This window comes from Vibrio sp. TRT 17S01 (assembly GCF_050113695.1).
GTDB lineage: Bacteria > Pseudomonadota > Gammaproteobacteria > Enterobacterales > Vibrionaceae > Vibrio.
Genome location: NZ_JBNJOG010000009.1, coordinates 1 through 57,671, shown reverse-complemented (window position 1 = coordinate 57,671; position 57,671 = coordinate 1). Strand labels below are relative to the sequence as shown.

Annotated in this window: 57 protein-coding genes and 1 tRNA gene (1 of these 58 running past the window's edge); 34 read left to right on the top strand and 24 right to left on the bottom strand. The window is 42.9% G+C overall.

Translation table 11 applies throughout. The features are described from left to right. The 8 genes from ACQEXS_RS14665 to ACQEXS_RS14630 all read left to right on the top strand — a co-directional run. A protein-coding gene (locus tag ACQEXS_RS14665; RefSeq protein ID WP_427014333.1) for a glycosyltransferase crosses the window boundary here: on the top strand, positions 1 to 858 show its 3' portion. It extends 258 nt beyond the left edge of the window; the window shows 858 of its 1,116 coding nt (coding positions 259–1,116); the start codon falls outside the window, past its left edge; it ends in the stop codon at positions 856 to 858. Beyond that, positions 855 to 2,273, top strand: coding sequence for a GumC family protein (locus ACQEXS_RS14660; protein ID WP_427014332.1), 1,419 nt, complete (start codon positions 855 to 857; stop codon positions 2,271 to 2,273). Before ACQEXS_RS14665 ends, ACQEXS_RS14660 begins: the two co-directional genes overlap by 4 nt. A 178-nt stretch (positions 2,274 to 2,451) precedes the next feature. Then, entirely contained in the window at positions 2,452 to 3,267 is an 816-nt protein-coding gene (locus ACQEXS_RS14655; RefSeq protein ID WP_427014331.1) for an ABC transporter ATP-binding protein, read from the top strand. Continuing rightward, positions 3,267 to 4,238 carry an ABC transporter substrate-binding protein gene (locus ACQEXS_RS14650; protein WP_427014330.1) on the top strand — a complete coding sequence of 324 codons (972 nt, stop codon included), beginning with the start codon at positions 3,267 to 3,269 and terminating at the stop codon, positions 4,236 to 4,238. Before ACQEXS_RS14655 ends, ACQEXS_RS14650 begins: the two co-directional genes overlap by 1 nt. A 3-nt stretch (positions 4,239 to 4,241) precedes the next feature. Next, positions 4,242 to 5,249: a FecCD family ABC transporter permease gene (locus ACQEXS_RS14645; protein ID WP_427014329.1), complete on the top strand. Its 1,008-nt coding sequence runs from the start codon at positions 4,242 to 4,244 to the stop codon at positions 5,247 to 5,249. Between the two features lie 213 nt (positions 5,250 to 5,462). Beyond that, positions 5,463 to 6,569 (top strand): glycosyltransferase, encoded by a 1,107-nt coding sequence (locus ACQEXS_RS14640; protein ID WP_427014328.1) that lies wholly within the window; start codon positions 5,463 to 5,465, stop codon positions 6,567 to 6,569. Then, the gene (locus ACQEXS_RS14635; protein WP_427014327.1) at positions 6,566 to 7,753 is read left to right on the top strand and encodes a glycosyltransferase family 2 protein; all 1,188 of its coding nucleotides are present in this window, start codon (positions 6,566 to 6,568) and stop codon (positions 7,751 to 7,753) included. Before ACQEXS_RS14640 ends, ACQEXS_RS14635 begins: the two co-directional genes overlap by 4 nt. A 10-nt stretch (positions 7,754 to 7,763) precedes the next feature. Next, on the top strand, positions 7,764 to 8,405 hold the full coding sequence (locus tag ACQEXS_RS14630; RefSeq protein WP_427011237.1) for a sugar transferase: 642 nt from the start codon (positions 7,764 to 7,766) through the stop codon (positions 8,403 to 8,405). Between the two features lie 37 nt (positions 8,406 to 8,442). Here ACQEXS_RS14630 and ACQEXS_RS14625 read toward each other — a convergent pair whose 3' ends face one another. From ACQEXS_RS14625 to ACQEXS_RS14580, 10 genes are all read right to left on the bottom strand, one after another. Beyond that, complete coding sequence (locus ACQEXS_RS14625; protein WP_427014326.1) at positions 8,443 to 9,021, bottom strand: DUF1294 domain-containing protein; 579 nt, start codon at positions 9,019 to 9,021, stop codon at positions 8,443 to 8,445. A 119-nt stretch (positions 9,022 to 9,140) separates the two neighbouring features. Next, entirely contained in the window at positions 9,141 to 10,052 is a 912-nt protein-coding gene (locus ACQEXS_RS14620) for a dihydrodipicolinate synthase family protein (protein ID WP_427014325.1), read from the bottom strand. After that, entirely contained in the window at positions 10,049 to 11,746 is a 1,698-nt protein-coding gene (gene ilvD / locus ACQEXS_RS14615) for a dihydroxy-acid dehydratase (protein ID WP_427014324.1), read from the bottom strand. Before ilvD ends, ACQEXS_RS14620 begins: the two co-directional genes overlap by 4 nt. Before the next feature lie 2 nt (positions 11,747 to 11,748). After that, positions 11,749 to 12,906 (bottom strand): galactonate dehydratase, encoded by a 1,158-nt coding sequence (gene dgoD / locus ACQEXS_RS14610; RefSeq protein ID WP_427014323.1) that lies wholly within the window; start codon positions 12,904 to 12,906, stop codon positions 11,749 to 11,751. 21 nt (positions 12,907 to 12,927) lie between these two features. Continuing rightward, a complete protein-coding gene (locus ACQEXS_RS14605) occupies positions 12,928 to 14,208 on the bottom strand; it encodes a TRAP transporter large permease (protein WP_367989063.1) in 1,281 nt (426 codons plus the stop codon). Continuing rightward, positions 14,208 to 14,753 carry a TRAP transporter small permease gene (locus ACQEXS_RS14600; RefSeq protein WP_367989062.1) on the bottom strand — a complete coding sequence of 182 codons (546 nt, stop codon included), beginning with the start codon at positions 14,751 to 14,753 and terminating at the stop codon, positions 14,208 to 14,210. Before ACQEXS_RS14600 ends, ACQEXS_RS14605 begins: the two co-directional genes overlap by 1 nt. 54 nt (positions 14,754 to 14,807) lie before the next feature. Further along, positions 14,808 to 15,791 carry a TRAP transporter substrate-binding protein gene (locus tag ACQEXS_RS14595; protein WP_367989061.1) on the bottom strand — a complete coding sequence of 328 codons (984 nt, stop codon included), beginning with the start codon at positions 15,789 to 15,791 and terminating at the stop codon, positions 14,808 to 14,810. A 22-nt stretch (positions 15,792 to 15,813) separates the two neighbouring features. Further along, positions 15,814 to 16,455 (bottom strand): 2-dehydro-3-deoxy-6-phosphogalactonate aldolase, encoded by a 642-nt coding sequence (locus tag ACQEXS_RS14590; RefSeq protein ID WP_427014322.1) that lies wholly within the window; start codon positions 16,453 to 16,455, stop codon positions 15,814 to 15,816. Continuing rightward, positions 16,448 to 17,338: a 2-dehydro-3-deoxygalactonokinase gene (locus ACQEXS_RS14585; RefSeq protein ID WP_427014321.1), complete on the bottom strand. Its 891-nt coding sequence runs from the start codon at positions 17,336 to 17,338 to the stop codon at positions 16,448 to 16,450. Before ACQEXS_RS14585 ends, ACQEXS_RS14590 begins: the two co-directional genes overlap by 8 nt. Before the next feature lie 103 nt (positions 17,339 to 17,441). Beyond that, on the bottom strand, positions 17,442 to 18,158 hold the full coding sequence (locus ACQEXS_RS14580; RefSeq protein ID WP_367989058.1) for a FadR/GntR family transcriptional regulator: 717 nt from the start codon (positions 18,156 to 18,158) through the stop codon (positions 17,442 to 17,444). A gap of 299 nt (positions 18,159 to 18,457) precedes the next feature. On the opposite strand from ACQEXS_RS14580, the gene ACQEXS_RS14575 reads away from it, so the two are divergent. Both ACQEXS_RS14575 and ACQEXS_RS14570 read left to right on the top strand, forming a co-directional pair. Further along, the gene (locus ACQEXS_RS14575; RefSeq protein ID WP_427014320.1) at positions 18,458 to 19,432 is read left to right on the top strand and encodes a DUF6929 family protein; all 975 of its coding nucleotides are present in this window, start codon (positions 18,458 to 18,460) and stop codon (positions 19,430 to 19,432) included. A gap of 484 nt (positions 19,433 to 19,916) precedes the next feature. Then, a complete protein-coding gene (locus ACQEXS_RS14570) occupies positions 19,917 to 21,371 on the top strand; it encodes a DUF3360 family protein (RefSeq protein ID WP_367989056.1) in 1,455 nt (484 codons plus the stop codon). A 46-nt stretch (positions 21,372 to 21,417) separates the two neighbouring features. Here ACQEXS_RS14570 and ACQEXS_RS14565 read toward each other — a convergent pair whose 3' ends face one another. Further along, entirely contained in the window at positions 21,418 to 21,954 is a 537-nt protein-coding gene (locus ACQEXS_RS14565) for a GNAT family N-acetyltransferase (RefSeq protein ID WP_427014319.1), read from the bottom strand. Between the two features lie 208 nt (positions 21,955 to 22,162). Between ACQEXS_RS14565 and ACQEXS_RS14560 the strand changes: the two genes are divergently transcribed. Next, positions 22,163 to 22,564, top strand: a complete 402-nt coding sequence (locus ACQEXS_RS14560; RefSeq protein WP_427011247.1) for an MbcA/ParS/Xre antitoxin family protein — start codon at positions 22,163 to 22,165, stop codon at positions 22,562 to 22,564. Continuing rightward, positions 22,555 to 23,238, top strand: a complete 684-nt coding sequence (locus ACQEXS_RS14555; protein WP_427014318.1) for an RES family NAD+ phosphorylase — start codon at positions 22,555 to 22,557, stop codon at positions 23,236 to 23,238. The genes ACQEXS_RS14560 and ACQEXS_RS14555 overlap by 10 nt, the downstream gene beginning before the upstream one ends. A gap of 4 nt (positions 23,239 to 23,242) precedes the next feature. Here ACQEXS_RS14555 and ACQEXS_RS14550 read toward each other — a convergent pair whose 3' ends face one another. Both ACQEXS_RS14550 and ACQEXS_RS14545 read right to left on the bottom strand, forming a co-directional pair. Then, the gene (locus ACQEXS_RS14550; protein ID WP_427014317.1) at positions 23,243 to 24,799 is read right to left on the bottom strand and encodes an ATP-binding protein; all 1,557 of its coding nucleotides are present in this window, start codon (positions 24,797 to 24,799) and stop codon (positions 23,243 to 23,245) included. Positions 24,800 to 24,876: 77 nt separating this feature from the next. Beyond that, positions 24,877 to 25,620: a substrate-binding periplasmic protein gene (locus ACQEXS_RS14545; RefSeq protein ID WP_427014316.1), complete on the bottom strand. Its 744-nt coding sequence runs from the start codon at positions 25,618 to 25,620 to the stop codon at positions 24,877 to 24,879. 211 nt (positions 25,621 to 25,831) lie between these two features. Between ACQEXS_RS14545 and ACQEXS_RS14540 the strand changes: the two genes are divergently transcribed. Next, complete coding sequence (locus ACQEXS_RS14540; RefSeq protein ID WP_427014315.1) at positions 25,832 to 26,362, top strand: chorismate mutase; 531 nt, start codon at positions 25,832 to 25,834, stop codon at positions 26,360 to 26,362. A gap of 156 nt (positions 26,363 to 26,518) precedes the next feature. Then, the gene (gene speG / locus ACQEXS_RS14535; RefSeq protein ID WP_427014314.1) at positions 26,519 to 27,043 is read left to right on the top strand and encodes a spermidine N1-acetyltransferase; all 525 of its coding nucleotides are present in this window, start codon (positions 26,519 to 26,521) and stop codon (positions 27,041 to 27,043) included. Positions 27,044 to 27,125: 82 nt separating this feature from the next. Here the strand turns inward: speG and ACQEXS_RS14530 are convergent, their stop codons facing one another. Then, the gene (locus tag ACQEXS_RS14530) at positions 27,126 to 27,710 is read right to left on the bottom strand and encodes a chromosome partitioning protein ParA (RefSeq protein ID WP_427014313.1); all 585 of its coding nucleotides are present in this window, start codon (positions 27,708 to 27,710) and stop codon (positions 27,126 to 27,128) included. A 297-nt stretch (positions 27,711 to 28,007) separates the two neighbouring features. On the opposite strand from ACQEXS_RS14530, the gene ACQEXS_RS14525 reads away from it, so the two are divergent. The 16 genes from ACQEXS_RS14525 to ACQEXS_RS14450 all read left to right on the top strand — a co-directional run bounded on the left by ACQEXS_RS14525 (position 28,008) and on the right by ACQEXS_RS14450 (position 43,604). After that, a complete protein-coding gene (locus tag ACQEXS_RS14525; protein ID WP_427014312.1) occupies positions 28,008 to 29,510 on the top strand; it encodes a PTS transporter subunit EIIC in 1,503 nt (500 codons plus the stop codon). 59 nt (positions 29,511 to 29,569) lie between these two features. Beyond that, positions 29,570 to 29,905 (top strand): hypothetical protein, encoded by a 336-nt coding sequence (locus ACQEXS_RS14520; RefSeq protein ID WP_427014311.1) that lies wholly within the window; start codon positions 29,570 to 29,572, stop codon positions 29,903 to 29,905. A 231-nt stretch (positions 29,906 to 30,136) separates the two neighbouring features. After that, a complete protein-coding gene (locus tag ACQEXS_RS14515; RefSeq protein ID WP_427014310.1) occupies positions 30,137 to 30,415 on the top strand; it encodes a hypothetical protein in 279 nt (92 codons plus the stop codon). Positions 30,416 to 30,469: 54 nt separating this feature from the next. After that, positions 30,470 to 32,572, top strand: a complete 2,103-nt coding sequence (locus ACQEXS_RS14510) for a protein-disulfide reductase DsbD family protein (RefSeq protein WP_427014309.1) — start codon at positions 30,470 to 30,472, stop codon at positions 32,570 to 32,572. Further along, a complete protein-coding gene (locus ACQEXS_RS14505; protein ID WP_427014308.1) occupies positions 32,565 to 33,074 on the top strand; it encodes a protein disulfide oxidoreductase in 510 nt (169 codons plus the stop codon). Before ACQEXS_RS14510 ends, ACQEXS_RS14505 begins: the two co-directional genes overlap by 8 nt. Before the next feature lie 12 nt (positions 33,075 to 33,086). Further along, positions 33,087 to 33,809, top strand: coding sequence for a DsbA family protein (locus ACQEXS_RS14500; RefSeq protein WP_427014307.1), 723 nt, complete (start codon positions 33,087 to 33,089; stop codon positions 33,807 to 33,809). 642 nt (positions 33,810 to 34,451) lie between these two features. Next, the gene (locus tag ACQEXS_RS14495; RefSeq protein WP_427014306.1) at positions 34,452 to 35,417 is read left to right on the top strand and encodes an MBL fold metallo-hydrolase; all 966 of its coding nucleotides are present in this window, start codon (positions 34,452 to 34,454) and stop codon (positions 35,415 to 35,417) included. After that, positions 35,404 to 35,721, top strand: coding sequence for a hypothetical protein (locus ACQEXS_RS14490; protein WP_367989042.1), 318 nt, complete (start codon positions 35,404 to 35,406; stop codon positions 35,719 to 35,721). The genes ACQEXS_RS14495 and ACQEXS_RS14490 overlap by 14 nt, the downstream gene beginning before the upstream one ends. Further along, on the top strand, positions 35,709 to 36,575 hold the full coding sequence (locus ACQEXS_RS14485; RefSeq protein WP_427014305.1) for a DUF692 domain-containing protein: 867 nt from the start codon (positions 35,709 to 35,711) through the stop codon (positions 36,573 to 36,575). The genes ACQEXS_RS14490 and ACQEXS_RS14485 overlap by 13 nt, the downstream gene beginning before the upstream one ends. Next, positions 36,568 to 37,299, top strand: coding sequence for a DUF2063 domain-containing protein (locus ACQEXS_RS14480; RefSeq protein ID WP_427014304.1), 732 nt, complete (start codon positions 36,568 to 36,570; stop codon positions 37,297 to 37,299). Before ACQEXS_RS14485 ends, ACQEXS_RS14480 begins: the two co-directional genes overlap by 8 nt. A 3-nt stretch (positions 37,300 to 37,302) precedes the next feature. Further along, the gene (locus ACQEXS_RS14475; RefSeq protein ID WP_427014303.1) at positions 37,303 to 37,917 is read left to right on the top strand and encodes a DoxX family protein; all 615 of its coding nucleotides are present in this window, start codon (positions 37,303 to 37,305) and stop codon (positions 37,915 to 37,917) included. Between the two features lie 89 nt (positions 37,918 to 38,006). Then, a complete protein-coding gene (locus tag ACQEXS_RS14470; protein ID WP_427014302.1) occupies positions 38,007 to 39,587 on the top strand; it encodes a cytochrome ubiquinol oxidase subunit I in 1,581 nt (526 codons plus the stop codon). 9 nt (positions 39,588 to 39,596) lie between these two features. Further along, complete coding sequence (gene cydB, locus ACQEXS_RS14465; protein ID WP_427014301.1) at positions 39,597 to 40,733, top strand: cytochrome d ubiquinol oxidase subunit II; 1,137 nt, start codon at positions 39,597 to 39,599, stop codon at positions 40,731 to 40,733. A gap of 8 nt (positions 40,734 to 40,741) precedes the next feature. Continuing rightward, positions 40,742 to 40,825 (top strand): cytochrome bd-I oxidase subunit CydX, encoded by an 84-nt coding sequence (gene cydX / locus ACQEXS_RS14460; RefSeq protein ID WP_427014403.1) that lies wholly within the window; start codon positions 40,742 to 40,744, stop codon positions 40,823 to 40,825. Positions 40,826 to 41,386: 561 nt separating this feature from the next. Then, complete coding sequence (gene cfa / locus ACQEXS_RS14455) at positions 41,387 to 42,532, top strand: cyclopropane fatty acyl phospholipid synthase (RefSeq protein ID WP_427014300.1); 1,146 nt, start codon at positions 41,387 to 41,389, stop codon at positions 42,530 to 42,532. A gap of 457 nt (positions 42,533 to 42,989) precedes the next feature. Then, positions 42,990 to 43,604, top strand: a complete 615-nt coding sequence (locus ACQEXS_RS14450) for a hypothetical protein (protein WP_427014299.1) — start codon at positions 42,990 to 42,992, stop codon at positions 43,602 to 43,604. Between the two features lie 43 nt (positions 43,605 to 43,647). Here ACQEXS_RS14450 and ACQEXS_RS14445 read toward each other — a convergent pair whose 3' ends face one another. Next, positions 43,648 to 44,547, bottom strand: a complete 900-nt coding sequence (locus tag ACQEXS_RS14445) for a LysR family transcriptional regulator (RefSeq protein ID WP_427014298.1) — start codon at positions 44,545 to 44,547, stop codon at positions 43,648 to 43,650. Between the two features lie 116 nt (positions 44,548 to 44,663). Here ACQEXS_RS14445 and ACQEXS_RS14440 point away from each other — a divergent pair, with 116 nt between their 5' ends. Next, on the top strand, positions 44,664 to 46,685 hold the full coding sequence (locus ACQEXS_RS14440; RefSeq protein WP_427014297.1) for an alkyl/aryl-sulfatase: 2,022 nt from the start codon (positions 44,664 to 44,666) through the stop codon (positions 46,683 to 46,685). Between the two features lie 115 nt (positions 46,686 to 46,800). Here ACQEXS_RS14440 and ACQEXS_RS14435 read toward each other — a convergent pair whose 3' ends face one another. From ACQEXS_RS14435 to ACQEXS_RS14410, 6 genes are all read right to left on the bottom strand, one after another. Beyond that, entirely contained in the window at positions 46,801 to 47,532 is a 732-nt protein-coding gene (locus ACQEXS_RS14435) for a DUF3726 domain-containing protein (protein ID WP_367989032.1), read from the bottom strand. After that, entirely contained in the window at positions 47,529 to 49,265 is a 1,737-nt protein-coding gene (locus ACQEXS_RS14430; RefSeq protein ID WP_427014296.1) for a hypothetical protein, read from the bottom strand. Before ACQEXS_RS14430 ends, ACQEXS_RS14435 begins: the two co-directional genes overlap by 4 nt. Before the next feature lie 96 nt (positions 49,266 to 49,361). Further along, a complete protein-coding gene (locus ACQEXS_RS14425) occupies positions 49,362 to 50,930 on the bottom strand; it encodes a BCCT family transporter (RefSeq protein ID WP_427014402.1) in 1,569 nt (522 codons plus the stop codon). A gap of 150 nt (positions 50,931 to 51,080) precedes the next feature. Beyond that, on the bottom strand, positions 51,081 to 52,067 hold the full coding sequence (locus tag ACQEXS_RS14420; protein WP_427014295.1) for a membrane dipeptidase: 987 nt from the start codon (positions 52,065 to 52,067) through the stop codon (positions 51,081 to 51,083). 67 nt (positions 52,068 to 52,134) lie between these two features. Beyond that, entirely contained in the window at positions 52,135 to 53,595 is a 1,461-nt protein-coding gene (locus tag ACQEXS_RS14415) for an aldehyde dehydrogenase family protein (protein ID WP_427014294.1), read from the bottom strand. 84 nt (positions 53,596 to 53,679) lie between these two features. Further along, entirely contained in the window at positions 53,680 to 54,078 is a 399-nt protein-coding gene (locus ACQEXS_RS14410; protein WP_427014293.1) for a RidA family protein, read from the bottom strand. Between the two features lie 155 nt (positions 54,079 to 54,233). On the opposite strand from ACQEXS_RS14410, the gene ACQEXS_RS14405 reads away from it, so the two are divergent. Both ACQEXS_RS14405 and ACQEXS_RS14400 read left to right on the top strand, forming a co-directional pair. Continuing rightward, complete coding sequence (locus tag ACQEXS_RS14405; RefSeq protein WP_367989026.1) at positions 54,234 to 55,124, top strand: LysR family transcriptional regulator; 891 nt, start codon at positions 54,234 to 54,236, stop codon at positions 55,122 to 55,124. A 187-nt stretch (positions 55,125 to 55,311) separates the two neighbouring features. Beyond that, positions 55,312 to 56,007 carry a VC0807 family protein gene (locus ACQEXS_RS14400; RefSeq protein ID WP_367989025.1) on the top strand — a complete coding sequence of 232 codons (696 nt, stop codon included), beginning with the start codon at positions 55,312 to 55,314 and terminating at the stop codon, positions 56,005 to 56,007. Between the two features lie 76 nt (positions 56,008 to 56,083). On the opposite strand, the gene ACQEXS_RS14395 is transcribed toward ACQEXS_RS14400, so the two are convergent. Together ACQEXS_RS14395 and cspE are read right to left on the bottom strand one after the other, a co-directional pair. Continuing rightward, entirely contained in the window at positions 56,084 to 56,287 is a 204-nt protein-coding gene (locus tag ACQEXS_RS14395; RefSeq protein ID WP_367989024.1) for a hypothetical protein, read from the bottom strand. A 356-nt stretch (positions 56,288 to 56,643) separates the two neighbouring features. Continuing rightward, positions 56,644 to 56,856 (bottom strand): transcription antiterminator/RNA stability regulator CspE, encoded by a 213-nt coding sequence (cspE, locus tag ACQEXS_RS14390; protein ID WP_367989023.1) that lies wholly within the window; start codon positions 56,854 to 56,856, stop codon positions 56,644 to 56,646. Positions 56,857 to 57,240: 384 nt separating this feature from the next. Between cspE and ACQEXS_RS14385 the strand changes: the two genes are divergently transcribed. Continuing rightward, positions 57,241 to 57,468 carry a hypothetical protein gene (locus tag ACQEXS_RS14385; protein WP_427014292.1) on the top strand — a complete coding sequence of 76 codons (228 nt, stop codon included), beginning with the start codon at positions 57,241 to 57,243 and terminating at the stop codon, positions 57,466 to 57,468. Between the two features lie 126 nt (positions 57,469 to 57,594). Here ACQEXS_RS14385 and ACQEXS_RS14380 read toward each other — a convergent pair. Beyond that, positions 57,595 to 57,671: transfer RNA gene (locus ACQEXS_RS14380), tRNA-Val, on the bottom strand.

Below are 57,671 nucleotides of genomic sequence, written 5' to 3'. Positions count from 1 at the left end.
GCTTCCACATTTTCACGCCAGTTAGCGAAAAACTTAATGCTTAGTCAGTTAAAACCTTTGGTGGAGCGATATCAATTAGACGCCCCGTTATTATGGATATCACTCCCCACAGCAGCTGACTTGTGTGGGCATCTCGGTGAATCTGCAGTTGTTTATTATTGTGGTGATGATTTCTCCTCTCTCGCTGGTGTGGATCACCATGTAGTAGCACAACACGAGCACCTATTAACGTCGCAAGCAGATTTGATCCTTGGTGCCAGTGAAAAAATCTGTCGTAAGTTTCCAGCTTGCAAGACCCATCATTTACCTCATGGTGTCGACTTAGAGCTGTTTAGTCGCCCTGCACCACGTGCCAGTGATCTTCCCAACCGAGGAAAACCAGTCGCAGGCTTTTATGGCAGTTTATCGGAATGGCTGGATTACGACATGTTGGAGCAAGTATGCACTCGACGCCCTGATTGGGATTTTGTCTTTATCGGTCCATGCGAACTCAACCAAAACAAGCTTCCTAAACGTGAAAATGTTTTCTACCTTGGCCCTAAACCTCACCACGAGCTGCCTTGTTATAGTCAACATTGGGACGTCAGCCTTTTACCGTTTAAAGATAACCCACAAATTCGTGCTTGTAGTCCATTAAAATTGATGGAATATCTCGCAACGAGAACCCCTATCATCACAACGGATTTTCCAGCTCTACAGCCCTACAAACAGTATGTAAATCTAATCTCTGACAGTAATGACCTATGTGCCACGCTCACCACGGCCCAGCTTCAACCCAAATTACCGGAAAATATCGTATCTAATGCAAGCTGGGAGTCTCGAAGTCACTTTGTGAATTGGTTGTTGGAGCTTTTATGAACGAACTTAAATTCAGAATTGTAATTTTGTTGTGTGGCGCGTGGCGACGTCGCTATCTCATTGTGTTACCGGTGTTGATTCTTCCGGTTATGGGTTTTGTGATCAGTAAATTGGTACCGACAACCTACCACGCACACACCAGTATGTTGATTCAAGAAACGGCCAAAATGAACCCGTTTTTGGAAGACTTAGCTGTATCGACCATGCTCAAAGAACGGTTAAATGCCTTAAGTACATTACTTAAAAGTCGCCATGTGTTGAAATCAGTGGCTAAAGAGCGCGGACTGATCAACGACACCATGACCCCAGCTGAAATTGAACGGGTGATCAATCACATTTCGTCAAATCTAACCATCAGCCAATTGGGAAAAGACTTTCTCAAAATTCAGCTTTCAGCACGCCACCCTGAAGGAATGAAAGAACTATTGGAATCTGTTAGCAATCATTTTATTGAACAGTTATTAGCACCTGAGCGTTCATCAATTCAAGATTCACGGGATTTCCTCTCCTTTCATATCGATAAAAGAAGAAACGAATTGGATTTGGCCGAATCAGCATTGGCGGAATACCAAAACCAATACGCTTCAGTTACTCCTGAAATGCAAGGACAAACACTAACTCGACTCGCGGCATTAAAGCAAAGTCTTGCCGAGAAAGAAGCAGAGCTAGCTGGGGTTAAAAAAAGTTTAGGTTCATTAGACCAACAGTTATCCAGAACAAACCCCGTGATCGGTCGTATTGAAGATCAAATCATTGAAATACGCAGCCAACTGACGTTACTACAAGCTAAGTACACAGACCAACATAGTTCTGTTCAAGCCAAAAAGAGAGAATTAACTCGGCTTGAAGATGAAAGAGCCCTTTTAGTCGGCCAAACCCAGCCCAATATGAATACAGATCAATTGTGGGATATTGCCAGCAGCAACCTTGGCAACATCAGCGAGATCCAACCACTACTGGTAACTCAGCTGCATAGTTTGCAAACCGTTCGTGGCCAATATGAATCCTTAAGTGAAGAAACCAAGAGTTTGCGTGGCATGATCGAGCAGTTAGAAACGCAGACTAAAAGCTTCGGTGATAACGCAAAACAACTCTTTCGCTTAGAGCGCGAAGTTCAGATCAAGCGCCAGCTCTTTGATGAGTTAATTGAACGTTATGAAATGGCTCAATTGACTGGTTCGCTTGGTATTTTTGAGCAAAACAAACGGGTCAAAATCATTGATCTCCCCTACACTCCCAGTGTTCCATCTAATCTACCTGCCATCATTTTTGTGTTAGCTGGATTTGTTGGCGGCATTGCACTCGGAATTGGTTTAGCCACTTTAGCTGAATTGTTCGATACCTCTGTCCGTCGTCGAGATCAGCTCGAAGAAATAACGGGCGTTCCTGTAATTACAGTGATACCCAAGGTTTAAAAATTCAATAAAACAAGGTTGCCTTTGCTAACCGAGTCACTACTCATCTTTTACGACGGTTTGTTATTACAGATTCAGACAATTCAACATAGAGCAGGTTACGCAACTAGGACACTATTGACACAAGCATAAGATTGATATGTTATGTTATAACATATCAATTGCAATTCAACATAAAATGGATACTTCATTGACCCCAATCTTATCGGCTCACCAACTATGCGCTGATAGCCCCTTAAAATGGAGAGCGATTAATAATACAACGTTTACTGTGGCTCATGGCGAATGCATTGCCGTCATTGGCCCTAACGGCAGTGGTAAATCAAGCTTACTAAAAACCATTCTTGGCGAATATCACGCAGTACAAGGTCAGCTACAACTTAATGGCATTCCAACCGATGATCTGACGCAAAGCCAAAAGGCCAAAATGATCGCTCTGGTTGCGCAGCAGGAACATGTTGATCCTCGTCTGACGGTATTTGAATACGTTTCATTAGGCCGTGTCCCCCATACTTTTTGCTGTGGCCCCAAAGAGCATGACCGAGCAGTAAAACAAGCGATTGATGATGTCGGTTTATCACATAAAAGTCACCAACGCGTAGGTGTGTTATCTGGTGGAGAACTGCAACGCGCAAACATTGCGAGAGCGTTTGCACAGGAACCTAAATTACTGCTTCTTGACGAGCCAACCAACCATCTGGATCCATTAGCGCGGTTTGAATTGCTTGCACTCATCAAGCGTAAAGGCGTTTCTTCGATCGTTGTTTTGCATGACTTGCCTTTAGTGACCTCATTTGCAGACAAAGTCTTATTGATGGCCAATCAATCAATGGTCACCTTTGCTCCACCACATCAAGTGATGAATGACCAATTCATCACGCCGACGTTTGGGCTGCGAGTCATCACACTTAATCATCCGCAAATACCCAGAGCGGTACATCATTTTGAAGCCGCACCCTCTCACCTGAATCTTTCACCTATAGGAGTCTCATAATGAAAAACACTGTATTGCTCTCACTTATCATCCCCTTTTCAGCTGCAAATGCTGCCAGTACGACTTATCCCATTACTATCGACAACTGCGGTACACCGCTAGTCATTGAAAAGCGCCCTTCACGTGCTGTTTTTCACGACATCAATATGACGGAGATGGCATTTGCACTAGAGCTTCAACAAGACATGATTGGGGTTAGTGGGATCTCTGGGTGGTATAAGATGTCTCCTTCATTTAAGAAAACGTTGGGTGACATTCCAGAACTCTCGCCCAAATACCCATCTCTCGAAACCCTTATCGCTTCGAAACCCGATTTCTTTTTTGCTGGTTGGAATTACGGAATGAAAGTCGGTGGCGAAGTCACACCACAAAGCTTAAAGCCTTATGGCATTGATACTTTGATACTTTCCGAAAGCTGCATTCATACTAATAAGTTAGAAAATGGGGCGAGCATGGCTTTGCTTTACGATGACATTCAGAAGCTGGGGATGATCTTTGATAAGCAAGACAGAGCTAATGCATTAGTACAGGAATGGCAAGGGCGTATTCAGGCGATTAAAGCGCCACACAGCCAATCGAATAGCCCGGCCCCCAAGGTATTCTTATTTGATTCCGGCGAAGATAAACCCTTCACCGCCGGCAAATATGCCATGCCTAATGCCATGATCCGTCAAGCAGGTGGCATCAATGTGACTGGTGATATGGAAACAAGCTGGGGTCGAACATCATGGGAACATGTGGCAAAGCAAAACCCAGATGTGATTATTTTATTAGATTATCAAACGGCACATGGCGCTAATTCACTTAAGACCTTTTTGGAACAACACCCGTTGATGAAGCACACCACGGCAGTTAAATCAGAGCGTTACGTAAAACTACGTTACGAACAGCTTACGCCCGGGCCTGCCAATATCGATGCAATAGAAACGCTTTCTAAAGCGTTTTTCCCTGCAAATGCAAAAGCAGAATAACGCTTGAGTAAGCTATCGAAATTCCAATTTGCATGGTTGCTTGGGATAAGCGCCCTACTTTTTGCATTTGCATTCAGCTTAAAATGTGGCGCAGTTTCAATCTCAATAAATGAGGTCTTTGCTGGTTTACGCTCCTTTAACCAAGAAGATGCCAGCATGACCAGTCGCATACTGCTTGAACTACGCCTCCCCAGAGCACTGCTCGCTATCATTGCCGGAGCTGGGCTTGCAACCGTAGGTGCATTACTGCAAACCACGACACGTAATGATCTCGCCGATCCATTTCTATTTGGTTTATCGTCAGGCGCTTCTGTTGGCGCCGTTTTAGTTATCACTCATTTGGGAGATGCTTTGGGTGTTTGGTCGTTACCAATAGCGGCGTTTTGTGGTGGTATTTTATCAGCATGTTCCGTACTCGCCTTGTTTACGCTTCAAAAAAGACGCGGGAACAACAACCTCGTCCTGTGTGGACTAGCAATATCCTTTCTATTCGGTGCGATCACGAGTTTCTTAATCTATTCTGGCGATCAACGGGCAGCGAGTTCTATTTTGTTTTGGACTATGGGAGGCTTAGGCTTGGCCCGTTGGGAGAACCTGATCTTTGCTGCGATGGGATTACTGAGCATCATCATACTTAGTCTAAGACGCTACAGAGAGTTGGATACCCTCTTAGTTAGTGAACAAACTACCCAATCACTCGGTATTAATGTTCATCGTTTAAGAAGTGAGGTTTTTGTATGCTGCGCATTTTGCACGGCTTGCATTGTGGCACTGACTGGTGTGATTGGGTTCATTGGCTTAATGGTTCCCCATTTGGTGAGACCTTTTTCGGGTATGACACATAAACGCGCATTACCACTGGTTGCATTATGGGGAGGTGTCATGCTGTTAGTTGGCGACATTACAAGCCGCACTATTCTCGCACCACAAGAATTGCCTGTTGGCATTGTAACCGCTGCATTGGGCGGTGTATTCGTCTTGTATCTTGTTTGGAAAAAACCAATGCACTAAAAATTTCACTCATTGAAACGCCTTTGAACGGGCGTTCCTTCTCTTGCTAGCTTACCCATTTCTCAGTTTGTCTTTCAAATCCGTTCTCAAATTACGATTTACCCAAAGCGCTAAGGTATCTATTTGTTTTTATTGACATCTTAAGTTGGCATATCCCATGCAGTAGTCCAAAGCATCACTCAGCTATCGTCAACTGATTAAAGGGATGAAATTATGCGTATTAAGACATCTTCTGCTCCACATCCTACTACGATCCACGTTGTCCAACGTATGGCACCAGGAGGGCTTGAAAGCCTTGCACTGGACTTACTTAATTTTTCTTCACACCCGGAGCACACACTGATCATCAGTTTGGAAGGAACAAAAAATGAAGCAATTAAGCACTGGCCGAAATTAGAACAATATCGGAACCAGCTTATTTTCTTAAATAAGAAACCGGGTGTTCAGCTTTCAACGCTTTTTCAATTAAAAAATATGTTCAACGAATTGCGTCCTCAAGTGGTGCACACTCACCATATTGGTCCGTTGGTCTATGGTGGTATCGCGGCTAAATTTGCCAGCATAAAAACCAGAATACACACAGAGCATGATGGTTGGCACTTAAATAACCCCAAACATGTTCGCCTGCAAAAATGGGCATTGACGCTTGCGAAACCGACATTAGTCGCCGATGCCTATCAAGTCTTTAATCTTCTCAATGAACAATTTCAATACCCTAAACTCACCACGATTAAAAATGGCATTGACTGCAAAAAATTTATTCCAGGTCTACGCGAAGAAGCACGCACACGATACAACCTCCCGCTTTCTCGGCCAATTATTGGCTGCGCTGGGCGGTTAGAAAAAGTTAAAGGGCATGATCTCATGATCAGAGCCCTTGTTAGCATGCCACAACCTATTATGCTTGTTATCGCAGGAGTCGGCGATGAACACCATAACCTGATACATTTAGCCGAACGACTTGGTATTAGCAATCGAGTTCGGTTTTTGGGGCTTGTTTCTGATATGCCCAGTTTCTACCACTCTCTTGATCTATTTTGCCTCCCTTCGCGCTCCGAAGGCTTTCCACTTGCGCCTTTAGAAGCACAAGCATGTGGGATTCCTACAGCAGTCACCGATGTCGGTGCCAGTTCAGAAACCTTGTGCCCCCATACTGGTGTTTTGATCCCACCTAGAAGCCCTTCTCTAATGGCCGCTATCTTGGAAGAGGCAATTGGAAGAATTCACACCGTGTCACCGCGCGATTTTGTACTAAACAACAATGAAATACGTCAAATGGTCAAAGCTTACGAAGCCATTGCTGCGGAGGATGCCGCATGATGGAAATCCTATTGATTGTTATCTGCTTAGTGAGTGGTTCTCTCATCATTTACCACCATGTGGGTTATCCCATTTTGCTACGCTGGTATTCGTCCAGACATCCGAATAAAACATTCAATGATGTCTGCCGCGGTTATCGCAATGGGAAGGTTGACCGCACACGCCCTTCCATCACGATTTTAGTACCGGCATACAATGAAGAGCGCTGGATTGCCGATAAAATCCGTAACCTTGCATCCCTTGATTATCCCCGTAATAAACTGGATATCATTATCGCGTGTGATGGATGCAGTGATAAGACGGCTGAAATAGCGAGAAACACGATTCAGGAAGCCATTTGCTGCGATACTCATTTCGAAGTTCGTGAGTTTGAGCATAACCGAGGGAAAGTGGCGGTCATTAATGCGCAAATGCTAACAATTTCTAGTGATATAACCGCGCTGAGTGATGTTTCTGCGCTGGTCTCAATTGATGCCCTTTTGATCGCTGAGCAACATTTCCATGATGAAAAAGTGGGTGTGGTAAACGGCCATTATTGCTTTATTGGCGACCAAACAACAACCGAAGCAAAATACTGGCACTATCAAAGCCAAGTCAAACAAAATGAGGCTGCTCTCGGCTCAACATTAGGCGCACATGGCGCATTCTATTTACTTCGTTCTCATCTTTTCACGCCATTAGCAGAAAATACTATTAACGATGACTTTGTCTTACCGATGGAAATCGTAAAACAAGGTTACCGCGCTGAATATGACGCACGAATGGCAGCAGTAGAACTGGAAACCACGAGTCAAAATAATGATTTTAAGCGTCGTTTACGCATCTCTGCTGGCAACATGCAACAAGCAATACACCTAGCTAAGTTATTTTTGCCTAGATACCGAGGGGTTGCCTTCGCATTTTTCTCAGGTAAAGGGTTAAGGCTTATTACACCTTACTTAATGCTGGCTTGCTTGTTCTGCTCGATAGCCCTAATGGAGCAACCACTCTTTATGGCAGCATTAATGCTGCAAATCATTATCTATGCTACCGCGTTAGTCAGTTTTTTATTCCCCCATGTTTTCAATTACAAAGCATGCCAATTAGTTGCCTATCTAATCGCAGGTCATTACGCCAATCTTATTGGTGGATTGAGATATCTGATGGGATTTGAATCCGGTAAATGGTCACGAGTCAATCGTTAAGGAGCTTACGATGAGTGCAAACAAATCAACCCAAATATCAATCTGGCTTGCCAAAAGGTTATTTGACTTATTCGGTGCAATTTGTGGTTTATTGGTCCTATCTCCATTGCTGCCGTTCATCGCTTTTGCGATTAAAGCAAGTTCAACAGGCCCTGTATTTTATAAACAGCTTCGTGTTGGGAAATCCACTCCAGAAAAAATGATGTTTTTTGAAATCATTAAGTTCCGAACCATGTATCAGGATGCTGAGTCTCGGTCTGGTGCCGTTTGGGCAACAGAGAATGATCCTCGCATCACCCCAGTTGGCCGTTTCTTGCGTAAAACACGTTTGGATGAGATTCCCCAGCTGATTAACGTCGTAAAAGGAGAAATGTCGTTAATTGGTCCACGTCCAGAACGCCCTGGTTTTTACCATAAATTAGAGACGGCCATCCCCTATTTTGCAGACAGAACCTATGGCGTAATGCCCGGAATCACAGGGCTTGCTCAAGTAAATCAAGGTTATGATACGTGCATAGATGATGTGCGAAGAAAGGTGGGATTTGACCACAGCTACGCGTTGTCACTAAGTTCATTGAAAAGCTGGATCATGATGGATCTGGCGATAATCACTAAAACATTGATTGTTATGGTAGATGGTCGAGGTCGTTAACTTAAAACAACGGCGACCATAATGGTCGCCGTTATTATCACAGATAATTCGCTGCAAGCCATTGACCAAATGGCGTAAATAACAAGGCATAAATTGTGACATTGAGAATGATGCCAACCCACAGTAAGGCTTTAAATGGTTGTTTCTGGGTTTTATGCCGAGTGATATGCTGCGCAAACAGCGCGCCCGGCCAGCCACATAAAAATGATGACACTAACAAACGCTTTTCTGTCGTGCGCCATTCGCCTTTCTTAGCGGCCTTCTTATCCAACGCAAACAAAATGTAAGTCACAATACTCATCAACCAGTATGCACCAGCTAACCACATGTTGTTCTTGTCGAGCAAAACAGTTGCCGTAACACACAGTAAAAATATCGCAGCAAAAATCAGCTTAGATGGCATGCCCGCCAAGCCCACCATTGATGCATTAACCGCGTTTACTCTGCCTTCTTCATCTTGCTCTATATCAAACCTAACTTTATCGTTTCGTTGTGGTCTGCAGTGTGTGTTCTTGAACGCTGATGCGTGTACGAATGCTTTAAGGTTACTGTCTGACGCAGTAATAAAGCCAAAGCCTCGTTCGTCATTCCACTCTGTGATCTTACCTTTGTACATCATTTATCCCGGCAAATTTTTAGCTTAAGCCAACGTGCGCACATGATAACAACTTGTCATCAACAAATACTGCACGAATTTGAGAATTTACCGTCTGCTGACTTGGATATCGATGTGACTTATCTTTTAGTTAAATAGCTATCAAACTGAACGAGGAATCGTTCTATGTCATCTCTATCTTCATTGCTTAGCGCAAAATCTGGATGACGACAGTGATCACTCAAAATTATCCCTCTTTGCCTCAATATCGTTTTTTCAACAGCGATAATGTACTCACAATGGCTCATCCATTTTGAAATGTAAGGCATGAGTTGGTCGTGTAACTCTTTGGCACGAACAAAATCTCCCACAACCCAATGGTCATAAATTGCCAAATACACTTCCACAAATGAGCAGCCAGGCATTACCCCCTTGCCGCCATTGTTAAGCATCTCCAACATGTACAAACCTGCATACCCGTTCATCACAACGGCATCTGGTTTAAATGAGAGTAAAGCGCGTGTGTAATCCACAGGTGGGTTACACTCAATTTTGAATACGGCGTTATCATTTCCTTCCGTAATCAAAGTCATGTGTTCAGCAGTAATTGGCACTCCGGTTTCGTTGGGTGCATATTGAACCAACACGGGAATATCGACAGCTTGCAATACTGACTGGATATGGTGGATCACTTGCTCATTGCTAGGATTGAGGAAAAATGGAGGCAATAGCATCAAAGAATCAGCGCCCATTTCTTGGTATTGCCGAGCTTGCTGTACTGCTAACGTGGTCGAATGTTGGGTCACAGAAATACAACTGTATACCGAGGTATCTGCTGTCAGGTTACAAAACACTTGAGCTAATTGATGTTTTTCCGCATCGCTTAATTTATAGAATTCACTAGCGATACCAAATAAGGTCATGCCGTGACAGCCCGTCGTAAGCAAATGTGTAACTAATTGCTTGAAGCTTGTGAGATCAACCCTACCTTCATTATCGAATGGCATTGCTACTATGGGGTTGATACCGAATATCTCATTTGCTTGGATCATTTCAACATTGCTCCTTTTGCAGCGGAAGACACGCGTTGACGATAAAGTTGTAAGAAGCCGGACGGCACCGTTTTATGGAGCGGCGTCCATTGCGATCGCCTTAATTCGATCACATCGTCATCAACCAATAGGTTGATCTCTCTCTTGTCTAGATCCAACGAAATCAAATCCCCATTTTCAACCAGTGCAATTAAGCCGCCTTCATAAGCTTCTGGAGAAATATGCCCAACAAACAAGCCACGATTCGACCCAGAAAAACGCCCGTCAGTGATCAGTGCACAACTCTCCGATAACCCCATTCCCTCAAGAAGCTTCATCGGTTTATACATTTCTGGCAGTCCGGGGCCACCCGTAGTTCCTTCATAACGGATCACCACCACCGAGCCCACTTTAATCTCATTGGCAATGATGGCGTCGATTGCTGTTTGCTCTGAGTCAAACACTACTGCCTTACCAGTAAATTGATGCATGCTTTCAGGGACTGCGGCTGGTTTAGCAACAGAACCTAACAAAGATAAGTTACCACGTAACACTCCAACACCTGCTTGATGCATAAAAGGCTCTTTAAGCGACTTAATCAAATTTCGGTTCGTGGAATGCGGCACTTGCTCCAAACAGTGTGCTTTTAATCCTGAAACGGTCAGCGCATCACCATGTAATAAGGGCAGCAACTCTTTTTCTACCGCCGCAATGCCTCCTGCTTCATAAAAATCCACCATGTCATACTCAGAAGCGGGATAGATCGCTGCAACAAGTGGTACTTTTCGACTCATCTCATCAAAAACCGTTAAGTCGAGTTCACCTAATCCTGCTTCATAATGAATCGCTTGCAGATGAATAATGGCATTCGTAGACCCACCAGTTGCAAGCAACGTGCAAATAGCATTATGAATAGATTTCTGATTGATGATCTGACGCGCATTCAATCCTTCATGAACCATTTCAACAATGCGTTGGCCACTTCGATGCCCAACCTCCAAGCGTTCGGGGTGAATCGCCGGAATTGTCGATGTTTGTGGCAGGGTCATTCCTAAAGATTCTGATAAGCAACACATGGTGTTTGCAGTACCGTACATTGTGCATGAGCCAATTGTCGGTTCGGCTAAATCTTCTATCTTGCGAAATTCATCTTCATCAATCTGCCCTTGTTTTTTCCAACCAATAGCTTCAGTGACAATATTGCCATCCCAATGTTTGCCTTTGTATTCTGCTGGATACATTGGTCCGCCATTAACTAAAATTGCTGGGATATCTAACCTTGCTGCCGCCATTAACATACCCGGTACAATTTTGTCGCAAGACCCAAGTAATACCATGGCATCAAAGTTATGCGCTCGAACCATAATCTCAATAGAGGCTGCGATAATTTCTCTACCAGCCAAGATATAACGCATGCCAAGATGCCCTTCAGCAATGCCATCGCATGGTGCGATGGTGCCAAACGTCATCGCGGTGCCACCCGCCTCTTCGATACCACGAATAACTTCAGCACCAACCACATCAAGATTGGCATGACCTGCCGTTGCATTGGTGTAGCTATTCACCACCGCGATAATAGGCTTTCTCAACGCCTCATCACTGTGCCCCATCGACTTATATAACGCACGCTTAAGCGCTCCGTCGTCTGTCTTCAGGATTTTATTATGGTGTGTCGCACATCCCCCGCACGAACCACACGAGCCGCAATCTGCCATAATTACCACTCCGCAAATGAGCCGTCAGGATGCGTCCAATGTGGGTTTCTCCACTTTGGCTGCTCTAACGCTTTGATATGTTGTTCTCGCATAAATTCTTCATCGATATCGATACCGAGTCCCGACCCTTCAATATTCAGGCAATATCCCTCTTCAAATGCAAAAACTTCCTTATTTTTTACATAATCAAGCACATCATTGCCCTTGTTATAGTGCATGCCGATGCTCTGCTCCTGAATAATGGCGTTTTGACAGTTCGAATCGATATGAACAGACGATGCAAGGGCAATTGCGCCAAGCGGACAATGTGGCGCTAATGCAACATCATACGCTTCAGCCATGGCAGCAATTTTCTTTAGCTCTGTGATCCCACCACAATGGCAAATATCCGGTTGAATGATATCGACACCACCTTTGTTCAACAGCTCTTTAAAATCCCAACGAGAATGCAAACGTTCCCCTGTTGCAATCGGGATCGCTCCGTATTGGGCTATTTCATGTATGCAGTCGAAATGCTCTGAAAGTACGGGTTCTTCAACAAACATTGGTCGCATCGGCTCAAGTTCTTTAAGCATGATTTTCGCCATGGCTTTATGCACCCGACCATGAAAGTCGATACCAATCCCAAAGTCTTTACCCATTGCGTCTCTAAGACTCTGTACCCGCTCCAGCAAAGCATCTACTTTGCTATGATTGTCGATATAGTTAAGCTCTTCAGTGCCATTCATTTTGATGGCATTGAAGCCAAGCGCTTTTCGCTCTTTTGCCATTCGAACAACATCATCTGGCCTATCTCCACCAATCCATGAGTAAGTTTGTATTTTGTCGCGACATTTACCACCAAGAAGCTGATAAACAGGAACGCCTAACTCTTTGCCTTTAATGTCCCACAGCGCCTGATCAATTCCAGACAATGCACTCATCATTACTGCGCCACCTCGGTAAAAGGTAGACCGGTGCAAATAGTTCCAGTGCAGTTCGATATCTCTTGGATCTTTGCCAATCAGATACTCCATAAGCTCATCAACACAGGTATGAACGGTGTGGGTACGCCCTTCGAGACAAGGTTCACCCCACCCAACAATACCTTCATCGGTCATTATTTTTAGAAATCCCCAGCGAGGTGCCACAATGAATTTTTCGTAACCAATAATTTTCATAAATCGAAACCTTACACAATTCTATTTAAATAACTCAGGCAAGAAGGTGATGACACCGGGCATAAAGACGAGCGCAATTTGCACCAACAACATGCTAATCAAGAAAGGAACGACAGCGCGTGTTAATTGGACCATGGAAGAGCCGGTAATCCCTTTTGCAACAAACAAATTGACCCCAACAGGTGGTGTAATTAGCGCTAACTCAGTTCCGACAATTAAGATAATGCCGAAATGGAAAGGACTGATCCCAAGCTGAACCAAAATAGGCAAAAACAGTGGTGTATAAATTAAGATTTGAGCTGCCGTTTCGATAAACAAACCGGTAAACATGATCAGCGCAACAAAGATCAACAAGATGATGGTTGGGTTATCGGTCAGTTGAAGAATCGCCTCTCCAATCATTTGCGGTATCATACTTATTGTTAAATACCGAGCAAATGCCGTCGCAAACCCCAAGATAATGATAACGCACCCCGTCGTTAGAGCCGCTCTAGATACCGTAGGTATTAAGTCAGCAATAGTCATCTCTTTATGAATAAAGAAGCTCACAATCAAGGTGTAGATAACGGTAATACAAGCGGCTTCCGTGGCCGTAAACACTCCAGAGTAAATCCCTCCTAAGATGATGACTGGCGTTAGTAGCGCCCACTTGGCTTCTAAAAAGGTCTCTTTAACTTTTGCGAATGAAAATGCTTCATCTTGCCCTCGATACCCTCGGCGTTTAGCGATAACGTAAACTGCGACAATCAGTCCTAGACCAATCATGCCTCCGGGAATAAAGCCTGCTAAGAACATATCACCAATTGAGATTTCCGCTGTGACTGCATAAATGATCATTGGAATTGATGGCGGGATCAAAATACCTAATGACCCAGCAGAAGCCGTTAACGCCCCAGCAAAATGACGGTTGTAACCCTTTTCGATCATTGACGGCACCATCATGGAGCCAATGGCAGCAACGGTTGCAGGTGACGAACCTGATATTGCGGCAAAAAACATACAAGCAACAACAGTAACAATGCCCAAACCACCAGATGTTCGGCCGATAAGGCTGGCTGCAAAGTTAACAATTCGACCGGAAAGTCCACCCCGTTCCATCACAAACCCTGCCATGATGAACATTGGAATCGCCAAGTAAGTAAATGAGTCGAGCGATGTAAATGCTGTTTGCGCAATAAACGACATTGGAATGTCAGCCAAAAGCAGTGCAAACGCCGTACACATACCGATACTGATGGCAATTGGCATGCCGATAAACAGCAGCAAGCAAAATACCAACATAGAGATCAGGAAAATATCCATTAGCGGTTCTCCTTATCTTGCTTCATTTTATTTAGCGCTTCTTCCGCTTCATTTAAGGCATATTCATGTTCTAATTTGCCAGTTGCTCGACGATAGACGCGCTGGAGTAACCGCAAGGCCATGAGGTAAAAGGTAACGGGCACGATGGCGTAAACCCAACCGGCTTGCCATTCAAGTGCTGGCGTTGTTTGCTCAATAGCTAGCGCATCAACGGAGATCTCTAAGCCGTAATAACCAATCCACACCATAAAAGCAGCGAACGATAAGTCGATACACGAATCGAGAATTTTTTTTCGTGTTCCCTTCACGAAACCATCAATCACTTCCACACGTACATGGGCACCTCTTATGATGGCGAGGCTCGCCGCAAAATACACCAGCGCAATAAAGACATAACGCGAGAGCTCTTCGGTCCATGACAGCGAAAAATTAAAAACGAATCGAAATAAAATCTGTAAAAAGCATAGAACAATCAAGGCAATAAAAAGGACGGTACTAATGTACTCCTCAAAATTGTCCCAGAATGATTTGTTGTTCTCATCCATATAGACACCACATTCATAAAACAGGGCCGCATTGCACGGCCCAACAATCCGTATTTAGTTAAGCTTAGCGACTTCTTCTGTCAGCTTTTTATAGAGTTCAGGATCAATTTTGTCGGCATACTTTTGAACGACAGGCGCGACTTTTTGTAGCATTTCTGCTTTCACTTCTGGAGCCAGTGGTGTGTAAGTTAAGCCCGCATCAATCATACTTTGCAGCGATTTTTCATCCTGTGCTTTGACCGATACACGCATGTGTTCTATCGCCATTCGCGCAGCTTCTTGCATTGTCTTTTGTTCTTTTGCAGTTAGCCCGTCATAAAACTTTTTACCAACAACAAAGACAACCCATGAGTAAACGTGTCCGGTATCAGAAACGTATTTCTGTACCTCGTACAAGCGTTGTGAATAAATGTTGGTATAAGGGTTTTCCTGTCCGTCCACCACGCCTTGTTGCAATGATGAAAATAGCTCTGAGAATGCCATTGGTGTCGGGTTTGCACCTAACGCACGGAACGCATCAAGGTGCGCCTTGTTCTGCATAGTGCGAAGTTTTAAACCATCAAAATCTGCTAGCTTTTCAATGGGGCGAGAGTTATTGGTTACATGACGAAAACCAAAGTTGCCATAACCTAAACCCACATACCCAGCTTTCGCCAATTTAGAAGACAGCTCTTGACCCCAAGCACCATCGACAACTTGATTTGCAATATCTTCAGTAGGGAAAATGAACGGTAAGGTTAAAATGTTGAATTCCTTTACGATATTGCCAAGTACAGCAGGAGAAGGTAGATTCATCTGCACCGCATTAAACTTGATCTGCTCAAGCGCTTCTTGGTCATTTCCCAACTGGTTACTTGGGTAAATAGTCACGTCAATATCAGTGTTATCTTCCAGATGTTTTTCAAATTTCTGCATCGCAGCGTATTCAAAATGGGACTCTGGAACACCGATACCAATGCGCATATTTTTGGCTTGAACTTGCATAGACATAGCCATTAAAGGAACGCTCATTAGTGCAGCAATCTTATGTAATTTCATAGGTTTACCTTTTTGTTTCACGTTATATAGACATCCAACTGTCACGGTACGCGTGTGCGCGTTTTCTAATTTGTGAGAGGTTTAACCCCTTCTTATATAAACCAGAGCCTAAGCCAAAACCATTTGCGCCCGCTTGAACATAAGCACGCATTTGCTCTGGATTTGCATCAATACCACCTGTAGGACAACAAATTACCTCAGGAGGTAATACAGACCGAATGGCCTTTAAGCCGTTCGGCTGAATCAGTTCTGCCGGGAAAAGCTTGAGCGCTGAGGCGCCACACTCTAACGCTGTAAATGCTTCTGTAGGTGTTTGAATTCCTGAAAAGACCACACAATCGTGTTCTCTCGCTTTTCTGATCACATCAGGATTCATATTCGGCGTAACAATTAATTTCGCCCCTGTTTCAATGACAGGAAGCAGTTTTTCAATGCTGGTAACCGTCCCCGCACCAACCACAGCTTGGTCGCCAAACTTGTCAACGACGAGACTTATGCTTTTAAGTGCTTGCGGTGAGTTCAGTGGAATTTCGATATAACGAAAGCCAACATCCAATAACTCTTCCGTTACTGCGATCACTTCTTCAGGTTCAATCCCCCTCAAGATGGCGATAAGAGGAAGCTCTTTAAACCAACTACATTGTTCCAGTTTGTTGTTATTCATTAACGCCACCGTGTAGAAAAATATGTGTCATTCCTGCTAAAAAGCATTCTTCACCATCGATAATTTCGTGCTCGAGATCCAAATGCGTCAGTGCAAGAGAATAGTGAGTTGCGAGTCGCTTTGACCCAATGAGATAAGCTTTCTCGCCTGATTCTGTTTGAGAAAACTCATGGCCAATCAATAAACCGGATAGATAGCTCTCCACATGGGTTTCATCAATTGTGCGAAACAGCCGCGAGGTTCGCGCACTAAATAGAATATGATTAAGCGGATGCTGATACCCCGTAGTAACACCAGTTAAAAATGCTTCTTTGTCGAAAAGCTGTTCCGATAACGCCCTACCTAAAATGCTGTGTCCAATTAACAATGAGTACAGCTCTCCGGTCATTACGGTTGAAAAACGGCTTAGCTTTCCATTAACACAATGAGCATGCTTACTATGGGTTCCATAAAGTACAGCAAAAAAATCACTTTTCAGTTTGTCTTGCAGGCCAACAAGTTGTACTTCTTCACCTCGCATCACATCAGCGATGCCAAATTTATTCACACATGTCACGCCACATACAATCCCTGCTGTCCCGCCGTTTTTTAGGTCCACCAGTTCGATGTCTTTCGCTAAGCTTTTCGCATCAACAGGCACAGACACATAAGGCACCTCACGCCAACCTTGTTGTGAGCCGACCATGCCAGCCATCAGTACAGGTAGCGGGCCATATTCTTCAGTCCAATGGCAAGTTAACTGCTCAAACACATCGGGATATTCTTCTGGTGTGATCGAAAGCAACCCTTTTTCAGCGCTAATTCTGTCAAGACAGTCCCCTTCCGACGTCATTAGAAATGCCCTGAAGTTTGTTGTGCCCCAATCCACGGCGATCCAGTTCATTGTTAACCTCTTTGAGATGTATTACATAAATAAGAAACTTGTAATACAAGTAATTCGTGTAAATAGCAGGTGACCTCAACATCATGGGTATACCTGCATGTGATTATTTAATGAATTCTGTACCCGATTGGCTTTTAACCGTTTTCTCTATTGCTCCTAGAACAATATCGCGCATTGTTTCTCTTGCTAGCTCAGGGTTACGCATCCTAACTGCATCCATAACACGATAATGCTGCTGCAAGGCTGGTTTGCTTAACGTGACGTTTTGTTCCAACGTTTCAGCAAACGACACTTTCATAGCTGTGGTGAGCGCATCCCCTAACGATATGAGAAATGGGTTTTGAGTGGCAAACAACAGCTGCTTATGAAAATCAATATCCCCTGAATTAATTCTTTCTCGGTCGTTATCATCTAACCCTGTCGCCATTCGGTTGTAACTTCTTTCGAGTGCAGCCAGATTTTCGCCCGTTGCCTTTAGCGCAGCTAATGCCGCAGCATTTGGTTCAACCATCAAACGAACTTCAAGCAAATATGGGATATATGTCGCTGCAGCGCGATATTCAGACACCCACCTTAGTACATCATGATCAAGCCAATTCCACTTATCTGGAGTATTAGCCACGCTACCCACTTTTGGCATTATTGTAATAAGGCCTTTACTGGCGATGGTTTGTAATGCACTTCGTATCGAAGTTCTTGATACACCAAGACTTTGCGCCAGTTCATTCTCCCCTTTAAGGTTCATCCCTGCGGGCGTATTCTCTTTTAATATGTCGTAAACAATTTTATTAACAGCCAACGTCGATTTTGAGCTTGTCATTTGTTGTATTCATCTCCTTACATCTTGTATTACATGTTAGAACAAAAAATAACCACTTTTTGTGATCGAATTTACAAATTCCACTACTGACTAATAAATCAGTACTAAACAAAAATATCTATAAACCATCTCATTTGATTTTTCATGCTAGTAACCTCTTGTAAACATGGATAAAACTTTCATGAAAACGGTTAGCATTATTCTTCGATCCAGCTCAAATTTAGTAAAACATTTCTATTGCCGTTACCGTCTACCATGCTAATTTCCGAATGCATTTAATTACATATAAGGAAATTTAAATGAACCGTAATGTATTAGCACTTTGTGTTGGAGCCGTGCTTTCTTGTTCAACAGCTGTCCACGCAGCGACACTGGATTTTTCTCAACCGACTCTAAACAAAGGTTTGCCTTCTGCTTCTGGTGTTGTTGTCACTGACAATCAGATTTTTGCAGTTGGTGATGATTCTCCTTGGCTATACCAACTTGATAATGACTTCAAGATTGAGCAAAAGCAGATGATCAAGCACTACCCTGTCCGTGACAATGGTCGTATTGTCAAAAAGGTGAAACCAGATTTCGAAGCGTTAGATAACATTGAAGTTAACGGCCGCGATTCATTCGTTATGTTGGGTTCAGGCAGCAAAGAAGATGTACGTGAATGGGCTTTTGTGATCAGCCACGATGGTCTGGTTAGAACCGAACGCTCTTTAAAAGCACTTTATAAAGACTTACGTACGGCGGCTGGCTATAACGCCGATCAAGAGATCAACATCGAAGGTTTAGCAACCTCTGAAGATTCTGCCTTTGTCATTAACCGCGGCAACGGTGGCTCAAATGTAATTTTCGACATTCCATTGGAAGGTTTTCAAGCTTATCTAGCAGGCCAAACAGACCAGCTGAAAGGCATCAAGGCTTACCATGTTACGCTTCCTGTCGTAAAAGGCTTTGAAGCAGGCTTATCCGGTGCTGAATATTGGGATGAAGCAGACAGTCTACTGCTAACCGCTTCTATCGAAGCAACAGGTGATGCTTATAACGATGGTGAAATTCTTGGCAGCTTTGTGGGTAAAGTAAAACTCGTTGATCTAGATGCAAGTAAAACGCTTGATTTGACTGATAATTTAATCCCGCTTCTGAAAGATAACAAACGTGTTATCACCAAAGTTGAGTCCATCGCTATTCAGAAACAAGACTCACATTCAGTAAAAGGTGTATTAGCAAGCGATAATGATGACGGAACGAGTGAGTTCTTCTCATTTAGCTTTAAAAAATAATCTACACCTTAATAAGCCCACAATTATTGTGGGCTTATTTTTTAAATTTCAGAAATGAAATTAATTACACATAAACCTAATCACATATCGTTATAAGTTATTCAGCGTTCTTCTATTAATCGACCTGACATAACCAAATCGATCCCCCTATATACAGCGAAACTTAAGCCGCCTGCACGAAAGAGAACGTTATTAATAAAAACAACAAGTTAAAGAGACTTAGTTATTCTTTCGTTCCTCACATAATATTTAAATAGAGTAAATACTCTTTAGAAATCATTTTATTCCTAACTAAATAAATAACTCATGCGAATGCATTTAATCGTGTTTCATATTAAATCCAAATAAAAATGTGCGGTAGATCGACTTAATTAAAGTTTTTAATCGTGTCAATTTTCAATACTGATTCATATCAATAATGTTCATTATTCACTTCAGTAATAATAAATATATCATCAGTACATATTATAATTACGGAGTAACAATGAACCAAGTTGACGAAATGGACTACCAGGCTCGCCGCCGCAAGGCGAACGAGTTTTCAACACGATCGGAATACTTAGAGCATGAATTATCAATCTTAAAGTTAAAGCGTTGGAGTATCCATTTACCTAAACGTGACTACGGCATTGAAATAGAAGACTGGGTACCTGCAATTGCCGCAACCATTGGTAAAGTGGTTATGGTCACGGCCATGGTCGCAGCCTTTGCAGCACAATTTGGACTTTCCCCTGAGTTTGTTGCGGAAAACGTACGTTTTGAATTGCTCATTGCTGGCCTGCTTTTTGTTATCTTTTTCTCAGCAATCTTAAACCCACTCACCAACCTCGCCGGTACCCACGGCCCTATGATCCCATTGATCCCTCTTGTTGCCGCCGCTGGTGGCCATCCACTTGCTTTGGGTATCATGGTCGGTGTTTTTGGTCTCATTCTCAGCGCAACGAAAGGCGGTTCAAAACTGGTAAAGCTAACAGGTGAAGGGGTCCGTGGCGGCCTTTTGATTTACTTAGGTGCCGTTGGCCTGATTAGTCAGTTGAGCAAGTTTGAATCTTGGTCTGTTGCCTCCGGGATGGAGTCAGTCTCCTTTGTTGTTATCTCTGCGACCATTGTTATCTATGCGTACCTTGCAAAGATCGAGAAACGCTGGCTAGCGATACCGCTTTGCTCACTTGTCGCAGGTATCGTTTCTTACATGATGGGCGTGCCGTTTGAATTCACGACAGAACCGGGCTTGCCCAATATGAGCCCATTCTACTGGTGGGGCGAAGACACCGGCTGGCAACTTGGATGGCCGGACTTAGAACACTACATTGCCGTTATTCCGTTCGCAATCTTAGCTGTTGCAATGTGGTCACCTGACTTCTTAGGCCACCGTGTATTCCAAGAACTGAACTACCCGAAAAGTGCAAAAGGTGCATTGATGGATGTTGATGACACCATGACTGTTTGTTCAGTTCGTCAGATCATTGGTGCAGGACTTGGTGGGGGTAACCTTGCATCCTCGTGGGGTACTTACATGATCCCTGCAGCCATCGCAAAACGCCCTATTCCGGGCGGCGCACTATTAACAGGTGTGTTGTGTATCTTCGCTGCAGTACTTGGCTATCCTATGGACTTAGCAATGTGGGAACCGGTTTTACGTGTTGCGTTGCTCGTCGGTGTTTTCCTACCATTGCTTGAAGCTGGTATGCAAATGGTCCGTAATGCACGTAACTCGCAAAGTGCCGGTATCTGTATGTTTGCTTGTGCATTGGTTAACCCAGTATTTGGGTGGGCCATCACTATGCTACTCGATAATACAGGCCTTATTGGCAACAACGAACGCAGTGCGGCTCTATCACGTACTGACAAATTGGGCATCCCACTTGCCGCAGTTATTGTATGTGTCGGTGCTCTGGCTGTAGTTGGTCAGTTGCCGGGTATCCCAGCGCTACTTTAATAAACATCAGAGCCCGCATTTATTGCGGGCTTTCTTTTTCAATCAACTACCATAAAGCTGGATTTTGGAAAGCTTTTACGCAAGAAGGAGTACCTTTAATCAATTCCAATCCATTATCAGTAAGTAAATTGGCTTGCCATCCATGAGGATAAGCTAACTTATAAGGTGCTGGATATGCTTCTTCGCTGACTGGTTTAAAGCCAGATTTAGAATAGAAACTAGGATCACCATAAGTAAATATCAGCTTAACTCCCATTTCTTTCATCTGAGTTAAACCAAATTGGATTAATCCTTGTCCTACCCCTTTACCTTGATATTCCGTTAGAACGGCAACGGGAGCCATCAAGAAAGGTTTCTCTCCATTTTCATATTCAAGCTGCGTAAATAAAATAGACGCTACAATTTTATCTTCTTCTTTCGCAATGCACGCTAGCAATTCGCTTTTGGCTGTTGTTGTTATCAAATCTAACGCTAATTGACCGATAAGTTTACCTTCCTCCTCGCCTTCCGAATCTGAAAACGTTGAAGTAAATAACGTTTTAATTTCTTCTGCATCATGCAGATCGCCTATTAGAAAACGCATTATTCCTTTCCTATTCACTTTTATATTCTTGGTAAGCATACCCGATGATTCTTACCATCATCCTGTACAGCTCCCGTAAGAATTGATGGTAAGACAATAGTTAGGCAAAAGGAAAGCTTGTTAATTTTATGAGGAGATAATTCCTAATGATTTACAAATGTCCAATTATAGACTAAATTAACAATTAACTCCCAAATAGGATTCAAATATGAGCCTTGCACAAGATACCGGTTACAACCCTAAAGCTGTCGCAATGGTCGGCTTTAAAACAGCGGACAATATTCTTGCGTCTTGGGGGTGTAGCGCACAACAAAGCCAAAATATTCTTAAGTTATCTAAATCGTCTTACCATAAATTTAAGGCGAACCCAGAAACAACAAAACTTAGCGATGATCAGCTTGAGCGAGTGAGTTATATTTTGAATATTCATCAAGCCTTACGAATTGTGTTCAGCAATCCTGCCAACGTCGATGGTTTTATGACGATGAAGAACCACAACGACTTTTTCGCAGGCAGAACGCCGCTCGAAATTATTACCAGTGGCAAGTTTGCTGATCTCTATGAAGTAGCACGTCGTATCGATGCTTTGCGAGGTGGTTTGTGGGGTTAAAAAATAAAAAAAGTACGCTGACAAGTCATCGACTAGTGAATACTAAGTACCCACCAATCGATTTATTTGAATCCGTTGCCAACCCAGAAGACTTCGAAATACTCTACGCAATTCAAGCCTTAACGAACCCAAGACTACGAGACGAAGTTGGCGATATTGCGTTGATTGATCCTAAAGACATTCCTTACCAGTGCGAACGTGGCAGAAGCTATGCGGTGGGTCCATTTACCCATATCAATCCAAACGGTGGACGATTTAATGATGGCTTTTTTGGTGCGTTATATGTCGCCGATACCGAACAAACCGCGGTTCAGGAAGTAAAACACCATCAACAAAAATACTGGGCAAATGTTGAAGGGCTTGCCTATGACCGTTTTTTGTTCAGGAGCTTAGTTGTCACTCATCGCCCTAACCCAGTGCATGTGGTTCAACCTAGTGACAAAAGTATTTTAGACCCCAACCATTACAACGCCTCACAACAGTTAGCAAAAGATCTAAAGAAAGATGGCTTTCAAGCGGTGCAATACCCGTCTGTTCGTCATCAAGGTGGTATGTGCTGGGCTTTATTTACACCAAAACCCGTACAAGATGTCATTCAAGGTCATCTCGTCGAAATGATATGGAATGGCGAACAAATTGCTGAAATCAACGAAGTAAAAAACATCGGAAGCTGATCTTTTACCCGTTGGCTTCAGCTAAGGGGACAACATCTAATGGAACCGTAATGATAAAGCGAGCGCCAACTGTATTGTCATCACAACACTCGATTTTTCCATGCAATAGTTGGGATACCGTGTTGTAGATGATGTTTGCGCCTAGTCCTGTACCCCCAATCCCCCGCTTTGTCGTGACAAACGGCTCAAACACCCTTCCCTTAACATCTTCAGGGATCCCCTTACCCGTATCTCGATAGTCAATGATTAAGTCTGCATCGTGTTTGTATATATTGATCAATATACGTCGTTCTTTGTCCCAGTTTTCAAAGCCGTGGTTCAAGCTGTTGCTCACCATGTTAGTGAAAATCTGAATATAGGCACTTGGGTAACTTTCAATCGCAAGCTTGTCATCACACTTAACTTCAACTTCAGCATAATGTTTACTTAACTCATGTGACAGCGAAAGCATGAGCTTATCAAGGTGCTCTTTTATGAAAAACTTGCTGATGGAGCGATCACTTTGGTCTACCGCCACTTGTTTAAAACTTGAAACTAGTAGTGCTGACTTTTGTAAATTAGAAACAAGCAACTCAACCGATTTAGAAATGTTGCTCATCGATTCAGTAAATGTCGATTCCTGTAATTCCCCGGCTTCATAGTTTCTTAAGATCTGTTCTACTTCTGAAGAGACAAATGAGCTCGATGTAATGCAGATACCAAGCGGCGTATTGATCTCATGAGCAACGCCGGTCACCAAAGCCCCAAGCGAAGCCATTTTTTCACTTTCAATCATACTGGCTTGTGTCGCTTTCAACTCAAGTAACGTGTCTTCAAGCTTTTGGGTTCGTTCTTTGACCATCACCTCAAGGTCTTCTTTAAACCGTGTTTCTTGCTCTAGCAATACCTGTTTGTCATCTAAGGCTCGCGCCAATTGCTTTTGTGACTCCACAACAATCGCATAAGATGAAGACAGCTCTAAACACATTCTGTTGACTGTTGCGATCATGAAGTCTATTTCATCATCATTTGCAGCCGTTCTTTTGATGATCATCGGCGGGTTATTTTGTTGAAACTGGAATTCTTTTAGGTACTTACGCATTTCGTTTAATGGCTGTGTCACCAACGAATTAACCAAGTAGATGATGAAGCCCGCAACAATGAAGGTTTTCAGCCCATTGGACAATAAAATCAACAACGCTTTATCAATCAAGTTATTGTAAATCAACCATAAATCGGACTGAACAATAAGCTTACCTATGGTGATGTATTTTTGGTCAATGTATGCATGCTTTAATGATAATGATTGTTGAAGGATATGCTCTTCTTGCTTAACACCCAATTCCCAGTTCTCGCCACTAGAACTTTCAATACGCACATAACTGATGTCAGGGATGCTAATAATGCCATTGATTTGAGATTCAATTAGGTCACTATTTAGCACCCATAAACTTGTTTCTAATGCGTCTTTATAAGAAGTGAAGATATATTTCTGGCTGACCTGAATGCTTTCTTTGGCCACCACATAATCTGAGTACAGCTGAAACGCCGTGATGAATATGGTGACAAACGAACTGAACATGACAATTCTGATCGTTAACCGGCTATTGATCGACTGAGAACTCATCATCTCTTTGACTTCCCAAAATCACGGCAGATTTAGCGGTATTTATCCAGCAACATAGTAAATGTGCCGTCTTGCCACATTTCATCGAGATTTTTCTTGATCAATTGGATGTATTTTTGATCACGACCGACAACATAAATGGTGTTTTTAAGTGGGAAAATTTCATGGAATACAAGCCCTTCCATGTTTTTTACCCCAGCACGGCGCGCGTAGTAATACGCCATACTTCTATCTAACAAAATTACCTGAGTTCTATCTTTCATCAACATATCGAACTGTGCTTGCTGATTTTCGATCTCTTTATACCCTTCCCAGTCCGATAACTCTTGATTGTAAAACGTCGTAAAAGGCTCTTTGAGGTGTTGCTTTGCATTGTTGAAACCAACAATGTATTTTCCTTTTAAATCAGAAACATTATCGATCTTTAATTGACTCGAGACTTTAGAGACAGCGACATTATCAAACTCAAAAACCTTACCGTAGGAATAGTCAACTCGGAAAGTTAACGGTGTTCCAATAAAAATGTCCAATTCACTAAAGGTATTTAACGGATCTTGATCAAATTGCTTGCTTGGGAATTTATAGTTAGATATTTCATACCCTGATCGCCCTAAAGCTTCACCAACGATATCGACAAGGATGCCGGAATCACCAATCACAAACGGTGGAATACCCACCACAAATCCAACATTAACCACCTTTTCATTGGCGTGTGTAGTACTTGCAAAAAGCAGCGCAAAAAACACCATGGCACTGAGTAAGATTCCCCTGAACATAGAACTCCCCTTAAATTAGATACATAGCGCGCAATTATTTTTTGTACTAGCCAACATGCGAAATGTTAATTTTGTAAATAGTATAGGAGAGAATAACGATATTCCCCAGTGAGCATAGCCATCGAAAGTACTAGACCAAAGTTTTATATAAGAAACCAGTTGAGCATGATGTAATCCTGACTTGTGTAACCAAAAATTCTATGAGGACACCATGCTCCACCGAATATTCATCACCCTACTCACCCTGCTCACATTCAACGCTTATTCAGCCCCAACACCAGATGCACTGTTTTCCATCATTAACGAACGTTTAAGTTTTATGGAGGATGTCGCTTTGTTTAAAGCAAATCATGGTAAAGCGATCGAGGATATCAAGCGTGAAGAAGTGGTGATTGAAAATGCAAGTATCGCTGCTGAAAAAGTTGGGTTGGATAAACAAAGTGTTGTCGGCTTTTTTCAAGCACAAATCTCGGCGGCTAAAGCAATTCAGTATCGTTACCGCGCAGATTTACTGACATCACCAGAAACCCGTACTCCACGTGACTTACAAACGGTAGTGAGGCCCGAGCTTATCAAACTAGGTAAGCAAATTAACCATGAATTGGCTGATTTTCTAAAACAAGGCGGCAAGCTTACTACGCAGGATAACGCCAAGTTTTCTGCCACAATTCGCTCTCCCTATTTAACACAAGCCGATAAACAAGCCCTGTTTAACGCACTCACCCAAATTCAACTTCAATAACCTACCATTTGAGGTGCAAACTCAATCGTAGACAGAACAAATCTTTGAAGGCTGTGCCACACATTTGTCATAGTTAACTCGTTAAAATCAGCCAGAAATTGAACCTAAAGTGACAAGTTTACGCTTTAATTTTCTTATATATTTGGGGAGTCAATTATGACAAATAACTTGAAAGTTCGAGCCCTAGAACGCTCGGATCTACATTTCATTCATGATTTAAATAACAACCGAAATGTAATGACTTATTGGTTTGAAGAACCTTATGAATCTTATGGAGAGTTACAAGAGTTATACCAAAAGCACATTCATGATGATGCTGAGCGTCGCTTTGTTGTTGAAGCGCAAAATGGTGAACTGATCGGACTGGTCGAGTTAATCGAAATTAATTACATACACCGCAGTGCAGAATTTCAAATTATTATTGCACCTGAATTTCAAGGTCGGGGTTATGCAGAGCAAGTCATCAACCACGCCCTTGACTATTCATTTAACATCTTAAATCTACACAAAATATATTTGTTGGTTGCCTTACAGAATGAGAAAGCACTGCACTTATATCAAAAATGCGGTTTTATAGAAGAAGCGAACTTGGTCGAAGAATATTTTATTAACGGCAAATATCATGATGTAAAACGTATGTATATTTTGCAGAATCAATATCAAAATGACGCTGCTGAATAGTCCGAAAACCTTAATAATACCATCGCATTGGTTGGCATTAAGCTGATGGACATATGGAAAGATATCCGCATTAATTTGTCAATTAGTCACAATACTGCTCTTCCGGTGGCAATACATTAGTGAAAACACCATCAAGTAAACTCTCATATGCGAGGTAAGCCATCGCACGGTCAAACGTATTATAAGTTAGATCAGCTAAGTGCTTAGATGTTGCAACCCGATCGTCAATCGACATACCTACATACACTTTGCATGCAATGACTTCGTTGTACATATTGGCGATGGCTGCCGCCTTATCAACATTGGCATAAGTGAAATTACTGAAGTCATGATAAAGGTTTTCTTGCTGATATCGTGCGTCTTGCTTGAGTGCTTTACGAACTGGTTCAGAAACGTTCAAAGCATTCAAAACAGCCTCAATGTCATCTCGAATACCATTTACGTTTTCATCGACTCCCGTCAGCAAATCACTCCGATCAAAATGGAGCTCAAAATACTCGAGTAATAAAGAAAACTGATCACGAACATTCTCTTGCTGTTCCAGTTTTAATGCTAAATCCGACGTTATTCTTGGCGGGAGAGGAGCAATCCCTTCGGAGGAAGATTGGGATTCACCACAACCGACAATGGATAAAAGAGCAATAGTACTGTGTAACCATTTTTTCATGATCAATTAACATCGCATATTTAATGTAAATTAAATCATATCGTTTGATTTACATGTTGAATAATTAGAAATATGCATATGCCGATAAATGGTAGGCATATCATAACCTGTCCAAATGTTGCTTCTTGCTTAATTTTCGCCCTATTTGTAATAGCCCGCTTACATTCCTGCGCAACACTTACAAACCTGATTGAATTTGTAACCTTCAACTTAATAAAGGCTCTTAAACTCTTTGCTAACTCTTTGCCCCACCATGGAAGAGCCCCCTTTTACCCTAACAATTTATGAGAGTAACTTATGAGTTTCCTACAAAATACCATGACCAAAGCACAGGTGCTGGGTAAGGCCTTGATGCTCCCCATCGCCATGCTGCCCGCAGCTGGTTTGCTGCTCGCATTTGGTTTTCAGTTGCAATGGCCGTTAATGCAAATGGCCGGGCAAGTCCTATTTGACAACTTACATCTACTTTTCTGTATTGGTGTTGCTGTCGGATTAACCAAAGATTCTGGCACCGCTGCACTTGCTGCGGTTGCTGGTTTCTTGGTGATGCATATGACCATAGGTTTAAGCTACGGGATTACAGACGAAATGGTCGCCAATTCACAGGCTTATGTAAAAGTGCTTGGGATCAACTCCATGCAAATGGGACCACTAGGCGGTATGATCATGGGCTTACTTGGCGCATACATGTATAACCGTTTTTATAGCATTCAATTGCCTGAGTTTCTGGGCTTCTTTGCCGGTAAACGCTTCGTTCCGATTGTGACGGCATTCTCTGCCTTCTTCCTTGGTTTGCTAGTTCCATACTTCTGGGGTTATGTTCAAGAAGGTATTGCCGCAGCTTCAACGACACTCAGCCAAGGTAACATGTACATTTCTACCTTCTTCTATGGGTTTATGGAGCGTGCGTTAATTCCTGTTGGCTTACACCACATCTTCTACAATCCATACTGGTATACCTTCTTTGAATACACTGCAACCAACGGCGATGTGGTTAATGGTGCACATACAATATGGTTCCGCATGTTTGCTGATGGTGTTCATTCATTCGAAGGTGGCGGCTACAGCAATGCTGGTGCGTATCTATCGGGTAACTTTGCTATCTATATGTTTGCCTTCCCTGCGGCTTGTTTGGCGATGTATCAAGAAGCGCACACAAAGAACAAGAAAATTGCGGCGGGTTTACTCGGTTCTGCGGCACTAACGTCGTTTGTTACTGGGATCACAGAGCCAGTAGAATTCGCTTTCGTCTTTACCGCACCGCTACTCTACATTTTTAACGCTATTATGGCTGGTGTGTCTTATACAGTGACGTTTGCTCTTGATATGCAAATGGGTAAAACCTTCTCTGCTGGTATCATTGATTACGTTGTATTCGGCGTTCTTCCTGGTTTGCAAGGTTACGAGACCAACTGGGTGAACCTATTCTTATGGGGCCCTATTAACGCGGCTATTTACTACACCGTTTTCCGAGTTGTTATTCGTAAGTTTGATTACCAGACCGTTGGACGTGAACACGAAGCAACAGCTGAAATCACATTGAGTGATGAAGAACTTGCAACAGAAATTCTTCACCACATTGGTGGTCGTGGCAACCTAACTTCGATTGGTTCTTGCATTACTAGATTGCGTTTAGAAGTTCGAGATACCAGCTTGGTTAACGACGTTGCAATCAAGAAACTGGGGGCCCGCGGTGTGGTAAAAGTGGGTAGCAATGGTGTTCAAATCATTTTGGGTGCTAAAGCTCAATTCATTGCCAATATCCTAGAGCAATCTTGTGGCGAGCTCGCCACAGCATAAATACGAGAAAGCCCCTTATAAGGGGCTTTCATTCAACGTCATTTACAAAAGGAAGCATCATGGAATATGTCCTACAACGCCCTCCTCTATTGATGAGATGGCTCAAAGGTGAATTACCATTGTGGAAAGCCGTTTTTGTTCTACAACTCTTCGGCAGTTACACCTTATTGTTTATGCTGGAGCAGAGCAAATGGCTACTCCCAGATCATATTAGCGTCACGCTCAAAATAATCACACTTCCCCTTTTCGCACTTTTCAGTTCTATATGTGTATTTCAATCCGCTCCAGATTTTAAAACCACCATTCGCGGTACATTAGCAAAATGCTGGGCTATTACATATGTTCTGTGGGCTTTGTGGGTCACACATGGGCTCTATTTGTTTCTTACAAGCTAAGCTTCAAAAGCTAATACGACAGTATGCCATACAAAAAATTTTAAAATATTGGAACTATCCGTCCAGTAGTCAGTCTCACTGGCTGACAATTATATTAGCCGTCATCAGACTAAAAGACAGATGAATACAAGCCGACAAAGACATAGGTTTACCAAATGGTCCCTCGCATTAGTGTGGTGGGTTATTTGCATCTGTCTTGCGAATAACATCGGCTTGTTGAACGCCTGTCCGGTGAAATACCAAGACGACAATCAAGTTATCCAACAAGTCTTGCAAAATGATGACCAAGTAACCAACAACACCGATATTGCAGACAAATGCAGTTTGTCAGAGCATTTAATTAACTTTGACCAACATCAGGTGGCGGACCATGCACTGATCATGCAAATCCTTGCATTGGTGCTGATCTTATGGCTGCTTTCTACTTCAGAATATCGACCCTCACCCACAACCCCAACCCTCTATAAAGGTAGGCGGCTTCATCTTCAATTGTGTGTCTTTAGAGAATAAATCGACGTTTGTTTACACCAACATTCGAAATATTTATCTTTAAGGAACACATACATGTACATAACGAAAACGTATTCACGTTTAGTCAGTCTATGGCTATTCGCGGTACTTTGTGCCTTGAGCGTATTCAGCGTTCAAGCAGAAACACTCACTACTGGTTGGTTACAAAACCCGAACCATCCACCGATAGAGACTCGCTTTGTCGTAACAGGACAAGTGAACAAAGCAAACAAAACCTTAGCCGGCTACTTGGAAGTTCGTCTCACTGGCGATTGGAAAACCTATTGGCGTAGCCCAGGTGAAGGCGGCATTGCGCCGAGTATGGTTTGGGAAAACTCAAAAAACATTGAGAATATTGATTGGCATTGGCCCTATCCTCAACGATTTGAGATGCTGGGGTTAGAAACTCTGGGTTATAAGAAAGACGTTATTTTCCCGCTCACGCTTCACGTGGAAGATCTCGATCAACCCGTTGAGTTAAATGCAAAATTAACGCTTTCCTCATGCACAACCATTTGTGTATTGACCGATTATCCGATTCAGTTGTCGTTCATTCCTAACGATCTCATGGTCTCAGATGAAGCAATGCGCACATACGCACAAGGTATGAGCTTAGTTCCTAAAGCTTCAGCTTTGATTAATAAAGTGACAACCGGTTGGGATAAGGCAAAAAACCAACTACAAGTTACCGCAACCAAAAGTATGGGTTGGACAAACCCTGATGTTCTGGTTGATGGTCCGTCAGAGCAGATGCAAGATGCAAACTTCTCTCGGCCACAAATTGAGATAAACGGAGACACTCTCACAGCAACTTATGACGTGAGCAGTTGGATGGGAACTCCCGATCTAACCGATGAAACGATCTTAGTAACGTTAAAGGATAATGATTTCACCGCAGAACAAACAACAACCGCTATAGCTAAAACCATTACCAGCCAATCAGGACAAACATCCCTAGTACATATGGTTTTGTTTGCACTCTTTGGCGGTTTAATCCTTAACGTGATGCCATGTGTCTTCCCTGTTTTAGGCATGAAGCTCAGTGGTATTGTTGCTGCTCAAGGGCTTGAGAAAAAACAAGTTCGATTGCAGTTCCTCGCTTCCGCTGGCGGGATCATTAGCTCTTTCTGGTTAATTGCTACATTTCTTGCTGTATTAAAGATTTCAGGTAGTGCCATCGGTTGGGGAATTCAATTCCAAAGTGGCTGGTTTATTGGCCTCATGTTTTTGATCACCGCATTGTTTGGTGCAAACATGCTTGGTCTTTTCGAAATCCGGTTGTCGTCTGATACCAATACTTGGATGGCAGCAAAAGGTGATAATTCTTACTACGGTCACTTCACTCAAGGTATGTTTGCAACACTGCTTGCAACTCCGTGCTCTGCACCTTTCCTTGGTACGGCAGTTGCCTTTGCACTAGCTACAAACATACCCACCATGTTTGGCATTTTCACCGCTCTCGCTATTGGTATGGCTTTGCCATGGATCGTGGTTTCTCTATTCCCCTCCATCGCACTTGCGTTACCTAAACCGGGGGCATGGATGAACCGTGTCAAATACCTATTTGGCGGCATGATGCTCATCACCAGCATATGGCTGTTCTATTTGCTATCGAATCATTTATCAATGCAATGGTTATATATATTAGCGATTGTTTCAGTCGGTGCCTTTTTGGTTCGTATGGTGCGAGTTCATGGATTGAAATCTGCGAGTATTGCAAGCTTGGTCCTCGTTGCGATCATTGGTTTCGCAACGTACTCTTCCAACGCAACGTCAACAAAGGTACTGCCATCTGAGCCTCAATGGCAACCCCTGTCTGTCGACGCGATTAATCAGTATGTCAGTGAAGGAAAAGTCGTATTCGTTGATGTGACCGCAGATTGGTGCGTCACCTGCAAAGCCAATAAATTGGGTGTCTTATTGCAGGAACCAGTATATAGCACACTCACAAACGGTGACATTGTTGTCATGCAGGGAGATTGGACCGTTCCTAGCCAGACCATCACCTCATATCTACAAAGCCACGGTCGTTTTGGTGTGCCGTTTAATGTGGTTTATGGCCCTGGCGCACCAGATGGGATTAAGTTACCAGTAATCTTGACCAGCGACGCCGTTTTAGAAGCCATCAAAAAAGCAGGCGACGTATCTAATGGCTAAGTCAAAACGCCGTAAATCATGGACACGTGATGTCATCATTTATGCGCTACTGTCCATTGTGCTTGCGATCGCAGTTGATGTATGGCGAACAAAAGATATGCCGACGGAAAATGCGCCACCACTTAGTGGTATCACTCTGTCAAGGGAATTTATTGACGCGATTGAAATGAGCAAAAATAAACCTGTAATTGTCTATTTTTGGGCAACGTGGTGCGCTGCGTGCAAGTTCGTCACACCTACCATTGATTGGTTCAATCAATCATATCAAGTGATTGGAGTCAGCCTTAATTCCGGTGAGAACAGGCGTGTGTCGCGTTACATGGACGCCCACGATTATCAGTTCTCCAATATCAACGACGTAACTGGCGATATTTCAAAACAATGGGGAATTTTAGTCACCCCAACAATCATAATCATTGACAAGGGCGAAGTTAAAACCGTCACCACGGGTGTAACGACACCATGGGGCTTATTAGCTCGCCTTTGGTTAACAAAAATATAAGATGGAAATCCAATGAAATTTAATTCAAAACTATTCGTTACTTTAATGGTAACAATGATGCTCTCTCCTGTTGTTTCTGCCATGACTGAACAGGAAAAACTAGATGATATTAATAAGATGCTAAAAGGAAATAGCGCAATTATTGATAGCCTTCACGAAAGTCTAGCCATGTATATTGTCCAGCAAAAAAAATTCGACCAAACATTGGTAGACAACCATGATTATATTTATAACAACCCAAACCTACCTTGGTTTGGTGCAAGCGAGCCAAAACTAACTATTGTTGTTCTCACTGATTTAAGTTGCCCATGGTGTAAAAAATTAGATCCAGTTCTTCAAAAAATCACCAAGGAACATCCTGAAGAAGTCAAAGTTATTAATATATACGTTCCATTAAAAGAGCTTTCTAGCCCTTCAAACTCTTCAACATTTGCGTTAAAAGTATGGAAGGAAAGACGTGACAAGTTTGAAGAAGTCAGCGAGATGTTGATGAGCAAACCGGGCATTCACAACTTACGCTCTATAATGAAAGTTGCAACAGCAAACAATGTTGCACAATACGTATCAACTGACGATGAAATGATAGAAATGGTAAAGAAAAACTACCAATTATTTATTGACTTAGGCGTCCAAGGAACACCTGCAATGCTGATTGATGGCCAATTGATTCCTGGATATTTACCTTACGAAAAATTAGCACCTATGGTTGAAGAGAAACTTGCGAGTGAAGGATAAATAACATCGAATTATACTCATAATTAGATAGGTTAGATTTAAGCCCGATATTATTGATATCGGGCTTTTTCAATCCATTAAGATTCAATTAACAATAAAGTAATACGCTCATCACCGTCAAACCAAAGACCCCCAAAATACTTGATGCACTAAAAAACACAACAATGAGAAGCATAATAAATTGAGATGGTTTCATAAATAAATTTGTTCGAATTGAAGAGAATAATATCTTACCTCAACCAATGATAAATATCATATTTATTTAATCTTAAATGATTGTATTCAGAATATAATTACTCACAAGATAAATATATATTCATAGTAAATAAAACTAATTTCATCACTCTTAATCTTGTCACTATTTATAAGTATATTTAGTGGCGTTTTAAACCATTAGAGCAATCAGGATAAACAGCATTTCTATTGCACTGGATGTTTTCCCCGTTAGTAAATGAAGTAAATGACACTGCTGTTCAACTAAACTGAACGAACACTTAAATATTTCTAGATATAATTAACCTTCCATATCGGATACCTTACCCATGTGCTTTGACAAACATCAAAAACAAGCCGTTTAGTTGATTAGGATCTCAATATTCAACTCTAACGATGCATAACGGTATTCAGCAGTAGGTATTTACTATGAAAAAAACGTTTAATTTGTTGGCCCTTGCATTAGGTTTATCAATAGGTACCGCCACCGCTAGTAGTTACGCTTTCAATCTCGAACCACTCGATAAAAACTTTACCTTGCAGTTGTTAGGTTCTGGCGGACCTATTTCAGATGATCTTCGGGCATCCTCCGGCGAACTTATCTGGTGGAAAGGCAAATCTCGTATCATGATCGACGCTGGTGGTGGTGTCTTTCTACGCTTTGGACAAGCAGGCGCTAAACTCGAAGATTTGGACTTTTTAGGCCTGACACACTTTCATACTGATCATGTGGCAGCTGTACCTGCCCTACTGAAAGGTGGTTATTTCTTTAACCGGGATGATCCGCTCGATATTGCAGGTCCCAAAGCGGGTTCTGCTTTCCCTAGTCTCTCGGGTTATATGCATGCCTTATTCGATAGTAAAAACGGGGCTTATGCATACTTAAATGGCTTATTCGACGGTACTGATGGGCTGTTTCCCGTGACGATAACTGACGTTTCTTATTCCAATAACAAACGTACAAAAGTCTATGAGCACGATGGCTTAACCGTTTATGCGCAAGGCATTCCTCATGGAGATGTACCGTGCTTAGCATACCGTATTGAGAGTGATGAAGGGGTTATCGTTATCTCTGCTGATCAAAACGGGAGTAATCCCTCTTTCATCGACTTCGCAAAAGGAGCTGACATCTTAGTTATGCCCCTTGCGATTCATGAGCAAGCCGATGAAACCTCCGCTTTTATGCATGCTAAGCCATCCGTTGTTGGTCAAATAGCCGCAGAAATTTCCCCTAAAATACTGGTTTTAAACCACTGGATGGGGCTTGGTCTCAAGCTAAAACCTCAGTCAATCGAGATTGTAAAAAAATACTATCACGGACAAGTAATTGCGGGACGCGATCTATCCAGTTATCCAATCACTGCTACGAAGGAGATACCTCATGAACAACAATAAGCTTGCCCTCTCAATTGCACTCACATCGGCAATCACACTTAACTCAGGAATGGTTTATGCCGATGCGCCATCTGAAGCACCTGTCGAGTCACAACCTAACACACAGCATGGTGGGAAATGCGCAGCAGGTAAATGTGGTACCGAGAAACGTTTTGAAAAACAAGAACTAAAAAATAATCCACAAGGTCGTTTGGTCAGAGCACGTGATGGTAAGTGTGGTATCAATGGGGAAGGAATCACTTTATCCCCTGAGACAATTCAGTTAATCAAAAGCAAAGTCACAGGTGGTGTATGCGGACAATAAACGAAACTTCAAAAGGTATCGGATTACGTAGCGAACACGTCGAGTTACTACGGCAGCTAAAACAACATCCTGATATCGATTTTCTTGAACTCGCACCAGAAAACTGGATGCACATTGGAGGTTTAAAGCGGGAGCAATTACAAGATATTGCTCGACATTACCCTCTGGTCGCCCACGGCTTAAGCTTGTCAATTGGTGACTGCCAGCCACTAAATGAAAGCTTTGTGCGCGAGATAGCTCGGTTTCTCGATGAATACAAAATCGAGATCTACAGTGAACATTTGAGTTTTTCTAGGGATAATCAAGGTTATTTATATGAACTACTTCCTGTTCCTCGTTTTAAAGAGAATATCCCCTATCTCGTTGAACGAATTAAACGCGTTCAGGACATCATTCAACGTCCACTCGTTTTAGAAAATATCTCCTATTACCATGATTATGGAGATGAAATGCCTGAAGGTGAGTTCATTGCAGAGATTGCGGATCGAAGCCAATGTGAGCTGCTTGTCGACATTAACAACGTATATGTCAACAGTAAAAATCATCATTATGATGCCTTTGATATGCTAAGCACCTTACCCAGTGATGCAATTCGCTACTACCACATTGCAGGGCATCTAAACGAAAGAAAGGGCTTTTTACTGGATACTCATGGTAAGCCCGTACAAGAAGAGGTCATACAGCTTGCTCAATTAACTGTGTCAATTCATGGCAGTAAACCAATGTTGCTTGAGCGTGACCACAACATTCCATCCTTGTTGGTATTAGCAGAAGAGCTACGTTGCATTCATCAGGACATTCTTGATGCCAGTTACACCATTCGGAGTTTTTTCGAGGAGGTAAGTAATGCTTAACGTATCAAATCAAATGCACGCACAAACCGAATCTTTAACGGCTTTAATTCGAACTCCTGCTCAGCAAGGTAGTTTATGTCGCTATGGTGAGTTCATTCGAGAAAACATTCTTGGTGTGGTGACCAATACCTTTCCTTTATTTTGTTCTGAGTTTGACAGTAAGCAGATAGAGAAAATGGTTGATGACTTTGTTGTACTGCATGGTGCTAATGAACCCGAATTCCATCATATTGCAACTGAGTTCACGCTCTTCGTTATACAAGAACGCTGCAGAAGTCGATATAGCTGTTTGATATCTTCTGATCAAATGGCGCTTCTAGAATTCGAATGGGTGTTATTTTGCGCTGAAATTGACGAATTAGATACGGCACATTTCAATGGTAAGACAGTTCCAATGGAACAAAATTACACCTTACTACTCAATCCAACGCTAAGGTTGTTACAAGTTCCGTTTTTGCTCCATGAGAAATCTGTGACGTTTCTAGAGAATCGGCACTATCCTGTTTTTTATGCTGTTTTCCGTAACCATCATCACGTGGTGATATCGCAAAGGCTCAGAGAAGTCGATGTTGCTCTCATTCAACGGTTACAGCCACCATTCACCCTGACATTTGCTCAACTACAACAATATACCGCTCAACGGTTAGTCAGGTTTTGTCTTGTGGAGTGGGTTCAATACTTCAACGAACTTGGAGTACTGGCAACACGCCCATTAGGAGAATAATTTATGATTAAGTCAGCTTTTGGTGCGTTTACGATGAATTGGTACAACGCACTGGTCGAAAAATGTAAAGAATACGATTTTCTCGTATTGCTCGCGATTCGTCTTTATCTCATTCCGGTGATATTTGTCGGGGCTCGTTCAAAAGTACTGGGATTTTCCGGTACCGTAGCTTGGTTTGGCGCATCCAGCGCTGATGGAGGGTTAAATCTACCCTTTCCTGAATTGCTCGCCTTTCTTGCAGCAGGAACGGAAGTTCTTGGTTGTATTTGTATTGCACTGGGGTTGTTTACAAGAATTATGTCTATCCCGATGATCTTTCTGATGAGTGTCGCAAGCGCGATGGTTCACTGGAAGCATGGGTGGGATGCCATCGCTACAAGCAGTATGGAAGCCACAATTCGTCTTAATGGTTTCATTGAGTGGCTATCGGTCAACTTTCCGGGACGATATAACTACATCACAGAGCTTGGCGACCCCGTCATGCTAAACAACGGGATGGAATTTGCTGCCACTTATTTCGTTATGTTACTGGTTTTGTTTTTATACGGTGGTGGCCGTTATGTCAGCTTAGATTACTGGTTGAAAAAAGCGTGTTTTAAAAACACATTTTCATCTTAACAAATAGCCAAAACATCACCTTAACGCACACATAACCAGCGTTTATTATTTTCTAATTTATTCTGCATTCGACGACGGAAGGAGTTGTTGTGTTCACAGACATTATTGAGCTATCTCGGTTTCAATTTGCTAGTACTGCACTCTATCACTTTATTTTCGTTCCATTGACGATTGGTTTGTCCTTTCTACTCGCCACAATGGAAACGCTCTATGTCATTACAGGTAAAACAATCTATAAAGACATGACAAAGTTTTGGGGAAAATTATTTGGTATTAACTTCGCCATTGGTGTTGCGACAGGTATTACAATGGAGTTCCAGTTTGGTACAAACTGGGCCTACTATTCTCATTACGTGGGCGACATTTTTGGTGCCCCACTTGCCATCGAAGCTTTGATGGCATTTTTCTTAGAATCTACACTAGTCGGGCTGTTTTTCTTCGGTTGGGATCGTCTCTCTAAAAGGCAGCACCTTTCTATAACATGGCTCACAGCACTCAGTTCTAACTTCTCCGGACTTTGGATTCTTATGGCAAACGGATGGATGCAAAACCCGGTTGGTGCCGAATTTAATTATCAAACCATGCGAATGGAGATGATCAACTTCGCTGACGTTGTATTTAACCCTGTAACACAAGTTAAGTTTGTACATACCGTCGCTGCAGGTTATACCACCGGTGCTCTATTCGTGATGGGAATTAGTGCCTATTACTTATTAAAAGGACGAGATTTTCCATTTGCACTTCGTTCTTTTGCTATTGCAAGTGCATTTGGCTTGGCGGCGATTACCTCAACATTAGTATTAGGTGACGAATCAGGTTACACACTCGGAGATGTTCAACAAGTTAAACTCGCTGCAATTGAATCTGAATGGCAAACAGAAACCCCGCCAGCTGCATTTACATTGTTTGGTCTTCCGAATCAAACCACCATGGAAACGGATTACGCGATAAAAATCCCTTACCTCATGGGCCTTATTGCTACGCGATCTTTTGATGAACCTGTGGTTGGGTTAAAGGACTTAATGGCGCAAAGTGAAAATCGAATTCGCAATGGTATAAAGGCTTATGAGTTATTAGAGAAACTGAGAACCGGAGACGACACTGCAGAGAACATCGCTCGATTTGAAAACCTTAAGAAAGACCTAGGTTATGGTCTACTTGTTAAGAAGTATACTGATAAGGTGATTGATGCTACTGAAAGTCAAATCCAACAAGCTGCACAAGACACGATTCCGCGCGTAGCTCCCTTATTTTGGAGCTTTAGGATCATGGTCGTGTGTGGGAGTATTATGTTTGCCATCATTGGTTTGTCATTCATTCAGCTTTGTCGAAAAAAATTGGGCGCTACTCCATGGTTGCTTCAAGCCTGCCTTTGGTCTATTCCCCTTCCATTTATTGCCTGCGAAGCTGGTTGGTTTGTCGCAGAATATGGGCGCCAACCTTGGGCAATTGCAGAGGTACTGCCCGTTAATATGGCGGTATCTAACCTCGCTTCAAGCGATATCTGGATTTCTCTCGGGGTTATTTTCTTCTTATATTCTGCGTTTTTGATTATCGAAATATATTTGATGGTTCGGTTTGCCAAAATTGGACCTAGCGTTCTAAAAACTGGCCGCTATCACTTCGAGAATGCTCATTCATCATCAAATGCATTTAAACCACTTAGTTAAGGTGAGATTATGTTCGACTACGAAACTCTACGCTTGTTTACGTGGGCTGTGATCGGAATACTGCTGATCGGGTTTGCAATTACCGACGGGTTTGACATGGGAGTCGCTGCACTGCTTCCTATTATTGGCAAACAAGAACTTGATCGCCGCGTCATGATCAATTCAATCGCTCCTCACTGGGATGGTAATCAAGTCTGGTTAATCACCGCAGGCGGGGCAATCTTTGCTATTTGGCCTCTCGTTTATGCCGTTGCGTTTTCGGGTTTTTATTTGGCAATGATCGTCGTACTTGCTGCTTTATGGTTGCGTCCATTGGGAATGGATTACCGTGCAAAAATTGACAGCCCGACATGGCGAAAGGCATGTGACATTGCTATCTTCATTAGTGGTGTTGTCCCCCCTATCATTTTTGGCGTAGGGTTTGGTAATTTATTGATTGGTGTCCCCTTCACACTCAATGATCTATTAATGATTGATTATCAAGGTGGATTCTTTGACTTGCTGACACCATTTCCTTTGTTGTGCGGATTTATCAGCTTAGGAATGACGGTAACCCAAGGCGCGGCATTTCTTCAGCTAAAAACCCGAAATCAACTCTACAATCGAGCAAAAAATCTAACATTGTGGGGCGCTAGTTTCACTATGATCGCATTTATGTTTGGCGGCCTAATGGCTGCAAAACATCCAGGTTATTTTTTTATTAGTCCTGTTTTAACTAATGCGGTCTCAAATCCTCTCAACAAACAGCTTGGGGAAATAGCTTGCGGTTTACTACATAATTTCAGTGATATGCCACAACTATGGGCAATTCCTTTTATGGGAATTATGTGTTTCTTTTTGTGTTTTTGGGCAACTGTTTTAAATCGAACCATTACCGCATTTACCATGTCCAGCATAGCAATCGTCTCTATTATTCTTACAGCTGGCATTGCACTTTTTCCTATCATTATGCCATCGAGTATTAATCCATCTCACAGCTTAACGATATGGGATGCAACATCGAGCAAGAAAACATTAAGTATTATTTCTATCATTGCAGTCATCGTCGTTCCTGTGATTTTGAGTTATACCACATGGTGTTATTACAAAATGTTGGGGCGATTAGACAGTGACTTTATTCGCAATAACAGTTCATCCCTATACTAGGAGGTAACATGTGGTACATCTGTTGGGTACTCGGCTTATTGCTCGCTTGTTCTTTAGGTATAATTGGAGGCCTTATAACTGAACAAATCTAGTGCACGAAATTTAATAACAAAATCTAAATTCATATAATACCTGCGATGAATATCGTAGGTATTTTTATTTTTCCTTCATTCTATTCCCCCTCAAAACACCGTATTCTTTTTCCTTTATCGTTAATAAATAATAAACGAGTTGTTTATTATAATTTGATTTAACTTAACGAAGCTTACGCATAATCTATTGATATTGAGGTTAAATAAACAGGTAAACGGAATGAGAGAACTTGATGAATACGTGGAAAAAATAAACATCGATCTCCCAAACGATATATTGGAAGATCTTGGTTGGATTAGTCGAGGCATGGATAAGTTACTTTGTTTGACAATTACCATCGTTGTAATTCTATCTATCATACTGGTAATAGGAATCTTGCTATGAATGCGTCCATTCACTCAAGCAGCCTCCAAACTTCTCTCTCTTCAAATACGCCGAATACTTCCTTACTCCGACACAACAGTTTGTCTTCACCTGCATATAGCTGTGTTACAAAGCAGCTCCTTGTATGGCTTCATAGACAAAGATGCTGCGTTTATCTTCGATAACATAGGTATTGTATGAGCAAGCTAGAAAACATGTTCAAAGAGGTACTCGCCTCTGCAGGAATCACCATTAACGGCTCTAATCCCTGGGATATACAAATCTACAACCCTCAGGTCTATAGCATGGTTATGTCATCAGGCTCACTTGGTTTAGGTGAAGCATATATGGCTAAGATGTGGGATTGTTCTCGCCTAGATCAATTCTTTGAGCGAATTCTGGCGTACGACATTGAAGGCGAACTAGGGCTTTCACAAAAACTAAAATTCGTATCGTCGGCTGCGAAAGAAAAAATAAAAACACTGGTGAATCCTCAAAGCATTGAACGATGCAAATTTGATGTTCCCCACCACTACGATATAGGTAACCGGCTATACCGCAAGATGCTTGATAGCCGAATGACTTATACGTGTGGATACTGGAATCGTGCTTGCTCTTTGGATGAAGCACAAGAGCACAAGCTCGATCTAATTTGTCGTAAACTCGACCTTAAACCAGGTATGCGCATATTAGATATTGGTTGTGGTTGGGGAAGCTTTATGATCTACGCATCTACAAAATACGGTGTTATATGTGATGGGTTAACGTTGTCTCAAGAACAGAAAAAACTCGGAACTAAACTCGCCATAGCACATGACGTACTACCCAATTTCATCATCAAAGACTACCGAGAATTTAAGCCTACATACAAATATGATCGCGTTGTTTCGATTGGTATGGTTGAACACGTCGGCCCCCAAAACTACTCAGAATATTTTGAGTGTGCAGATCGCTTTCTAAAAGACAATGGCATCTTTCTGCTACACACTATTGGCTCTCCAAAGAGTACCTATGCCTCCGATCCATGGATCTCTAAATATATTTTCCCAAATGGTGTGATCCCTTCAATGAAACAGTTATCAGAAGCTATGGAGAACTTATTTAACATTGAAGATGTACATAACTTTGGCGAAGACTATGACAAAACCTTAGTGCACTGGTTTGCAAACTTTCAAAAGTCGTGGGATCAATTAAAAAGAGATTACAACGAAGAGTTTTACCGAATGTGGAAGTACTACTTACTCAGCTGCGCTGGCGCTTTTCGCTCAAGGGATCTTAGTGTATGGCAATTGGTTTTGACTAAAATCGGTCGTCCACAACCAATGACCGTTCGTTCAATGTAATACTATTTACTACCCATTTGAATGGCTCAGTCGAGCCATTCTTTAAGCTAAATTAAATCTGACATAATGAGCATATTAGAAATTCATTTATAAGCACCTTTGATATAAATAGAACTAATATTTTTAATCGATGGTGAAATATGTTATCCCATATATCTAGTCTGATCTAATAACCAAAGAACTTATTTATATTAGCTTTAAATATCCGCAATATTACATTGCAAATTTTCGTATTTAAACAATAAGCACATTCTTTCTATAAATAAATTATCATAAAATAATTCATCATTTTTATACATTGTCTCATTTAAAAGAAATTCTGACAAAACGTTAACTTTAGAACCAATCGCTTCTATTGCGATAGTTTAGTTTTAATTATAGGTTGAATAACACAATTATTGACAGGAAGTTCTTTAAATGGATATGGAAAGTAAAACTCACATTAGAGGTTTAAGTTGTGAACAGGCAAGCCATTGACCATCAATTTGAGACACTCGTTAACGCGCAGCGATATGATGACCCTTTAGTTTATAACGTTGTAAACACGCTTCAGCTCAGCCATATTAATGACAAAGAATCACTCGCCAAAATGTTATGTGTATTACTGCTTGGTGAGCGACAAAAGTTAAAAGACGCACTTCATCAATATCTTGAAAGCCCCGCTAAGCCCATAATTGTTAAATCAGACTCCTTGCAATGGAAAGACATTATTACGAAAAAACTGCATCACGCCGCAATGAACTCTGGTCTTGACGTATCAGCCTGCCCTGCAAGCAACATGCAAATAAAGGGATGCACGTATTTTAGTGAACAGTTTCTCCATATTCCTAACTTTGCATTTTTAAGAACGCTTATTGCTGCTGCAAAAGCAGAAGCCCTGACCAAACTGAGCCACAGTAACATTGCCGCCGACGTCAGCCACGCAACATTTTCACAAATTGAAACCATTACGTTAAGCCAAGAACCAAACCGAACTGGTCAACACACTTCACTAATCATTGATGGCGTCCTATTTACCAAACAAACACAGATTGCAGGCCAATACATCGGATTTCGCCCCGTTGAATATTAAATAAACAAAGCGGTGAAACGACTTATCACCGCTTTGTTTAAGACTAATCAGTTTCAAAATAAGATTTAATCTTATTTCTTAACCAAACATTCGATGGGCTTTTACGCTCTCGATTATGAGCCATTAAGCGGTAGCGAATAGGAATGGTGGTAAATGGCACATCCATAACTTGGATATCCAATTTATCAGCAAACAACTTGGCGATGCTCGCGGTCATTGTCGCAACACAATCACTGGTTGAAACCATCGACATTTGTGACAGTAACGACGTACATTCAGCAGCCACATCACGCTCTTCAATACGTTCTTTTGTAAAGTAATCAACGAGGTAAGCATCTTCTCTGCGTAGCTTTAACGTAATGTGCTTTTCTTTGTAATACTGCTCTTGAGATAGCCTCTTAGTCACTCTAGGGTGGCCTTTTCGGGCAATCACACAAATCTCATCTTCAAACAGTGATTCAGTAAAAAACGAAGGGTTTGAATAACTGGCAAATTCGATCGCCAGATCAGCTTGATGTTGGTTAAGGCCTTGGATCAGCATCTCTTCATTAGCGAGAGTTGGCTGTAACTCGATGGTGACATTACCTAAGCTCGTATCTGCCTCTATTTTCGGTAAAAGCATCAACATCACGGGCTCAGAGGTATACAGCACAAACTTTCTTGGGTGCTCAGTTGAAAAACCTTGAAGACTTTCCAATGCATTGCTGATCTGAACTAAAGCGGGTTCCACATGGCGAACGAGCTCCTGTGCATGTTGAGTTGGTGCAATTCCCCGCCCTGCCCGCACAAACAATTGGCTACCTACTTGTTGTTGCAGGCGCTTAAGTAAACCACTGACGCCTGGCTGAGTTAGTCCCAACTCTTCTGCTGCAAGTGTGATTGACTGATGTCGATACACGGCAACAAAGACTTTGAGTAGATTTAAATCTAAGTTGTTGAGCACGCTTCCCTCATACATAACAAATCGCGATGTGTTAAATACAGTTTCATGCATGTATTGATATGTGTCAACGGATTACATTAAGCACATACCCAATACCTAAGCCAAAGAGGTTCCGTATGAAAACTCGTTTTGTTCCTTCTGTGCTGTCGCTTGCGATCATTGTGTCCTTTAATGCCGTTGCGAACGATTACGCATCCATTGACACTTATGAAGGAAAACCCGCCTCTACACATACAAAACAAGCGAATGCCGCAGTGGCACGCATACTGCCATGGGAGGATACTTCTGCATTCCAACGTACTGCGCGTGGCCTCATTGCCGAGTTTGGTACCCACGAAGCCGGAGAGCTTAAAAACCGATTTGAATACATGACGGACATGTCTGTCGAAGACTTGCCGGCTACAGTGAACCCATCTATCTGGCGTCAAGGCATGTTGAATTATGCCGCCGGTGGTTTATATGAAGTGGCCGATGGTGTTTACCAAATTCGTGGCGCGGATCTCTCAAACATGACAATTTATCGCACTGACAATGGCTACGTGATTCATGATCCATTATTGTCTCGTCAAGCTGCAGCCGCATCTTGGGAGTTTGCCAAACAACATTTACCCGCGATCAATGGTGAACACAAAATTACAGGCATGATCTACTCCCACATGCATGCAGACCACTTTGGAGGCTCACGCGGGATATATGAATCTGGCGATTTTGCTAAAGATGCCCCCATTCTCGCACCAAAAGACTTCATTAAAGAGCTCGCTGATGAAAACGTGATTGCTGGTACCGCAATGGGCCGCCGCGCCAATTATCAATATGGAACAACATTGGATAACAACACCAAAGGTATCGTAGATAATGCTCTTGGACTTGGGACATCTCGTGGTGAAGTAACATTAGTTGCACCAACAGAAGAGATTCAAAGCCGCGAGAAAATTTTTGAAATCGACGGTCTCAAATTCCACGCGATTAACATGCCGGGGGCAGAAGCACCCGCTGAGATCGTACTCTACGTACCCAAATACCGTTCACTCAATACTGCTGAGTTGACCTACGATGGCATGCACAACATCTATACCTTCCGTGGCGCAAAAGTACGTGATGCTCTCGTGTGGACGAAATATCTTACCGAATTGAAAATGCGCTTTGTCGATAGCGGACTCGTTGACAACATTCACGCGGCCCATTCAGCCCCGGTTTGGAACGATGCTGGCACTGAGATCAACGAGATTTCCCAATACATGACGTTACAACGAGACAACTATGGCTTTATTCATAACCAAGCGATGCGCTTAGCCAATCATGGCGTAACCATTCACGATGTTGGGCGCGAGATTGAGAAAATTGTCCCACAATCTCAAATCGATACGTGGCATACCAATGGCTACCACGGTTCTTATAGTCACAATGCCCGCGCAGTCGTAAATCTGTACCTTGGTTATCATGATATGAATCCGGTTAATACTAACCCGCTTCAAACCACAGAAAAATCGTGCGTCTATGTCAACGCCGCAGGAGCAGATACATTGTACAACGCAGGTATGAAGCATTTTAATAAGGGCGAATATCAAGAGGCATCACAACTGTTTAATGACTTAGTGCAATGTGCACCTAGCAATATCAAATACCGTTTTGCTTTGGCTGACAGTTTTGAGCAACAAGGTTATCAATCCGAAACGATGGCATGGCGTAATAGCTACTTACAAGGGGCTGTCGAGCTACGTACCGGTGACATTCAGCCATCCATCAAACTGGCTTCAGCCGATGTGATCGCGAATACACCAACAGGCATGTTCTTGGATTTTATCGCTGTAAGCTTAAATGCGCCAAAAGCAGAAGCTGCACAACTTGATTTTAACTTTGGTGTCTACCACCCAGATTTGAACGAGCATTACTATGGTGAAGTATCGAACGCGAACATGGCGAATATCCAAGTGGATACGCTGCCAAAGGTTGATTTTGAGTTAGTCATTAACAAAACGGACTTCACTAAAGTTGTGCTTGGTGAAACAACCTTGGAAGCGTTGTTTGAGTCTGGTCGCGCCAGTGTAAAAGGCAACGCATCACTGCTGGATAAACTGGCTGACACATTGGATGAGTTTGACGGTTTATTCGACATTCTCCCGATGCCAATTAAATAACGAACAGCAAATAAAGCCTCACATCATTGTGAGGCTTTTTAGTTGAAAATCTTTAATGACTTCAAATCTCAAAATAGCTAGAACCCTAACGAACGATGACATTAGTACTTTGAGATCAAGCCAACTCGCCTGCCCCTTGAATTGAACGCTCACTGTTTTCAACAAGGAATACAGTCGCAGTTTGCTTCAAAGCATTCCACTCAGAATCTTCAACGAAAATACCTTCTTGCCACGACGTTCTTTGCGCTTGACTCAGTTCGTCTCCTTCAATGTGAATTGCGTAACCCTGAGAAGTCGCTTCAATATCGTAATCATTGACCGACAGTTCAATCGTCATTTTGTGGAAATCTGTGTCGTGGCTTTTTAGTTGATCAGAAAAGAACACCTCTGGTGCAATACGGCCACGGTTTAGCACATACAAAGTACGTTTAGGACTGGTTCCATTTACCCATTGTGCACGACACGCTATTCCTTTGGCCGAGAGTCTGACTAATTCACTAAACGCTAACCAACGGTTGTGGCATTGCTTCAGCGTGATGGTGACAGATTTACTATTGACCATTTTCTCCAATGCAAAATCCAATACCGCAGGCAAATGACATGCGATACTGCCATTATGCAGTTCTACTTCAATAGCCGAATCCGTGTTGCCAGTGATGGTTACTGCGCAGTCAGAGTCCAAATTGAGAAACAGACTAGCATTGTTGAAATGACGCACACCGTGCAAACCCACCATTTGCAGATCCGCAACCATATTGGCGATCACATCGGCTTCACCGCAGTGACGACGCATCCCCAAAAACGCTTTGTTTACCGCAGCAACCAGTTCATTGTGAGAGACGATCATTGTGCACAACCTCCATCGATTTTTTGATTATCGCTTTGCGCGATTTCCTCGCGCTCCGGCATAGTTGGGAAAATCCAAGTGTCGGTGTAATTAGGGTCGTTAATCTCATCCAGCAACGGAGCACCTTGGAAGAAAGTCACACGAACCCAACGGTCTGATCGCGGATCAAACTTAGTGGCACCAAAGATGGCCAACTTACAACGAAGTAGATGCATTGGCAGTGCATCTTCTCGTAGCACATTCATTTGAATATCGCCCATTTCGCGATTGCCAAGCGTCCATACGCGACGAGTGATCGCACGATATTGCGGATGTTGCAGTAAGAACTCAGCCAAAGAGGTGTCCGGTTGGCACTTATTGAGTGCATGGTAAAGACGGTTTACCTGCCGCCCAATGTCGAGTGGCAACTCACGATCTTCGCCAATTTCTTCTCCACGAACACCGAGCCTTGGCTCTTCTTTATCTTGCGAACGATACCAGAACCAATAGTTGTTCTCTGGTAACGAGTAATCTGCATCGATAGACCAACGGTATTTGCTTTCTAGTGTTTGTAGAATATCTTGAACACGCTTACCTGCTGGAATGGAAAGTGACTCATTGGTGTTCATTTGGTTTTCAAATTCATCAGTCAAAGATGGGTAAAGTTCGATCAAACATGACATTAGGATTTCTTGGGCTTCCAAACTCATTGAGTTGGTTTGTTCGACTACGCTCGCCCAGTTTGAATGTTTCGCGATCAATACATTCAAATTGATTTTCAGCGCTTGGATGTCTTCTATCGCTTCACGATTGAGTTGATCTTGATGTTCGTTAATGGTGATAACTTGCTCTAGATGGCGCTGTGCTTTGGCAAGTAACGTTTGTAATGCTTGCTCTTTCTCCGCTTCACATGACATGGCTAACACACTCGCGACAGCACGTTCACGTGACGTCATCCATTGATCGACAATGCATGGATGATTGATTAAGTAAGGTGCCATACCTAGGCCTGTTGCGTTACCAACACCAAGGTAACGCTGCAGACCTTTGTGAAGTCTAATGGCTCTGTCTCCACCTTGTTGCTGAGCCAGATAATGCATCCAATCCAAGCTGAATTCGCGAAGCATGTACACCGCGCACATTTGTGCACTGAACGACTGATTGAAATCTGAATTGTTTTCTAGCAATTTAAAATCTGCAATGCCAAACTTTCCGTTGCCATAAACGGCAGTAGTTCTTAGGATGTAACCCACTTCTACCAGTTCCGAAGGCTCTGGCTGCTGTCCTTTAGAAAGAGCATTCACAATGTGTTCAAACACACGAACACTCTTATTCGCACGAGCAAGCACAAGCACTTTGTTTGGGTTACGCCCCGCTTCTTGCAAAGGCACATTGGCTCGAAGTTGCTCTAGCAGTTCGACGTTCACATCACCTTTTACCAAAGCAAAGGTTACGTCCCATTTCTCGGCGATCACGCGGTCATTACGCTCTTCATCGGCAATTTCATCACAGAACACAACCAGATGGTAAATGTGTTCCGGTGTCGCTAATTTGTATATCACGTAACCAAAGCCATGTGGACACAACTGCCATTCATGTTTGCTTACTTGCCACTTTTGGTTTGCCATTTTTCGGATCAAGCTTCGCACAAAGCTGATTCGATTTTGGTGCATAGCCCCTAGCCTGTCTGGCGCCATTACAATTGCAGCATTGCGGAGTGTAGCTTTGGTATAAGTAGAACGATGTGCATCCATTTGCTCACCACCTATTTTTATTGTAAGAATTTAGACTTGTGCGGATGCAGGAAAATTCACCCGCACAAGCTCCACGTTATTGGTTATTTGAGCCAGTTATAGCCCTTGTTCTTTGGCCATCTTGATGGCAATTTGCGGCGCATTCCAAAGTGACGGTAACAAGATCAGGGACACTGGAACTGCGGTTATCACAATGAAGGACTGCAAGGCTGAAACACCACCAGACCCAAGCGAAATTAGAATTAATGCTGTTACACCCATCGCTACCCCCCAGAAGGTGCGAATAATGGCATTAGGTTCTGTCTCGCCACTGATCACGACACTAATGGTGTAGGTCATCGAGTCACCTGTAGTAACGATGAAGATAGTGGTTAGGATCAGGAATAAAATGGACACCAACATTGGTAACGGTAATTGTTGTGTCACAGCGAGAAGTGCTCCGGGTAAATTGAAGCCTTCAAATGCGGTACTCACACTACCCGGGTTAGCGATTTCAAACGCGAGACCTGAGCCACCGACAATGGTGAACCAGAAGCAGGTTGTAAGCGGTGCAACAATGCTGATCGTGGTAATGATCTGTCGAATACTACGGCCACGAGAAATGCGGGCAATAAAGATTGCCATCATTGGCCCGTAGCCTAGAAACCAGCCCCAGAAGAATACTGTCCACCAGCTCAACCAACCTTCATCACCACGGTAAGTTGCCATTGGGATAAAGTTATCCAGCATGGTACCCGCACCTTGAATGTAACCATTGAAAATAAAGTCTGTTGGGCCAAACAGCAGAATGTAAACCATCAATGCCAGTGCGAGGATCACGTTATAGCGACTCAGCATTTGCATCCCGCGGTTCAAGCCACTCAGAGCCGAGATTGTATAAAGTACGATAGCGAATAAGATGATGATAAGTTGTGTCGTGAAGCCATCAGGGACGTCAAACAAAGCATTTAACGCATAGCTAACCTGCAGCCCTAAGAAGCCAATTGGACCAATCGTTCCCGCGGCTACCGCAATGATGCAACATGCATCAATCAACGCACCAGTTTGGCCTTTTAGCGCTCGCTCACCAAGCAGCGGGTAAAGCAGAATGCGAGGTTTAAGTGGTAAACCTTTATCGTAATGCAAATGCATGACAACGATAGACGTTAAGCTGCCGACGATAGCCCAAGCTAAAAATCCCCAGTGCATAAACGACTGTGACAACGCGTTAATGGCACCTTGCTGAGGATTGTCTTGCGGACCATACAAAGGTGGAGGACTCACGTAATGCGCGATAGGCTCTGCTGCTGCCCAAAATACGCCGCCGCCAGCTAAAAGCGTACAGAAGATGATTGCCATCCAACGGAAACCATTCATTTCTGGCTTTGCGGTTCCGCCTAAAATCACCTTACCTGTTCGCCCTGCCGCCAAACCAAGACCAATAAGAAAGGTGAGAAGAAGCAGTATCTGCCAATATGGACCAAATACTTTTACTGACCAAGCAAACCCTGAGTTAACAAGGGTTGATAACAGGCCACCATCGTAAAGCGCGATAGCCACGAATAAGGCGATGAAACCACCACTATACCAAAGTGCAGGGTTACTCAGCCCTAACTTATCCGGTGAATTTTCTGTTGCTGAAGTGTCGCTGTGTTTTGCTTGCTGCTTCTCTGATGACGAACTCATCGCTGAAGCTTTCATGCTATTGGTTAGATCAGACATACTCTGACTCCAGAGGTTTATTGCAGCTGCCTTAACGGCTACAAAAAGTGACTTTAACACCCACCTTGTTATTGTGTTTTTAGCGGGCTATTCCATGTTTATTTGGGTTACAACTTAGTTTGCCTCCAGCCCTTCTTTAAGAAAGTTAAACCAGTTCTCACCCAGAATTTTTCCTGCCTCGGATTCACTGAACCCGTGACGCATTAAGCCGTTGTAAATGTTCTCCATACCCTTGCTACCGCTAAACCAAGGCAGCGCATCAGGCCAACCAGCATTGCTTGCCGAACCCTCGCCGTAGTCCTTTGTTTTGGACCAACGACCGTTGCGCATCCACTCAAGCACTCGTTGTGGTTGGTTTAAACAAAGATCACTGCCGATACCTAAATGATCCACACCGAACAGATCGGCAGTTTTTGCGACCATTTGGCAGAAATCTTCTAATGTGCATTGGCTTGCGTTCGGAAGGTGGAATGGGTAAAGACTAAAGCCAATCAAGCCGCTACGTTCGGTGAGCGCTTTTATGACGTTATTGGATTTGTTGCGCAGGGCATCATGAGCAAATGTTGGGTTTGCATGACTGATACAGATTGGACGAGAAGAGAGGTCAATCGCTTCTAATGTCGAACGCTCTGCACTGTGGGACATGTCGATGATCATCCCGACACGGTTCATCTCTTCGATAGCTTGTTTACCAAAACGTGTGACACCTGAGTCGTTCTGCTCATAGCACCCTGTTGCCAGCAAGCTTTGGTTGTTGTACGTCAACTGCATAATCAGCAAACCTTGGCGACGCATGACTTCTATCAAGCCGATTTCATCATCAATTGGGGAGCAATTCTGTGCACCAAAAAAGACACCAACCTTGCCCTCAGCCTTAGCTGTCTCAACGTCAGCCATCGAGTAAATAGGCATAATCAGGTCTGCATTTTGTTCGAATCTCAGGTTCCATTCGGCAAAGCGAGTTAAGGTCTCGCGTGCATTTTCATGATAAACAATCGTCGCATGTACAGCCGTAATACCGCTCGCCTTCAGCGTTTGAAAGTATTCTCGATCCCAATTGCAGTACTGCAATCCATCAATCACAATCCGTTGTTGGTACATAACCACTCCTTAAACGTTAATGAGCCTTTAAGGTTGGGCAGCGGAATCCTCGGCTGCCCTATTTCACTTAGTAAGGACGTTGATAAGCGGTTTTCACCACGGTGTAGAACTCTTTCGCATACTGACCTTGCTCGCGTGGACCAAAGCTTGACTCTTTGCGGCCACCAAACGGCACGTGATAATCCGTCCCTGCGGTTGGTAGATTGACCATGACACAGCCAGTTTGAACTTGTTGTTTGAAGATGGCGCTGTTACGAAGGCTTTGTGTGATGATGCCGCCCGTCAAACCAAAGCGAGTATCGTTCGCCACGGCAATGGCTTCATCCAAATCAGAAACTCGAATCACACTTGCCATTGGCGCAAACACTTCTTCTTGGTTCACTTCCCAACTGTTTTGCGTATTGAGGAAAAGGGTTGGCGACATGTAGAAACCGTTATGCTCTAAGCTCAAGCGCTCGCCACCGAATGCTAACTCCGCACCACTTTGACGTGCCTTCTCGATCCAATCGAAGTTAGCTTCCAATTGGTTACCATCCACCACAGGCCCCATGAAGATGCCCTCTTCTAATGCGTGGCCAACTTTAAGCTCACTCATTCGTTTGATCAGTGCTTCAACGTACGCATCGTGAATACCATCCATCACCACTAAACGAGATGAAGCCGTACACTTCTGACCTGCGCCAGAGAAAGAGCCTGCAATCGTCGCTTCAACTGCGATTTGAATGTCTGCATCATCGGCAACCACAAGTGCGTTCTTACTGCCCATTTCTAACTGACAACGAACGAAGTTTTGCGCTGTCGCCGCTGCAACTTTACGTCCGGTATCCACAGAGCCAGTAAAGCTCACGCCATTTACGTCTTTCGAGTTGATAAGCGTGTTACCCACTTGGGAGCCACTGCCCAGCACAAGGTTGAATGTGCCTGCAGGTAAGCCTTGACGATGGATGATCTCTGTCAGTGCAACGGCACTTGCTGGCGTTAGGTTAGCAGGTTTCCAAATGACGCTATTGCCGAAAGCAAGCGCTGGCGCGATTTTCCACGCGGCAGTAGCAGTTGGGAAATTCCAAGGAGAGATAATGGCGATAACGCCAACTGCTTCGCGAGTTACCTCAACGGAGACGCCTGGACGGACAGAAGCCGCGTTATCGCCAATTTGGCGCAGCACTTCAGCTGCAAAGTATTGGAAGAATTGACCTGCGCGGTAGATCTCACCACGACCTTCAGCAAATGGCTTACCTTCTTCACGTGAAAGCAGCGTGCCAAGCTCATCGCAGCGTTCGATGAGCTCATCACCAATCGCCTGCAACACCGCTTGTTTGCGTTCAATCGGCGTGTTTTCCCACTCTAGTTGTGCGGCTTTCGCAGCTTGAATCGCTTGTTCTACTTGCCCCTCACTCGCCTGAGCAAAATCACCTAAATTTTCACCGATGTCTGAAGGGTTAATATTCGCAATCGTGTTGACGCCTGATTGCCATTCACCTGCAATGTAAAGAGATCTCTCTGCTTGAACATTATTAATAAAAGTCATTGCTCTATCCTTATTCTTCCGACGTCTGGTCATTTGCACCAGTTCATTAATCTCACTTATAAAGCCCTGCGATTAAACTATTCTCTACTCCGGCTGACTTGCAGATGCGTACACCACAAACTCCACTAACATCTCTTCACGGGCTAGTCCTGCAACAACCATGGCTGCGCGATTTGGATAAGGCGCGTCAAAATACTCAGCGTAGACTTGGTTAACCGTTTTTAAGTACTCACGATCCGTCACATAAATCAGCACTTGCAGGACAGAGTCTAAAGACTCTCCTGCACACTCCAGCGTGTGAACGAGATTATTAAAGGTTTGACGAGTTTGCGCTTCGATACCGCCTTCCACGACAGCACCAGTATCATCAATCGGGATTTGCGCGGTGTATAAAGTGCCATTGTTGACGATTGCCCATTCCAGCGGCGCTTTAGAGGCAAATAATGCCGTTTTTACTGGGTATTTTTTTGTAGAACTGTTCACGTGCTCGTTAACCTTTGTAATAACCTTGTTTCAATTTGGTTAAATACTGCACATTGACAGGCGATAAATCGAACGGTAAATTTCTTACATTTGATAAGAAAAACTTATCACTTTTATGAAAGCTCGATAAATGAAGGGATTAGAGAGGCTTCTCCATGAAGATCAAACTGCAACAATTAAACAATTTTGTGATGGTGGTCGAGGAAGGTGGTTTTCGAGCAGCCTCACATAGAGCAAACCGTTCACAAGCCGCACTATCAACGTCAATCAAAGAACTGGAAAAAATCCTTGGCCAATCCCTATTTGAATCAGGCAACAAATCCAAGCTCACGCCATTTGGTGAAATCTGTTTACCTAAGATTGTGCAGTTCCTAAATATTTACGATGCATTGGATAACGACCTAAGAGCAGCTGCAGCCGGGCAACAGGGCCGCGTACGTATCGCAAGTGTCCCTTCGGTTGCCGCCAAGCTCATTCCGAGCGTATTAGGCGCATTCTGTGAACAATTCCCAAACGTTGAGGTGAGTTTAATTGATGATAATGCTGCCGGCGTTGAAGCAAGATTGTTATCAGGAGAGGTAGATTTAGCACTAGGCAACGCTTCTCAACTAGATGAAGGGGGGATTGAGTTTACACCTTTACTCTCTGATCCCATTGGCGTGGTGTGTTTAAAAGATAACCCTATCGCGAGTCATCCAGAAGGGGTGGAATGGCAAACGTTACTTGAGCAACCTTTTATCCGAAATGGTACGTGCACCCTACTCGACCCTACTCCAGCACGCACCTTAAGTGAACAAGCTTTATACTCTGTCGAAAACATTACGTCCTTGTTCTCAGTGCTAGAACTAGGAATCGGCGTGACTACGTTACCAAAGTTGGCATTCCCAACGAATGAAACGCGCTTAGTTTGGATTCCACTCATCGACCCACCTTTAGAGCGACAAATTGGTATTTTCACCTTATCCGACCGAACAATTTCCCCACAGGCTAAGGCCTTTCACGACCTGTGTATACAATACTTAAACTATAATGACGATAATGCTTAATCATACTCACCAATTTAATTTCCAGATTCATAGGAGACCAGTTATCAAAAACAGAAACGCTTAGTAGCCTACATATTTCATAAGTCGTTACATAAGCCAGCGTATTAAAGCTTTACATCTGACGCGAAGCATTGAACACTTCCACTCGAAGTAAAATACAGCCTACACAGTAGAATTAGTAAAAAGTATGAACAACAAGACCACAAAAAAGTCGAATCCCCTATTCGAGATCCTCTTTAACGTAATTATCCCATCTATCATTTTGATGAAACTCAGTGGAGATGAGCACCTAGGCACCGCCATGGCACTAGTCGTCGCTTTGCTCTTTCCTATCGTTTACGGTGGCATGGATCTTATCCGTAATAAGAAATTTAACTTTATCTCCGCACTCGGCTTTATTAGTGTGCTACTAACAGGCGGTATTGGCTTATTAGAACTCGATACCCGCTGGTTAGCGCTGAAAGAAGCATTGATCCCTGGCTTAATTGGTTTAGCTGTTTTAGGTTCAACATTTACTCGCTACCCATTGATGCAAAAGATGGTCTTAAACGACACCGTGCTAAACCTATCTTTGATCACTGAGCGTTTAAAAGAGAATGGAAAATCTGAAGCGTTTGAGCGCTGCCTAATGTCGTCTAACTACCTATTCGCAAGTACTTTCGCGTTTTCTTCAGCAATGAACTACTTTCTAGCGACTTGGATTGTGACCAGCCCTGCTGGGACACCAGCATTCAATGAAGAGTTAGGCAAGTTAACGTTGTACAGCTACCCTATTATCGCTATTCCAAGCATGCTGATGATGTTTGGTATCTTTTACTATGTTTGGCGTCAGATCCGCGCCATGACCTCTCTTGAGACAGAACAAATTTTCCATATGAAATAAAAAACAAAGCCCGCTTTTTGCGGGCTTTGTTTTAAATTTTATAGATAGAAGCTCACTCAATTTAGTGAGTTAAACGCTATCGCTGAGCATTGATAAAACGTTCAGCTCGTGCAAATAACATATCACACTGTTTTTTCTGTTTGATATATTCAGGAGAGCCTACTTCCAGTGATTCTAGGATTTCATTCGCTTTTTGGTGTTCAGCAACCATCTGGGCGAACTTCTCTTCGAAATCACTTTTTCGCATTTTTTTATTAGATTTTCTTACCGGTTTACGCATAATCCCGCCTCTTACTATCAAAGGTCTAAATACTTATTCTGTTCATGCTTTAACAGAATATTTTCAATCTTTCGTCTCTTTGGTGCCGTCACTGATCACTCATTTGACTGACTAATATCAAAAGCGCACATTTATTTTTCAGCCAAATAAAAAACGATAGAAAAAAGTCTATTAATCTGAGTAATGTAGGACGACTCAATACGTCGCGGTTCAGCTATGAATGATGGGAAGTCAGAAAGAATCGTTATGATGCTGCAATGTCCTACTGGCTCATCGGATCATATAACTGTGTACGGAATAAGAAACTAAAGAGATCTCAACATAACTAGGGAATAGATGAGATCTCTTCAAATTAATTAAGCTACAGTAACGTTTGCAGCTTGCGGGCCTTTGCCACCCTGCTCTACGTTGAATGCTACTTTTTGGCCTTCAGCCAGCGTTTTGAAACCATCTGATTCAATTGCTCTGAAGTGAACAAAAACATCAGCACCACCGTTATCTGGTGTGATAAAACCGAAGCCTTTTGTTTCGTTAAACCATTTTACTGAACCAGTTGTCTTATTTGACATATATACCTCGAAAACATCGATAATTTAAAAAATGAAGCTACTAAATCAGGAATGAAGAAAAAGTTATCGCAGGACAATATGACGAAGTGATTCGAAAGAAAACTGTGAAGATCTTGAACTAAATATTTCATTAATAGCTCGGCTTTTAGAGCTGGAGCTACTATACACCTTGTGTAAAGAATAGATAGCTATTTCTAACTTTATTTTAAATTCATACAAAAACTAACCGTTTACCCCTCTTCTTTTGCATACGCATGGACATTTAAATAGGATATGCAAACGCACGCCTTATCCACCACGCGAATGTATTTGTGATATAAAACCACGTAATACCTTGCCAGCATACTTATACTAGAAGAAACGCAAAAAACAAAAGGATGAACTATGTTAAGCGTGAAAGAAGAGCACTATTGTTCACAATGCTCAACCAAGACCACACATATCGTGGTTCTGGTGCGTGAGGAGCCGAAGCAAAACAAAGTTCAAGACTTTTTAGATGGCTTTATTAAAAGTGCTGCTGTAGGTGCATTCGAAAGTGCCATGGACGATTTTTCACGCCACAGTATATGTGAGCAGTGCGGTAAGAAAACAGTCAATGACAATCTTACCTAGTCACAACACCATTCAGTACCTCCTGTTCAAAGGAACAAGAATGCACGCTAGCAAAGTTTCTGATAGACAAAAACAACAAAGCCCGCTATTAAGCGGGCTTTGCGTTTGTTCATAAAGAACGAAATTTGGTGGGTCCGGGCGAACTCGAATCGCCGACCCCTACCATGTCAAGGTAGTACTCTAACCAACTGAGCTACGGACCC

Coding starts and splice junctions, on each gene's coding strand:
- ACQEXS_RS14660 (WP_427014332.1), top strand. CDS start 855: ATGAACGAACTTAAATTCAGAATTGTAATTTTGTTGTGTGGCGCGTGG.
- ACQEXS_RS14655 (WP_427014331.1), top strand. CDS start 2,452: ATGGATACTTCATTGACCCCAATCTTATCGGCTCACCAACTATGCGCT.
- ACQEXS_RS14650 (WP_427014330.1), top strand. CDS start 3,267: ATGAAAAACACTGTATTGCTCTCACTTATCATCCCCTTTTCAGCTGCA.
- ACQEXS_RS14640 (WP_427014328.1), top strand. CDS start 5,463: ATGCGTATTAAGACATCTTCTGCTCCACATCCTACTACGATCCACGTT.
- ACQEXS_RS14635 (WP_427014327.1), top strand. CDS start 6,566: ATGATGGAAATCCTATTGATTGTTATCTGCTTAGTGAGTGGTTCTCTC.
- ACQEXS_RS14630 (WP_427011237.1), top strand. CDS start 7,764: ATGAGTGCAAACAAATCAACCCAAATATCAATCTGGCTTGCCAAAAGG.
- ACQEXS_RS14625 (WP_427014326.1), bottom strand. CDS start 9,021: ATGTACAAAGGTAAGATCACAGAGTGGAATGACGAACGAGGCTTTGGC.
- ACQEXS_RS14620 (WP_427014325.1), bottom strand. CDS start 10,052: ATGATCCAAGCAAATGAGATATTCGGTATCAACCCCATAGTAGCAATG.
- ilvD (WP_427014324.1), bottom strand. CDS start 11,746: ATGGCAGATTGCGGCTCGTGTGGTTCGTGCGGGGGATGTGCGACACAC.
- dgoD (WP_427014323.1), bottom strand. CDS start 12,906: ATGAAAATTATTGGTTACGAAAAATTCATTGTGGCACCTCGCTGGGGA.
- ACQEXS_RS14605 (WP_367989063.1), bottom strand. CDS start 14,208: ATGGATATTTTCCTGATCTCTATGTTGGTATTTTGCTTGCTGCTGTTT.
- ACQEXS_RS14600 (WP_367989062.1), bottom strand. CDS start 14,753: ATGGATGAGAACAACAAATCATTCTGGGACAATTTTGAGGAGTACATT.
- ACQEXS_RS14595 (WP_367989061.1), bottom strand. CDS start 15,791: ATGAAATTACATAAGATTGCTGCACTAATGAGCGTTCCTTTAATGGCT.
- ACQEXS_RS14590 (WP_427014322.1), bottom strand. CDS start 16,455: ATGAATAACAACAAACTGGAACAATGTAGTTGGTTTAAAGAGCTTCCT.
- ACQEXS_RS14585 (WP_427014321.1), bottom strand. CDS start 17,338: ATGAACTGGATCGCCGTGGATTGGGGCACAACAAACTTCAGGGCATTT.
- ACQEXS_RS14580 (WP_367989058.1), bottom strand. CDS start 18,158: ATGACAAGCTCAAAATCGACGTTGGCTGTTAATAAAATTGTTTACGAC.
- ACQEXS_RS14575 (WP_427014320.1), top strand. CDS start 18,458: ATGAACCGTAATGTATTAGCACTTTGTGTTGGAGCCGTGCTTTCTTGT.
- ACQEXS_RS14570 (WP_367989056.1), top strand. CDS start 19,917: ATGAACCAAGTTGACGAAATGGACTACCAGGCTCGCCGCCGCAAGGCG.
- ACQEXS_RS14565 (WP_427014319.1), bottom strand. CDS start 21,954: ATGCGTTTTCTAATAGGCGATCTGCATGATGCAGAAGAAATTAAAACG.
- ACQEXS_RS14560 (WP_427011247.1), top strand. CDS start 22,163: ATGAGCCTTGCACAAGATACCGGTTACAACCCTAAAGCTGTCGCAATG.
- ACQEXS_RS14550 (WP_427014317.1), bottom strand. CDS start 24,799: ATGTTCAGTTCGTTTGTCACCATATTCATCACGGCGTTTCAGCTGTAC.
- ACQEXS_RS14545 (WP_427014316.1), bottom strand. CDS start 25,620: ATGTTCAGGGGAATCTTACTCAGTGCCATGGTGTTTTTTGCGCTGCTT.
- ACQEXS_RS14540 (WP_427014315.1), top strand. CDS start 25,832: ATGCTCCACCGAATATTCATCACCCTACTCACCCTGCTCACATTCAAC.
- speG (WP_427014314.1), top strand. CDS start 26,519: ATGACAAATAACTTGAAAGTTCGAGCCCTAGAACGCTCGGATCTACAT.
- ACQEXS_RS14530 (WP_427014313.1), bottom strand. CDS start 27,710: ATGAAAAAATGGTTACACAGTACTATTGCTCTTTTATCCATTGTCGGT.
- ACQEXS_RS14525 (WP_427014312.1), top strand. CDS start 28,008: ATGAGTTTCCTACAAAATACCATGACCAAAGCACAGGTGCTGGGTAAG.
- ACQEXS_RS14520 (WP_427014311.1), top strand. CDS start 29,570: ATGGAATATGTCCTACAACGCCCTCCTCTATTGATGAGATGGCTCAAA.
- ACQEXS_RS14510 (WP_427014309.1), top strand. CDS start 30,470: ATGTACATAACGAAAACGTATTCACGTTTAGTCAGTCTATGGCTATTC.
- ACQEXS_RS14505 (WP_427014308.1), top strand. CDS start 32,565: ATGGCTAAGTCAAAACGCCGTAAATCATGGACACGTGATGTCATCATT.
- ACQEXS_RS14500 (WP_427014307.1), top strand. CDS start 33,087: ATGAAATTTAATTCAAAACTATTCGTTACTTTAATGGTAACAATGATG.
- ACQEXS_RS14495 (WP_427014306.1), top strand. CDS start 34,452: ATGAAAAAAACGTTTAATTTGTTGGCCCTTGCATTAGGTTTATCAATA.
- ACQEXS_RS14490 (WP_367989042.1), top strand. CDS start 35,404: ATGAACAACAATAAGCTTGCCCTCTCAATTGCACTCACATCGGCAATC.
- ACQEXS_RS14485 (WP_427014305.1), top strand. CDS start 35,709: ATGCGGACAATAAACGAAACTTCAAAAGGTATCGGATTACGTAGCGAA.
- ACQEXS_RS14480 (WP_427014304.1), top strand. CDS start 36,568: ATGCTTAACGTATCAAATCAAATGCACGCACAAACCGAATCTTTAACG.
- ACQEXS_RS14475 (WP_427014303.1), top strand. CDS start 37,303: ATGATTAAGTCAGCTTTTGGTGCGTTTACGATGAATTGGTACAACGCA.
- cydB (WP_427014301.1), top strand. CDS start 39,597: ATGTTCGACTACGAAACTCTACGCTTGTTTACGTGGGCTGTGATCGGA.
- cydX (WP_427014403.1), top strand. CDS start 40,742: ATGTGGTACATCTGTTGGGTACTCGGCTTATTGCTCGCTTGTTCTTTA.
- cfa (WP_427014300.1), top strand. CDS start 41,387: ATGAGCAAGCTAGAAAACATGTTCAAAGAGGTACTCGCCTCTGCAGGA.
- ACQEXS_RS14440 (WP_427014297.1), top strand. CDS start 44,664: ATGAAAACTCGTTTTGTTCCTTCTGTGCTGTCGCTTGCGATCATTGTG.
- ACQEXS_RS14435 (WP_367989032.1), bottom strand. CDS start 47,532: ATGATCGTCTCTCACAATGAACTGGTTGCTGCGGTAAACAAAGCGTTT.
- ACQEXS_RS14430 (WP_427014296.1), bottom strand. CDS start 49,265: ATGGATGCACATCGTTCTACTTATACCAAAGCTACACTCCGCAATGCT.
- ACQEXS_RS14425 (WP_427014402.1), bottom strand. CDS start 50,930: ATGAGTTCGTCATCAGAGAAGCAGCAAGCAAAACACAGCGACACTTCA.
- ACQEXS_RS14420 (WP_427014295.1), bottom strand. CDS start 52,067: ATGTACCAACAACGGATTGTGATTGATGGATTGCAGTACTGCAATTGG.
- ACQEXS_RS14415 (WP_427014294.1), bottom strand. CDS start 53,595: ATGACTTTTATTAATAATGTTCAAGCAGAGAGATCTCTTTACATTGCA.
- ACQEXS_RS14405 (WP_367989026.1), top strand. CDS start 54,234: ATGAAGATCAAACTGCAACAATTAAACAATTTTGTGATGGTGGTCGAG.
- ACQEXS_RS14400 (WP_367989025.1), top strand. CDS start 55,312: ATGAACAACAAGACCACAAAAAAGTCGAATCCCCTATTCGAGATCCTC.
- ACQEXS_RS14395 (WP_367989024.1), bottom strand. CDS start 56,287: ATGCGTAAACCGGTAAGAAAATCTAATAAAAAAATGCGAAAAAGTGAT.
- cspE (WP_367989023.1), bottom strand. CDS start 56,856: ATGTCAAATAAGACAACTGGTTCAGTAAAATGGTTTAACGAAACAAAA.
- ACQEXS_RS14385 (WP_427014292.1), top strand. CDS start 57,241: ATGTTAAGCGTGAAAGAAGAGCACTATTGTTCACAATGCTCAACCAAG.